This is a genomic window from Novosphingobium sp. (genome assembly GCF_965229225.1).
GTDB lineage: Bacteria > Pseudomonadota > Alphaproteobacteria > Sphingomonadales > Sphingomonadaceae > Novosphingobium.
Genome location: NZ_OZ245867.1, coordinates 4,016,807 through 4,073,349 on the forward strand (window position 1 = coordinate 4,016,807; position 56,543 = coordinate 4,073,349).

The 56,543-nt window shown below is 64.7% G+C and carries 50 protein-coding genes and 1 pseudogene (1 of these 51 cut by a window edge); 22 read left to right on the top strand and 29 right to left on the bottom strand.

Translation table 11 applies throughout. From position 1 onward, the window contains the following. The 6 genes in view from ACO06X_RS18875 to ACO06X_RS18900 are tightly spaced (at most 22 nt apart) and all read left to right on the top strand, a layout consistent with a single transcriptional unit that may run on beyond the window. Window positions 1-4, top strand: the final stretch of a protein-coding gene (locus tag ACO06X_RS18875) for a YgaP family membrane protein (protein WP_421837669.1). Its footprint begins 200 nt before the window's first position; the window shows 4 of its 204 coding nt (coding positions 201-204); the start codon falls outside the window, past its left edge; the stop codon is at window positions 2-4. Beyond that, on the top strand, window positions 4-1,275 hold the full coding sequence (locus ACO06X_RS18880) for a TolC family protein (protein ID WP_421837670.1): 1,272 nt from the start codon (window positions 4-6) through the stop codon (window positions 1,273-1,275). Before ACO06X_RS18875 ends, ACO06X_RS18880 begins: the two co-directional genes overlap by 1 nt. A 19-nt stretch (window positions 1,276-1,294) precedes the next feature. Beyond that, complete coding sequence (locus tag ACO06X_RS18885) at window positions 1,295-1,663, top strand: carboxymuconolactone decarboxylase family protein (protein WP_421837671.1); 369 nt, start codon at window positions 1,295-1,297, stop codon at window positions 1,661-1,663. A gap of 22 nt (window positions 1,664-1,685) precedes the next feature. Next, window positions 1,686-2,534 (top strand): class I SAM-dependent methyltransferase, encoded by an 849-nt coding sequence (locus tag ACO06X_RS18890; RefSeq protein ID WP_421837672.1) that lies wholly within the window; start codon window positions 1,686-1,688, stop codon window positions 2,532-2,534. Then, window positions 2,510-3,448 (top strand): MBL fold metallo-hydrolase, encoded by a 939-nt coding sequence (locus ACO06X_RS18895; protein ID WP_421837673.1) that lies wholly within the window; start codon window positions 2,510-2,512, stop codon window positions 3,446-3,448. The genes ACO06X_RS18890 and ACO06X_RS18895 overlap by 25 nt, the downstream gene beginning before the upstream one ends. 16 nt (window positions 3,449-3,464) lie before the next feature. Next, window positions 3,465-4,247: a sulfite exporter TauE/SafE family protein gene (locus ACO06X_RS18900; protein ID WP_421837674.1), complete on the top strand. Its 783-nt coding sequence runs from the start codon at window positions 3,465-3,467 to the stop codon at window positions 4,245-4,247. Between the two features lie 131 nt (window positions 4,248-4,378). Here the strand turns inward: ACO06X_RS18900 and ACO06X_RS18905 are convergent, their stop codons facing one another. The 5 genes from ACO06X_RS18905 to ACO06X_RS18925 form a co-directional block, all read right to left on the bottom strand. After that, complete coding sequence (locus ACO06X_RS18905; protein ID WP_421837675.1) at window positions 4,379-4,540, bottom strand: hypothetical protein; 162 nt, start codon at window positions 4,538-4,540, stop codon at window positions 4,379-4,381. Between the two features lie 28 nt (window positions 4,541-4,568). Further along, entirely contained in the window at window positions 4,569-5,192 is a 624-nt protein-coding gene (locus tag ACO06X_RS18910; protein WP_421837676.1) for an SCO family protein, read from the bottom strand. Next, window positions 5,179-5,688, bottom strand: coding sequence for a copper chaperone PCu(A)C (locus ACO06X_RS18915; RefSeq protein ID WP_421837677.1), 510 nt, complete (start codon window positions 5,686-5,688; stop codon window positions 5,179-5,181). The genes ACO06X_RS18910 and ACO06X_RS18915 overlap by 14 nt, the downstream gene beginning before the upstream one ends. A gap of 154 nt (window positions 5,689-5,842) precedes the next feature. Beyond that, the gene (locus ACO06X_RS18920) at window positions 5,843-6,373 is read right to left on the bottom strand and encodes a DUF2244 domain-containing protein (protein ID WP_421837678.1); all 531 of its coding nucleotides are present in this window, start codon (window positions 6,371-6,373) and stop codon (window positions 5,843-5,845) included. Between the two features lie 157 nt (window positions 6,374-6,530). Next, the gene (locus ACO06X_RS18925; protein ID WP_421837679.1) at window positions 6,531-6,938 is read right to left on the bottom strand and encodes a DUF2946 family protein; all 408 of its coding nucleotides are present in this window, start codon (window positions 6,936-6,938) and stop codon (window positions 6,531-6,533) included. Window positions 6,939-7,407: 469 nt separating this feature from the next. Here ACO06X_RS18925 and ACO06X_RS18930 point away from each other — a divergent pair. The 4 genes and pseudogenes from ACO06X_RS18930 (at window position 7,408) to ACO06X_RS18945 (ending at window position 11,344) form a co-directional block, all read left to right on the top strand. Further along, window positions 7,408-7,944, top strand: a pseudogene (locus ACO06X_RS18930) (VIT1/CCC1 transporter family protein). 24 nt (window positions 7,945-7,968) lie between these two features. Then, window positions 7,969-9,168, top strand: a complete 1,200-nt coding sequence (locus ACO06X_RS18935) for a cytochrome-c peroxidase (RefSeq protein ID WP_421837680.1) — start codon at window positions 7,969-7,971, stop codon at window positions 9,166-9,168. Between the two features lie 72 nt (window positions 9,169-9,240). Beyond that, window positions 9,241-10,146, top strand: coding sequence for a tyrosine-type recombinase/integrase (locus ACO06X_RS18940; protein ID WP_421837548.1), 906 nt, complete (start codon window positions 9,241-9,243; stop codon window positions 10,144-10,146). Between the two features lie 4 nt (window positions 10,147-10,150). Then, window positions 10,151-11,344, top strand: coding sequence for an IS91 family transposase (locus ACO06X_RS18945; RefSeq protein ID WP_421837549.1), 1,194 nt, complete (start codon window positions 10,151-10,153; stop codon window positions 11,342-11,344). Between the two features lie 771 nt (window positions 11,345-12,115). On the opposite strand, the gene ACO06X_RS18950 is transcribed toward ACO06X_RS18945, so the two are convergent. The 4 genes from ACO06X_RS18950 to ACO06X_RS18965 all read right to left on the bottom strand — a co-directional run bounded on the left by ACO06X_RS18950 (window position 12,116) and on the right by ACO06X_RS18965 (window position 17,168). Further along, window positions 12,116-13,558: a PepSY-associated TM helix domain-containing protein gene (locus tag ACO06X_RS18950; protein ID WP_421837681.1), complete on the bottom strand. Its 1,443-nt coding sequence runs from the start codon at window positions 13,556-13,558 to the stop codon at window positions 12,116-12,118. Window positions 13,559-13,560: 2 nt separating this feature from the next. Further along, entirely contained in the window at window positions 13,561-15,885 is a 2,325-nt protein-coding gene (locus tag ACO06X_RS18955; protein ID WP_421837682.1) for a TonB-dependent receptor, read from the bottom strand. Between the two features lie 87 nt (window positions 15,886-15,972). Beyond that, window positions 15,973-16,320 carry a DUF2946 family protein gene (locus ACO06X_RS18960; RefSeq protein WP_421837683.1) on the bottom strand — a complete coding sequence of 116 codons (348 nt, stop codon included), beginning with the start codon at window positions 16,318-16,320 and terminating at the stop codon, window positions 15,973-15,975. 101 nt (window positions 16,321-16,421) lie between these two features. Next, window positions 16,422-17,168 (bottom strand): DUF1499 domain-containing protein, encoded by a 747-nt coding sequence (locus ACO06X_RS18965; RefSeq protein WP_421837684.1) that lies wholly within the window; start codon window positions 17,166-17,168, stop codon window positions 16,422-16,424. 113 nt (window positions 17,169-17,281) lie between these two features. On the opposite strand from ACO06X_RS18965, the gene ACO06X_RS18970 reads away from it, so the two are divergent. The 5 genes from ACO06X_RS18970 (at window position 17,282) to ACO06X_RS18990 (ending at window position 25,690) form a co-directional block, all read left to right on the top strand. Continuing rightward, window positions 17,282-18,415, top strand: a complete 1,134-nt coding sequence (locus ACO06X_RS18970) for an FAD-dependent oxidoreductase (protein ID WP_421837685.1) — start codon at window positions 17,282-17,284, stop codon at window positions 18,413-18,415. Window positions 18,416-18,527: 112 nt separating this feature from the next. After that, window positions 18,528-20,642 (top strand): FAD-dependent oxidoreductase, encoded by a 2,115-nt coding sequence (locus ACO06X_RS18975; RefSeq protein ID WP_421837686.1) that lies wholly within the window; start codon window positions 18,528-18,530, stop codon window positions 20,640-20,642. A gap of 95 nt (window positions 20,643-20,737) precedes the next feature. Further along, window positions 20,738-23,785, top strand: coding sequence for a TonB-dependent receptor domain-containing protein (locus ACO06X_RS18980; RefSeq protein ID WP_421837687.1), 3,048 nt, complete (start codon window positions 20,738-20,740; stop codon window positions 23,783-23,785). 31 nt (window positions 23,786-23,816) lie between these two features. Then, the gene (locus ACO06X_RS18985; RefSeq protein WP_421837688.1) at window positions 23,817-25,085 is read left to right on the top strand and encodes a NupC/NupG family nucleoside CNT transporter; all 1,269 of its coding nucleotides are present in this window, start codon (window positions 23,817-23,819) and stop codon (window positions 25,083-25,085) included. A 2-nt stretch (window positions 25,086-25,087) separates the two neighbouring features. Continuing rightward, on the top strand, window positions 25,088-25,690 hold the full coding sequence (locus ACO06X_RS18990) for a CDP-alcohol phosphatidyltransferase family protein (RefSeq protein WP_421837689.1): 603 nt from the start codon (window positions 25,088-25,090) through the stop codon (window positions 25,688-25,690). Between the two features lie 238 nt (window positions 25,691-25,928). Here the strand turns inward: ACO06X_RS18990 and ACO06X_RS18995 are convergent, their stop codons facing one another. The 7 genes from ACO06X_RS18995 to ACO06X_RS19025 all read right to left on the bottom strand — a co-directional run bounded on the left by ACO06X_RS18995 (window position 25,929) and on the right by ACO06X_RS19025 (window position 34,365). After that, complete coding sequence (locus ACO06X_RS18995; protein ID WP_421837690.1) at window positions 25,929-26,207, bottom strand: hypothetical protein; 279 nt, start codon at window positions 26,205-26,207, stop codon at window positions 25,929-25,931. Between the two features lie 73 nt (window positions 26,208-26,280). Then, the gene (locus tag ACO06X_RS19000) at window positions 26,281-27,585 is read right to left on the bottom strand and encodes a chloride channel protein (protein ID WP_421837691.1); all 1,305 of its coding nucleotides are present in this window, start codon (window positions 27,583-27,585) and stop codon (window positions 26,281-26,283) included. A gap of 142 nt (window positions 27,586-27,727) precedes the next feature. Continuing rightward, a complete protein-coding gene (locus ACO06X_RS19005) occupies window positions 27,728-28,714 on the bottom strand; it encodes a hypothetical protein (RefSeq protein WP_421837692.1) in 987 nt (328 codons plus the stop codon). 221 nt (window positions 28,715-28,935) lie between these two features. Next, the gene (locus tag ACO06X_RS19010; protein WP_421837693.1) at window positions 28,936-30,558 is read right to left on the bottom strand and encodes a DUF389 domain-containing protein; all 1,623 of its coding nucleotides are present in this window, start codon (window positions 30,556-30,558) and stop codon (window positions 28,936-28,938) included. Then, window positions 30,555-31,838, bottom strand: coding sequence for a cation:proton antiporter (locus ACO06X_RS19015; protein ID WP_421837694.1), 1,284 nt, complete (start codon window positions 31,836-31,838; stop codon window positions 30,555-30,557). The genes ACO06X_RS19010 and ACO06X_RS19015 overlap by 4 nt, the downstream gene beginning before the upstream one ends. Before the next feature lie 5 nt (window positions 31,839-31,843). Continuing rightward, a complete protein-coding gene (locus tag ACO06X_RS19020; RefSeq protein ID WP_421837695.1) occupies window positions 31,844-33,601 on the bottom strand; it encodes an SLC13 family permease in 1,758 nt (585 codons plus the stop codon). An 80-nt stretch (window positions 33,602-33,681) separates the two neighbouring features. Beyond that, window positions 33,682-34,365, bottom strand: coding sequence for a superoxide dismutase (locus tag ACO06X_RS19025; protein WP_421837696.1), 684 nt, complete (start codon window positions 34,363-34,365; stop codon window positions 33,682-33,684). Between the two features lie 152 nt (window positions 34,366-34,517). On the opposite strand from ACO06X_RS19025, the gene ACO06X_RS19030 reads away from it, so the two are divergent. Both ACO06X_RS19030 and ACO06X_RS19035 read left to right on the top strand, forming a co-directional pair. Further along, window positions 34,518-35,363 carry a LysR family transcriptional regulator gene (locus ACO06X_RS19030; RefSeq protein WP_421837697.1) on the top strand — a complete coding sequence of 282 codons (846 nt, stop codon included), beginning with the start codon at window positions 34,518-34,520 and terminating at the stop codon, window positions 35,361-35,363. Between the two features lie 212 nt (window positions 35,364-35,575). Beyond that, window positions 35,576-35,845 (top strand): TolC family protein, encoded by a 270-nt coding sequence (locus tag ACO06X_RS19035; RefSeq protein ID WP_421837698.1) that lies wholly within the window; start codon window positions 35,576-35,578, stop codon window positions 35,843-35,845. A 14-nt stretch (window positions 35,846-35,859) separates the two neighbouring features. Here the strand turns inward: ACO06X_RS19035 and ACO06X_RS19040 are convergent, their stop codons facing one another. From ACO06X_RS19040 to ACO06X_RS19060, 5 genes are all read right to left on the bottom strand, one after another. Then, window positions 35,860-36,552 carry an anti-sigma factor gene (locus ACO06X_RS19040; RefSeq protein ID WP_421837699.1) on the bottom strand — a complete coding sequence of 231 codons (693 nt, stop codon included), beginning with the start codon at window positions 36,550-36,552 and terminating at the stop codon, window positions 35,860-35,862. After that, window positions 36,549-37,109 carry a sigma-70 family RNA polymerase sigma factor gene (locus ACO06X_RS19045; protein ID WP_421837700.1) on the bottom strand — a complete coding sequence of 187 codons (561 nt, stop codon included), beginning with the start codon at window positions 37,107-37,109 and terminating at the stop codon, window positions 36,549-36,551. Before ACO06X_RS19045 ends, ACO06X_RS19040 begins: the two co-directional genes overlap by 4 nt. 96 nt (window positions 37,110-37,205) lie before the next feature. Continuing rightward, the gene (locus ACO06X_RS19050) at window positions 37,206-37,604 is read right to left on the bottom strand and encodes a c-type cytochrome (protein ID WP_421837701.1); all 399 of its coding nucleotides are present in this window, start codon (window positions 37,602-37,604) and stop codon (window positions 37,206-37,208) included. Continuing rightward, entirely contained in the window at window positions 37,601-38,113 is a 513-nt protein-coding gene (locus ACO06X_RS19055) for a group I truncated hemoglobin (RefSeq protein ID WP_421837702.1), read from the bottom strand. The genes ACO06X_RS19050 and ACO06X_RS19055 overlap by 4 nt, the downstream gene beginning before the upstream one ends. A 24-nt stretch (window positions 38,114-38,137) precedes the next feature. Then, entirely contained in the window at window positions 38,138-39,157 is a 1,020-nt protein-coding gene (locus tag ACO06X_RS19060) for a DUF3034 family protein (protein ID WP_421837703.1), read from the bottom strand. A gap of 319 nt (window positions 39,158-39,476) precedes the next feature. Between ACO06X_RS19060 and ACO06X_RS19065 the strand changes: the two genes are divergently transcribed. Next, window positions 39,477-39,836: a YciI family protein gene (locus ACO06X_RS19065; protein WP_421837704.1), complete on the top strand. Its 360-nt coding sequence runs from the start codon at window positions 39,477-39,479 to the stop codon at window positions 39,834-39,836. A 5-nt stretch (window positions 39,837-39,841) separates the two neighbouring features. Beyond that, a complete protein-coding gene (locus ACO06X_RS19070) occupies window positions 39,842-41,101 on the top strand; it encodes an RNA polymerase sigma factor (protein WP_421837705.1) in 1,260 nt (419 codons plus the stop codon). 9 nt (window positions 41,102-41,110) lie between these two features. Here the strand turns inward: ACO06X_RS19070 and ACO06X_RS19075 are convergent, their stop codons facing one another. The 4 genes from ACO06X_RS19075 to ACO06X_RS19090 all read right to left on the bottom strand — a co-directional run bounded on the left by ACO06X_RS19075 (window position 41,111) and on the right by ACO06X_RS19090 (window position 46,847). Further along, the gene (locus ACO06X_RS19075; RefSeq protein WP_421837706.1) at window positions 41,111-42,667 is read right to left on the bottom strand and encodes a hypothetical protein; all 1,557 of its coding nucleotides are present in this window, start codon (window positions 42,665-42,667) and stop codon (window positions 41,111-41,113) included. A 40-nt stretch (window positions 42,668-42,707) separates the two neighbouring features. Further along, a complete protein-coding gene (locus tag ACO06X_RS19080; RefSeq protein WP_421837707.1) occupies window positions 42,708-43,262 on the bottom strand; it encodes an acyltransferase in 555 nt (184 codons plus the stop codon). Further along, window positions 43,259-44,296: a glycosyltransferase gene (locus ACO06X_RS19085; RefSeq protein ID WP_421839953.1), complete on the bottom strand. Its 1,038-nt coding sequence runs from the start codon at window positions 44,294-44,296 to the stop codon at window positions 43,259-43,261. Before ACO06X_RS19085 ends, ACO06X_RS19080 begins: the two co-directional genes overlap by 4 nt. 382 nt (window positions 44,297-44,678) lie before the next feature. Next, complete coding sequence (locus ACO06X_RS19090) at window positions 44,679-46,847, bottom strand: GumC family protein (RefSeq protein ID WP_421837708.1); 2,169 nt, start codon at window positions 46,845-46,847, stop codon at window positions 44,679-44,681. 504 nt (window positions 46,848-47,351) lie between these two features. Here ACO06X_RS19090 and ACO06X_RS19095 point away from each other — a divergent pair. Further along, on the top strand, window positions 47,352-47,966 hold the full coding sequence (locus ACO06X_RS19095) for a polysaccharide biosynthesis/export family protein (RefSeq protein WP_421837709.1): 615 nt from the start codon (window positions 47,352-47,354) through the stop codon (window positions 47,964-47,966). A 7-nt stretch (window positions 47,967-47,973) separates the two neighbouring features. On the opposite strand, the gene ACO06X_RS19100 is transcribed toward ACO06X_RS19095, so the two are convergent. Next, window positions 47,974-48,165 carry a hypothetical protein gene (locus tag ACO06X_RS19100; RefSeq protein WP_421837710.1) on the bottom strand — a complete coding sequence of 64 codons (192 nt, stop codon included), beginning with the start codon at window positions 48,163-48,165 and terminating at the stop codon, window positions 47,974-47,976. A 113-nt stretch (window positions 48,166-48,278) separates the two neighbouring features. On the opposite strand from ACO06X_RS19100, the gene ACO06X_RS19105 reads away from it, so the two are divergent. Together ACO06X_RS19105 and ACO06X_RS19110 are read left to right on the top strand one after the other, a co-directional pair. Next, entirely contained in the window at window positions 48,279-49,184 is a 906-nt protein-coding gene (locus ACO06X_RS19105; protein WP_421837711.1) for an MBL fold metallo-hydrolase, read from the top strand. Between the two features lie 83 nt (window positions 49,185-49,267). Further along, entirely contained in the window at window positions 49,268-49,924 is a 657-nt protein-coding gene (locus ACO06X_RS19110; RefSeq protein ID WP_421837712.1) for an HPP family protein, read from the top strand. A 78-nt stretch (window positions 49,925-50,002) separates the two neighbouring features. Here ACO06X_RS19110 and ACO06X_RS19115 read toward each other — a convergent pair whose 3' ends face one another. From ACO06X_RS19115 to ACO06X_RS19125, 3 genes are all read right to left on the bottom strand, one after another. Next, entirely contained in the window at window positions 50,003-53,263 is a 3,261-nt protein-coding gene (locus ACO06X_RS19115) for a cadherin domain-containing protein (RefSeq protein ID WP_421837713.1), read from the bottom strand. Between the two features lie 528 nt (window positions 53,264-53,791). Further along, window positions 53,792-55,027: a cell wall hydrolase gene (locus ACO06X_RS19120; RefSeq protein ID WP_421837714.1), complete on the bottom strand. Its 1,236-nt coding sequence runs from the start codon at window positions 55,025-55,027 to the stop codon at window positions 53,792-53,794. Window positions 55,028-55,032: 5 nt separating this feature from the next. Then, a complete protein-coding gene (locus ACO06X_RS19125; RefSeq protein WP_421837715.1) occupies window positions 55,033-56,349 on the bottom strand; it encodes an outer membrane beta-barrel protein in 1,317 nt (438 codons plus the stop codon). Between the last annotated feature and the right edge of the window lie 194 nt (window positions 56,350-56,543).

Below are 56,543 nucleotides of genomic sequence, written 5' to 3' on the forward strand. Positions count from 1 at the left end.
ATGATGAGCCAGCGCCGCACTGCCCGGCTTGCGCTGTGGCTTGCCGCGCCGCTGGCGCTGAGCGGCGCAGCGCACGGGGCGACGCTTGAAGAAGCGCTTGCCGCAGCGCTTGCACATGCGCCGGAAGTCGCGGCAGCCGATGCCGACGCCGGTGCCGCTTCGGCGCGATTGGATCAGGCCAGAGCAGAGCATATGCCTACCGCGACGCTTAGCGGCTCGATCGGCTATGGCCGCCTCGATCCGGGCGGCTTCTTCGGGCTTAGCAGAGCCGATGTGACCCCGCGAACTGCGCAGATGGCCATAGAACAGCCCCTCTTCACTGGCGGTCGGGTCGGTGCCGGGATCGACCGTGCGCGTGCCGGTGTGGCTGCGGCGGACGCCGGGAAAACGGGAATGCGCAGCCAGTTGGTTCTGGCCGTGACGCAAGCCTACGGCGATGTGCTGACCGCCGCACATCTCGTTGATCTCTATGGTCGGCTCGTATCGCAGACAACCGAGATCGGGCGCCAGGCGCAGCTCAAGTTCCGTGCGGGCGAAAGTCCGAGCACCGATGTTGCGCAGGCCGATGCGCGGCTCGCCGAAGCGCGCGCCGGGCTGGCCCGCGCGCAAGGCATGCAGGTTTCGGCGCAGGCGCGGTTCCGTAATCTGACCGGGCTCGAGCCCGCCGATCTCCAGCCGCTTCCTGCCAATCCCCCGCTCCCGGCTTCGCTCGACGAGGCGATGGACGCAGCGATTGAGGCCAATCCGATGCTTGCCCAGATCGAGGCCGGTCTGCGCGGCGCGCAGGCAGCAGCGCGCGGCGCGCGTGCGGAACTGCTGCCCACGGTCGGTGCCTTCGCCGAAGCGGCGACCGTGCGTGATCAATTCTTTCCGGGCTATCGCGGCGACAGTGCCACTGTCGGCATCCGCGCCCGCTGGCAGATTTTCAGCGGCGGCCGGGTCTCGGGCAAAGTCGCCGAAGCGGACAGTACGGTCCTGGCCGCCGATGCACGGCTACGCGCGGCGCGGCTGCAGATCGCGGAGCAGGTCATCTCTGCGTTCCAGGAGGTGCGGACTGCGCAGCTCGTCGAGCAGGCAGCGGGTGAACAGACCGCTGCTGCTGCGAAGGCGCTCGACAGCGTCAGGCAGGAAGTTCGCGTCGGCATGAAGCCGCAGCTCGATCTGCTCGATGCGGAGCGTGAGGCAACATCTGCCGAGGCTGGAGCCGCGAGGGCGAGCACCGACCGGATCGTGGCTGCCTACCGGCTGCTCAGCCTGCTTGGCCGCAAATTCTGACGCATAAAGGATGACCGCGATGCACAAGGACTGGCCGGAAATGGCCGAACAGCTCACCGGCGCGATCAAGGAGATGCGCCTCGGCAGCCCTGAAGTCACCAAGGCGTTTTCAGCCATGGCGCGCGCCGCGACAGCGCCCGGTGTGATCGACGTCAAGACCAAGGAACTGATCGCGCTCGCGATTTCCGTGGCGATCCGCTGCGATGGATGCGTTGCCTTTCACAGCGAGGCCGCGGTCCGGCAGGGCGCGACCCGCGAAGAGATCATGGAGGTCATGGGCATGGCGCTGTACATGGGAGCAGGGCCTAGCCTGATGTATGCCGCGCAGGCCATCGAGGCTTACGACCAGTTTGCGGCGAAGGCAGAGGCCGTTCCGGCTAAGGCCTGACCGAACAATTCTGGAGAACGACATGTCCAATTCCCAAGGCACGAGCGGTGAAGATTGGGCCGACGCGCGCGGCGCGCTCTGGCTGGCCGAGCTTGATTCCTACGAGCAGATGCTTGAGCCGCTCGGCATTGCACTGCTGGACCGCGCCGCGCTGCAAAACGGGCAGCACATTGCCGACATCGGGTGCGGCGGGGGCCTGACCTCGCGTCTGGCCGCGCATCTCGTCGCCCCCGGCGGCAGCGTACACGGGATCGACATCGCCCCGATGCTGATGGACGAAGCGACCCGCCGCGCTGAGGCAGCAGGGATTGGCAATGTGCGCTTCAGCACGGGCGATGCCGCATCGTTCATGCCCGAAGGCGCGCCGTTCGACCGGCTGATTTCGCGGCTCGGCGTGATGTTCTTCGCCGATCCCGAGGCTGCTTTCACACATTTGCGGACGCTGCTGGTGGATGGAGGACGCGCAGATTTCGTGGTGTGGGCCTCGCCGCAGGACAATGTCTGGATGAGCGGCGCGCGCGCCATCGTCGCCGAGCATATCGAGCTGCCGGCGGCTGATCCGCTGGCCCCGGGACCGTTCAGGCTGGCAGACCCGGATGCGACCGCGAGTCTGCTGCGCAAGGCCGGTTTTTCGCAAGTGGACATTGCCGCATGGCATGGCGCAATCCCGGTTGGCGGCGTGGGCAGCGACGCTGCCAAGGCTGCCGAATTCTCGCTTCGCGCCTTTTCGTTCGCCAATGTGCTGGAGGGAGCGGAGCCCGGCCTCGAGGAGACGATCCGGGCCAAGGTCACCGCATTCTTCCAGCAGTTCGAAACGCCGGAGGGTATGGCTGTTCCGGCCAAGGCATGGTTGGTGCGGGCAGCAGCATGATCGACCGGCCGCTTACGGCTGCTTGCGGCATTGCAGAAGCTGCCGCGCCCGGCTGTGTGCATGTGCATACCGTGTTCGACGAGGCAACGTTCACTGCCACCCACATTGCCAGAGATCCCGCAACCGGCAAGGCCGCGATCATCGACAGCGTGCTGGACTTCGATCCGGCATCAGGGCGCACCTCGACCGGCTGCGCGGATCAGGTGATCGCCTACGTCGAGGCAGCAGGGCTGGCGGTCGAATGGCTCCTTGAGACCCATGTGCATGCCGATCACCTTTCGGCGGCGCCCTATCTGCAAGAGCGCCTGGGCGGCACGCTGGCGATCGGACGGGATATCCTGACGGTCCAGTCGGTGTTCGGTTCGATCTTCAATGAGGGGCCGGACTTTGCCCGTGACGGCTCGCAGTTTGACCATTTGCTGGAGGATGGCGAACGCTTTCGGCTTGGCTCACTTGATGCCATCGCGCTGCATGTCCCCGGACATACGCCCGCGGACATGGCTTACATCATCGGTGACACGGCCTTCATCGGCGATACGCTGTTCATGCCGGACTACGGCACGGCACGCGTCGATTTTCCCGGTGGCGATGCGCGGACCCTTTATCGCTCGATCCACCGGCTGCTGGCGCTGCCTGACCAGACCCGGGTGTTCCTTTGCCATGACTACAAGGCTCCGGACCGCGACCGGTTTGTCTGGCAAACGACAATTGGTGAGGAACGCCGGGACAACGTTCACGTCCATCCGGGGATCACCGAGGATGCCTTCGCGGCGATGCGCGAAGCGCGTGACGCAACGCTGGGGATGCCGCGCCTGATCCTGCCTTCGATCCAGATCAACATGCGCGGCGGCCACCTGCCAGAGCCTGAAGACAACGGCACGCGCTATCTCAAACTCCCCTTGAACAGCCTGTAGCGCGGCCCGGAAAACCATGATGCTTGAGCCCTTCCAGTATATGCTCGGCGGCGCATCGGGCTCGCTTGTGGGCTTCACCCTGGGGCTGGTGGGTGGGGGCGGCTCGATCCTCGCTGTTCCGCTGATGGTCTACCTCGTGGGCGTCGCATCTCCGCATGTCGCGATTGGCACCAGCGCGCTGGCTGTGTCAGCGAATGCAGCGGCCAACCTTGTTCCCCACGCGCGGCAGGGCACGGTCAAATGGCGTTGTGCGGGCATGTATGCACTTGCCGGTGTGGCGGGGGCGTTTGCCGGCTCAAGCCTCGGCAAGGCGTTCGATGGCCAGCGTCTGCTGTTTCTGTTCGCCTTGCTGATGCTGGTGGTGGGCGCGCTGATGCTTCGCAATCGCGGACAGGCGGGGAACCCCAACGTCGAGTGCAGGCGGGAAAACGCGCCCAAGGTGATCGCCTATGGCAGCGCCACCGGCTTGTTTTCGGGCTTTTTCGGGATCGGTGGTGGATTCCTGATCGTGCCCGGCCTGATGGCCTCGACCGGCATGCCGATGATCAACGCGGTCGGATCCTCGCTCGTGGCGGTCGCCGCCTTCGGGCTGACAACGGCACTCAACTATGCCCTTTCAGGCCTGATCGATTGGGGCCTCGCAGCGGTATTCATCGGTGGCGGCGTTCTCGGCGGTCTTGTGGGCGCAGCCGCCTCCCGGCGTCTGTCCGCGCACAAGGGGTTGCTGAACACCGTTTTCGCCGTGCTGATCTTCTGTGTTGCGCTCTATATGCTCTGGAAAAGTTGGTCCTCACTCTGACTTGGCTTTTGGCAGGCAAGCCTTTTCCCCTACATACTTGCCTGCGCCGGGCTTGCTCACGCGCACGTTAGCTTGGCGGGGCGCAGGCCCTTCTGGCGTTGCTGGCCCCTACAGGCGTTGACCGATCCGCATCAGCCCGTGGCCAAAGCCCCGAACTGCGCCTTCAGCGGCGCAAACATGCTGCTCATCATTTCACCGACAGGCTGCGATGTGGTGGCGAGCGTACCGCCCTTGATCGCCGGGTTGGGCGCATATTCGCCTTGCAGGACGAGCGCGATGAGGGACGTCTTCATTGGGGGAATCTCCAGATAAATGGGGGCGTCAGCCGACCAACGCCTTGAGCTTGGCCAGCGCGCTGGGATCGGGTTCATCGTGGCTGATGATGTCGGCGAGGCGGCCTTCGCCATCCATAAGCAGCACGGCGGTGCTGTGATCGACGGTGTAGTCGCCGCCCGGCTGCGGTACTTTGGCGGCATAGACGCCGTAGGCCTTCTTCACCGGCGCAAGCTGTTCCTCGCTGCCCGTCAGGCCGATGATCGGTGTACCGAACAGCTTGACGTATTCGCCCACGGCTTCCGGCTTGTCGTGCCCGGGATCGACCGAGACGAACAGAATCGCGAACTTGCTCCCATCCGCGCCCAGCTTGCCGCGCAGCAGCGCGAGGCGCGACAGCGTGGTGGGGCACACATCGGGGCAGCGAGTGAAGCCGAAATAGACAGCGAAAGGCTTGCCGCCGAGATCCTTGAGCGTGAACGGCTTGCCATCGGGTGCGGTGAGTGTGAACGGGCCGCCGATCTCGGTTTCCGCCGCAAGGCTGGCCGCGTTGCCGCCCCCGCGCGGGGTGAGCGCGATGGCGAGGCCGATGGCGAATACCAGCCCTAGCCCCAGCGCCCATTTCCAGCGGGGGCCGAAGCCTTCAGTGTCCGGTGCCTCAGTGTCCGGCATGGCTATGCTCCATGGCGGGCGCGGCGGCGGGGCCGGTGTAGGTCACCGGCTCGACCGCAAAGGCGACTTTCACCTTGCCAGCACGCTTGAACGTGAGCGTTGCCGGAACCTTCGCACCCAGCGTGAACGGCGCCTTGAGGCCTATGAACATCACGTGGAAACCGCCGGGCTTGAGCTCCAGCGTGCCATGTGCGGGAACGGGCAGGCCGTTTGTCACCTGGCGCATGCGCATCACGCCCCCGTCCATCGACATGGTGTGCAGTTGCACCTCATTGGCTGCCGGACTGCTCACCGAAACCAGCCGGTCCTCTTTGCCGCCCGCATTTGTGATGACGAGGAACCCGCCGCCCACGGTCTGACCGGGCGCGGTCTGGCGGGACCAGGGATGCGCAATGGAGATCGCCCCGGCCTTGTAGCGATGCGCAAGCAAAGCGGCGGTAGGTAGGCTGGCAGCAAGAAGGGTTGCGGCAAGCGCGGGGGCAAGACGGTTCATCATGACGATGTCTCCAGGGAAGGGAAGCAGGAAGGGGCATTGGCTGCGGCGGGATCGGTCAGGTCGAACCCGGCCAGCGCGGCGCTCGCTCTGAGCGCGATGCAGGCGGCGATGGCCACCCAGGTACGGCGGCGTAAGCGGCGCAGGTGCTGCGGGTTCAAGGCCACGTTGGACCTCCGCTTCTGTTGGCCTGTGCCAGAGCATCGGCAACGAGCGCAGCAATCTCGGGCCGTTCGTGCTGACCAAGGCAGCGCGCCACCTCGATCCGCGCATCCTGCGTCTCGAGGAACAGGCGCAGATCGGTTTCAGCCCTGCCACGCGTGGCAAGGCGCGTGCGGTGCGCAGAGATTTCGATTGCGCGACCGCTGCTGTCGCGGTGGCGCACCATGTCGCCGACAAGTTCCAGCGTCTCGTTCGCAGGCTGTGAGCGTGCATGACGTTCCAGCGCGAGGGTCAGCAAAGCCAGCGCACTGAGCGCCGAGATGGGAACGAACAGCAGGCCCTCGAGCGCGGGCAAAATCGCCCCGGCCATGAGGGCAAAAGCCAAGGCCGCCACGGCACCGCGCGCCTCGTCTGAGAGATGTGATCGGTTCTCCTGCATGTGCAGGATCAGGGGCGAGGATGCAGTTCTGGCCTCACGGCCATACTGCGCAAGCCGTTCGGGCGAACGGCGCAGGATCTGGTACATCGGAAATGGGCTCCGGCCTCAAGCGCCCGGATCAACAGTCCGGGCGGACCGGCTCATCGCCATGCAAGGAATGCGCACGCTGATAGCCGGTCTATTCTGACGGACGGCCTGCTGTGTAGCAGACCTCAGGTCTGGCAAGGGCCAGACCTGGATTGCGTCAGGCGAGAGCGGGCGGGCCGCGCAGTGGCGGGCGAAGGTAAGTGGTACGGCGCGGTGCGGGTAGCGCTAGCGCGGCAAACCCTGTTGCTAGGATGAACAGCAGTGCGAGTGCGAGAAGGACCGGATCGGCCCCGCCAAGGCTGGCAAACGAGAGCGCGCCGTAGGGACACATGCCCTCAGCCTTGTTGTGCTTGTCCGCCGGTTCGCCCTTCATCGGGATCGCGATGTCGCGGGCATGGAGAGCGTCGGAAAGCTGGGTATCATCGCAGATCCGGATCGTCAGAACCTTCGATTCCGAACCGACCATATAGCCCGCTGGAACGATCGCCTTCACAGCCAACGCCAAGGCAATCACCAGGAGTGCCAACGCGCGATAGCGCAAAAGGAAGGCGCGCAGGCTTAACATTGCCGCTGCTAATTAAGCTTCGCACGTAATCATGTCACCACATATCTTGGGGATCGGCTTGGTCCGCCTTGCGCCGGAACGCAACAACAATGGAACATCTCTTCGCGTGGCGAGCAGCAATCCCAAGACTAAACGCATGCGAATTGCCCTGCCGCTCGGCTGACGGCCATTTCTGACGCGTTCCTGACAGCGCACGCATCGACCCTCATGCGAGATGGTGCTGAAGGTCATTTGATCGACGTCGGCCGAGGTCCAAACACAACTGACAGCGGTTAACTCGTCTGGGCCACTCTTGCGTGGGTCGAGCCGAGCAGAAAAGCGTGCTGGCAGTCATCCGCATCAGGTTTCTGTCTGGCATTTCCCCGATCGGTTTTCTGATCGCGATCGCCCTGCTCGGCCAAGAATCCGGCAGTGCCCCAACCGACGCGGCTTGATCCGGAACAAGCCACATCAACAAGGATTGGCGTACGTGACCAGACTACACCTGCACCCGGAACGGCATCTCGTCTCGTGCATTGGTTGGCTCCGCGCCGCTGTGCTGGGGCCAGCAACGCGATTGTCTCGACCGCCAGTCTCATCATTGCCGTTGCCGCGGCGGTTGCCAAGCTGGCCAGTAGCCTGATCGCTGGCGCTGCCGGGCTCGTCGCGGGCGCGATGTCGATGGCAGCGGATGACTATGCCTCGGTCAGTTCGCAGTCCGATACAGAATCCGCCGATCTCGCGCGCGAACGCGCCGAACTGGCAGGCAACGTCGATGCCGAGGTCGATGAGCTCGCCGGACTCTACATCAAGCACGGCTCTGCCATTGGCTATCGCAATTCTGACGCCAGCCAGCCTGCTGGTGCTGATCGAGGCTGCCGTGTCGCTGCTGTTTCTCGCGCTGCTCGGCGCAATCGGCGCACGCGGTGCGCCGGTCTGGACCGCCACTTTGCGCGTCACCTTCTGGGGCGCGTTGGCCTTGGCGCTGACAGCCGGGATCGGCAATCTGGTCGGGACGGCTGTGTGAGCTGCGTAGATTCCGACCCTCTGGGTGAGCCGCCAGTATGAAGTAACGTGTTTGATGTTGCAAAAGTCGATGCAGCACGCGTTTTTGCCGATGCCAAGCCATCCCATCGCAATCCGTCACGCTTTCGGGCGACATGTCATCGTCGAGGACTTGAGCATGCATGAACAGTCGCAAAATATTGCTGGCGCGAACCACGGCCACCGCTTCAAGCTGCGCAGCTGTCTGGCAGCAGTCAGCCTGCTTGTGCTGGCAACCGGGTGCAGCAAGTCGCCAGTCCCCACCACTGCTGCAACATCGGATGCCGCCGAACCGCCAACCACGGCCTCCAACGATCCGTTGCTGCTCAGGGCACGGGAAGTCTTCAAGCCGATTCCACTCAAGGCGCCGGACCTGCCCGGCAATCCGGCCACAGCGGAAAAGCTTGCGCTGGGCTCGATGCTGTATTTCGATCCCCGGCTTTCGGCCACGCATTCGATCAGTTGTGCATCGTGCCACAACCTCGGCTTAGGCGGAGCGGACAATTCGCCGACATCGGCCGGGTTCCATGGAACGCGGGGCGGACGCAATTCACCCACGGTCTTGAACGCGGCCTACAATTTCACACAATTCTGGGACGGCCGGGCCAAGGACCTTGAAGAGCAGGCAGGCGGGCCGATGGTCAACCCGGTCGAAATGGCATCGCCCAAGCAGCACGTCGCTGAGCAACTGGCGGCACTTCCGGCATACCGCGACGATTTCGCGCGCGCATTCCCCGGCGAGCCGAGCCCGGTTACGCTTGCCAATGCGCAAAAAGCAATTGCGGTGTTCGAGGCGACGCTGATCACGCCGAACGCGCCGTTCGATCGTTTCTTGAGGGGTGATGCGGCGGCGCTAGATGCCAACCAGAAGGCCGGGCTCACGCTGTTCATCGACAAGGGCTGTTCGTCCTGCCACGCCGGGGTCAACATGGGCGGAACGATGTATGCCAAGTTCGGGGCAGTTGCAGCGCCCGACGTCCGCTATCGACCGGCCGACGACAAGGGGCGCAGCGGTGTAACCGGCAAGGCGGACGACGACTATTTCTTCAAGGTGCCAAGCCTGCGCAACATCGCGCTCACCGCGCCTTACTTCCACACCGGATCAGAACAGGACCTTGCCAAAGTCGTCGATGTCATGGCCCGTGCGCAGTTGGGCCAGAGCACGAACCCGCTGCGCGGGAGGGTCGCTTGGGGTGATGTAGCGTAGTATTGTTCAGGCTTTGCGAGCGGCAGGGTCGCCTTGCGACCGTGGAGTTCCTTCAACGCAAAGGAACTCACGATGGATGCTGTCACGACCGCCGCCCCGAACGCATCGCTGCGCCAGCGGATGCTGCAGGATATGCAAATGCGTGGGCTTGGGGAGCACACGCAGAAGGATTACATCCGCCACGTCCGGCGCTTCGCTGCTTTTCTTGGTCAGCCCCCCGATACGGCCACCCTCGAAGATCTCCGGCGCTTCCAGCTCGATCAGCATGAACGTGCCGTTGGTCCCGCGACCATCAATGGGGCCGTGTCGGCGCTGCGGTTCCTCTTCGGTATCACCCTGAGGCGGCCGGAGATGGCGCTGGGGCTTGTCGTCATTCACGTCGCGCCCAAGTTGCGGGTGGTCCTGAGCGTCGAGGAGACCGCGCGGCTGCTCGAGGCGGCGCCAGGCATCAAGTACAAGGCAGCGCTCAGCGTGGCCTATGGCGCGGGTCTGCGGGTCTCGGAGGTTGCCCACCTCAAGGTCGATGACATCGACAGCACCCGGATGCTGATCCGTGTCGAGCAGGGCAAGGGGCGCAAGGACCGCAATGCCATGCTCTCACCGCATCTGCTCGACCTGCTCCGGCAGTGGTGGCGCGAAGGCAAGCGGCGCGGCGTGATGCTGCCCCATGGCTGGCTGTTCCCCGGCCGCAGCGGCACGGATCCGGTCTCGGCTCGCCAGTTGCACCGCGTGGTGCAGGAGGCGGCCGAGCGTGCCGAGATCCGCAAGCGGGTAAGCCCGCACACCTTGCGGCACTCGTTCGCCACTCACCTGCTCGAGCAGGGCGTCGATATTCGCGTCATCCAGGTCCTGCTGGGACACGTGAACATCAACACGACCGGCATCTACGCCCAGGTCTCGAGCAAGACCATGCGGGCGGTGACCAGCCCGCTCGACCAGATCGTAGCCGTGATGGAGGGCAGAGCGCCCCCGGGCTGAACCGGTGCGCTCCTCACTCGAGGTCGCCGATATCTTCCGCAGCGCCGGGCCCGCTTATCGCGCAGCCCATGCCGGGCATCTCAGCCTCGGCCAGCTCAAGGTCATGACGGCGATCGAGACCTGCCGCACCGCTGCCCTGGGCGGTCATGTCGAGGCCTGCGACGACTGCGGGCACTGGCGGATCGCCTATAACTCGTGCCGCAACCGGCATTGTCCCAAGTGTCAGGGCGCCGCCGCGCGCACCTGGCTGGCCGCGCGCGAGGCCGATCTGCTGCCGGTCGGCTACTTCCACGTCGTGTTCACCGTGCCTGCCGGGGTCGCGGATATCGCGTGGCAGAACAAGGCGGCGGTCTATGACCTGCTGTTCCGCGCGGCGGCCGACACGATGCTGACCATCGCCGCCGATCCCAGGCACCTCGGCGCGCGGATCGGCATCACTGCCGTCTTGCACACGTGGGGATCGGCACTGACCCACCACCCGCACGTGCACATGATCGTGCCCGGCGGCGGGATCGCTCCGGACGGCTCGCGGTGGATCTCCTCGCGGCCAGCCTTCCTGCTGCCGGCCCGCGTGCTGGGAGCGTTGTTCCGCCGCTTGTTCCTCACGCGCCTGCTGGCCTTGTTCGATGCCGGCAAGCTGGGCTTCTTCGGCGCTCAGGCCCACCTTGCCGCCCGCAAGGCCTTCCTGCGCCATCTCTCGCCCATCCGTAAGAAGCGCTGGGTGGTCTATGCCAAGCCGCCCTTCGCCGGGCCGGAGGCGGTGCTGGCCTATCTTGCGCGCTATACCCACCGCGTTGCCATCTCGAACCGGCGGCTCATCGCCTTCGACGAGGGCGGTGTGACGTTCCGCTACAAGGACTATCGCCGCGACGGGGCCGAACGGCAGCAGGTCATGACGCTGGCGACCGACGAGTTCATCCGCCGCTTCCTGCTCCACGTCCTGCCGCGCGGCTTCCACCGCATCCGGCATTACGGTCTGCTCGCCAGTTCAACCCACAAGGACACCATGGCGCTCGCCCGCAGGCTGCTGGGCGTGGCGGCGCCAGCCGAGGAACCCGAACCCGACGAACCTCCCGATCATCGCCCGCCCTGTCCATGCTGCGGCGGGCACATGACCATCATCGAGTCCTTCGCCCGGTGGTGCCAGCCCCGTGCGCCGCCGTCATCGGCACCGCCTCTCCGGGAGAATGCGCCATGATCCGGCATGGCTCAGCCTGCACGACGGTTGCGCCTATAGCGTCCTGGCCGATGGTCCAGCGCATGCCTGTCCCAGGACTACCTTGGGCTAAGGGCATATCGGCCGGCCAAACCAACGCCAGGAGCCATGTGACACCGCCCAAAATCACTTCGATCAGGTCGCCCGGAGCACTGCCGGACCGGCAGCGCTCACCCACAAGGACCATCCCAAAGTAGCTTTACCCATAGACCAGCGCCCGGGGCCCGCGGGTTCCTGCACTGGAGGCTTTCGTACGCAAGCGCCCGAAACCCTTCGCAGACGCTGACGTCGGCCGAGACCGCCAAAATTGTCGGCTTCCTGCAGACCCTGACAGGCGACCAACCGCGGGTCTTCACACCGCAGCTTCCGGCAAGCGACCCCCGTTCACCGCTGCCGGACAAATAGCGGCCGGGGGGCCATTCACGCTGGCCCGTGATCGACGCTTCCAGATGCTTTCGGATTTTTCCAAAAAAACGAAGAAGAGCAGAGGTTTGCAGGTGACTCGGGTCCGCATGCACCCTGTGTCTTCCACGTGCAGCCAGATTTGGTGTGGAGGTATTATCGCGGGGTAGCGGAAAGGAGCGATACCCCCAATGCCTCTCGACAGAGCTTCCGGCCAAGAAGCCCAAGCTCCGCGAACAGGCCTGCAAGCTGGCTGACGGCGATGTTCGACACCTGCTCATGCAACCAAACGGATCGAAGCTTTGGCGGATGAAGTACCGCATCGGGGGCAAGGGATCCGTGCAACCGGCGTCATGCTGAACCAGATCCTGCGTTGAGCGAAGCCCGCAAGCCCAGCCAGCGTGCGGTGGCGGGCAGTCTTCGCAGCAGCGCGAATTCGATCAACAGCATGGCTGTCATCGAGACCGCCAGCATCGGCAGCAGCAACGCCAGCGCCAAAACGATCACCACAACGCCGCCCATGCGCGCTGGCGTGACAGTGGGCGCAGGCGCGCCGAGCCGGTCGGCCGGTTTGCGGCGGCGCCACAGGATGAAGCCGGTGACCGACATCATCACCAGCATCAGCGCAGTGGCAACACCGATCAGCTGGTTTGCGAGGCCCAGCAGCTGTCCTTCGTGCCAGGCGACGCCGTAGGCGACCACCCGGTCGATGACGTGCTTGTCGGCAAAGTCCTCGTGGCTGGTTTCGCGGCCGGTCATCGGATCAAAGGTGTACGAGACGCGCAAGGGCCGGTTCTGCGTGTCGGACCGCACCGACCATTCGCTCTTCGCCTTGCCGCCAAAGCGGAGCGGGGTGCCGGGCGGCGAAACGATCACCGGGAAGGGGAGGTGGCGGCTCTTCGCCTCGGCGACGATTTCGCTGAGCGAGACGCTGGACATGGTCATCAGCGTCCCATCCGGCATGCGGTGCGTCCCCATCGGCATGGGCGAGACTCCCATGGCCATGGCGTCGTGCTGATGCTCGGCGTGCTCGTCGCCGCCCGCAGGTGCGCCGCCGATGGTCCAGTCCTGCTTGCCCTTCACCCAGCCGAGCTCGGTCCGCACGGCCTTGAAGGCGCTTCCCCAGACGTCGGCCCAGGGCAGGCCCGTCACCAGCAGCACCAGCGCCAGCCCTGAAACCCAGAAGCCCGTAACCGCATGAAGATCGCGCCACAGCACCTTGCGGCCGCCACCCAGCCGCGGCCAGACGACCCCGGCAAGGCTGCGGCTTGCTGGCCACCACAGGTAGAGCCCGGTGAGGATCATCACGATGGCCCAGCTGGCGGCAAGTTCAACCAGCCAGCTACCGCGCTTGCCGAGCATGAGCTGCCCGTGAATGTCGTGCGCCACTTGCATGATGCGCCATTCGGGATCGAGCGAGCCCAGCACCTTGCCGTCGGGCGAGACGTAGACATCGCGCATCGCCCTGCCTGGCCCATGATCTGGCCCATGATCTGGCCCATGATTCGGCAGGGCGAGGTGGACGAGGGCGGCATCGCGCTCGGCTTCTGGCAAGCGGTAGGAATGGAAACGGCTGCCGGGGAAGGCGGCAAGCGCGGCCTTGACCTGCTGATCGGCCGAGACCGTTACGGTCGCCGGCAGGTCCCGCCAGGCGCGCTCTTCCCAGGCATCGACCTGCGGCTTGAACAGGTAGACTGCGCCGGTGAGCGCCAGCACCAGCACCATCGGCATCACGAAGAGCCCGGCATAGAAATGCCAGCGCCAGATCGTGCGGTAAACAAGCGTCCGGTCCATCCTCACAGTCTCCATCCGGCTTCGAGCAGGAACGTGCGCTGGGGATAGGGGTGAAACACCCATGCGCGGTCGTTGGTGAGGTTGTCTACACCGGCTGAAACCCGCAGTTTTTCGGTCATTTGCCAGTTGAGCCGCAGATCGAGCGCGAAGAGTTCGGAGGTGAAGCCGAACGTGTCGCCGCGCTGGAGACCGAGCAGATCGGTGTTGGGACGGCTGGCATAGCGCATGCCGATCGAGCCCTGCAGCTTGTCGGACAGATCGTAGCGCAGATTGGCGTTGACGCGCCACCTGGGGATGCGCGGGAATTGCACGCCCTCGGCGGCCGGTGCGGCGGCATTCCGCAGGGTCTTGCTATCGATGTAGGCCGCGTTGAGATCGATGTTCATGCCATCGATCGGCCAGTTGTGCGTTTCAGCGATTCCCTCGATGCCGAACTGGCGGGTGAGGTCGATGTTCTTGAACGAGGAAGTCGTGATCCCGTTCTGATTGAAGCCAACAAACGAGAAGATCGTGTTGTTCACCCGCTGGAAGAACGCAGAACCTGTAAGCTTCATCCATCCGAAATCGTGTACGGCGACCAGGTTTGCATCCTTGCTCCGTTCAGGCTTCAGGCCCGGATCGAAGCTGTTGGGATTAAAGGTGCCGTCGCCGTTGAGGCTGCCCTGGAACAGTTCGCCCACCGTGGGATAGCGCGTTGCCATGGCAAGGCTCAACTGCACCGAGGTTCCATTGTCGAGCCTGTATTCGAACGAGAGGCTTCCGTTCACGCCGTCGCTGCTGCGCGCGGCGTAGCTGTTGGCGACCGGCTGCCCTGCCAGCGCCCCGCTGCCGAGCCGCGCCAGTCCGCCATCATAGGCGCGCCAGCTGTCATAGCGCGCACCCGCTGTCACGGTCAGCGCATCGAGGAACACTTGCGCCTCGCCCCAGGCGGAGAGCTGGCGGGTCTTGCCGAACGTGCGCGAGGCAAAGGTCTGGCCTGCGGCACTGGTCCAGTCAGGCAGATTGAAGCGCGTCTGGTCGGTGCGATAGGCATTGGCGGTGAGGCCCAGCGCGAAGGCGCGGCGAACTGTCTTGTTTTCGAGCGTGAGATCGCCGGTCCACCAGCCGGTCGGCCCTTGCGCGGCGAGGGTGCCGGCGCCGCTGGTTTTGCCCGCCTGATAGCCGTTCGACGTGAACGTATTGGTGCGCGGCACCTGATAGGTCGAAATGGCGAGCCGTGCGGTGGTGTTCTCCGCAAGGTCCGCCGCCAGCTTTATGCCCGCAAGGTACTCGTCGCGCACCGTCTTCGACCAGTTGGCACCCGAAGCGGTGTAGCTCTGTGTCCCGATCCGCACACGCCCTTCGCACACGATGTTGCCGGCTGCATCGCGCAAGTAGCAATCGGGGGCAGTCTGGCTGTCCTCGTTGTGCCAGAAGGCGAAGAGGAACTGGCCGGTCAACGAGCCATTGTCATAGCCGATCTTGACCTTGGCCTGCTCCTGCGTGATCCGCGCGGGAGATTGTGCGGCGAAATAGGGATTGGTTGCCGTGCCCGGCGCGCCGGGAATGCCGGTTCCCTCTGCGGCGGCGCGGACGTGTTCGGGATCGACGATGGCGCCTGTGACCGGCGTACCTCCACCCCCCGCAACCGGGTTCAGGCCAAGGAACGTCATCGGCTGCCCGGTGTTGCGGAAATAGCGGCCCGTGAGGCGCAGCGACCACGGGCCGTCCTTCTGCTTCAGGCCGATACCTGCCTCGGCGGAGAACCCATAGTAGTCGTCCCGCGTCGCGAACTGGCGATAGGGCTGGACGAAGCCCTGCACGGTGGCGAAGGCTTCGGTTCGGTCCGGATCGCGCGTGGTGATGTTGACGATGCCGCCCATCGAATTGCCGATGTAGCGCGAGGAGTAGGGCCCATAGACCACGTCGAACTGCTTCACTTCGCCCGGGCCAACCACGCCCCACTTGGGCGCGAAGGAAAAGCTGTTGCCGAGGAAGTTGGAGACGACGAAGCCATCGACCATGACGAGCGTTCGCGCACTCTGGGTCGAGTGGGTGCCGCGAAAGCCCGGCACGCCGTTGCTGTCGCCGGAGTAGCGCTTGCGCACGAAAAAGTCGGGCGCGTACTTCATCAGGTCTTCGGTGTTGAAGGCGTTGACCGCCGCCATCTGCTCCGCGCCGAGGCTGACGGCAAGGCCGCGCGGTGCGATCTCGATCGGGGCGTCCTTCTGGCCGACGACGAGGATGGAGTTTTCCGGCGCCTCGGCAGTGGGCGCTGCAACGTCTTGCGCCCACGCGGGCGCAGCGAAGCTCAGCGCGAGGCCGAGCGCGATAAGGGAAGTCTTCATGTGCGATGTCCGCTTGTCCGGCACGCGCCAGCGCGCATGCGGGGTATCTGTCAGAAAGCCTCACACGCGGTGAGGCAGGTCAGTCTGTCAGATCAGCGCGGGTGGTCCGCGCAAGGGTGGGCGGACGTGCGTGAAGCCTGCAAGCGCTGGAATGGCCACCGGCGCAAATCCGAGCAGCAGCAGGAAGGCAATCGCCAGCGCGACGAAGACGGGGAGACCCGCATCGAGCGAGGCGAAGGACAGCGAGGCGTAAGGGCATGCCTCGCCGGTTTTGGCCTGCCCTTCGGCCTTGCCGGGAATGGTGATCTGCTTGGTCAGGTGGTCGCCCGAAACGTCGCTGCAAACGAGGATCGTTAATGATTTGCCTTGGCTGCCGACCATATAACCGGCGGGAACCAATGCCTTGACCACGAGCGCAAGGGCGACCAGCAGCATGGCCAGCCGGAAATGACCGCGAGAATATGCGCGCAAACGCCCCATGCGCGCTCTTTACAGCCTACGCGCGATCATGCCAGCGAAAATCCGCTGGCAGCCTGTCACGCAGCGCGCAATGCTTCCAGAAAGGTGCGGATGCGGCGGGCGTTGACGCCGAGATCGCCGACGCCAACCCGGCTGACCGAACGCATATCGACGTTTGAGGATTTGCCATCGCCCGTGGGAACGATGCGGATCGCCACATCGTCATGGAAGCGGATGTAGGAAACGCTTGCCGTCGCCTCGATATGGCCGCGTGCCGGGTCGCTGCTGACGATTTCCCATCCCGTTTCCTTGGCCACCTTCAATGCAAGGTCGGTCACTTCACGAACCGGCTTGGCAATCGTGATTGTCCGCAGATCGCCATAAGCAGCGCCATGGATCTTGCGCCAGTTATCAAGGCTGTCGACGCCGACGAGATTGTCAGGCCTCAGGTGGATCGTCTCGAACTGCGGTGGATTGGCGAGATCGGTGGTGATGTCATGGATGGCCGGCGCTGAACCGGCGGCAAAGGGCCTGCTCACGATGAAAGCGACGTAGAGCAGCGAGACGAGAATGGCTGGCAGCAGCTTTGCGCCGCGTGCATCCGGGCGCCGGCGCGTGGTAATCAGGGCGGCCAGCCCGAGCAGAACGGCGATGAGCGCGGCAAGGGCTCCGCCAACAAGCGCGCCGAACCCGGCCAGCTTTGGAATGAGGTCATAGCGCGCTAGGGTCAGCCCGAAACCCGCAATGACGAGCGCGGCAAATGTGAAGAAGACCGTCCAGCGTGCAAGCCGGCTGGGGCGCTGCGAAGATTCAAGAGATTTCATGGGGTCAATTCATCAGCAAACGGGCTCGCCGTCAACTTGGCCGTGCATCGGCGGTGTGCCGTCTGTAAGGTTCCGCACCGCACCTGATCTTCGCTGACGGAAACTGCCCGCAAATGGATTCGGAATCGATGATGCGCGTGGTGCTGGCAGGCGGAGGACACGCGCATCTGGCCGTGCTGGCGGACTGGGCCCGCAAGCCGCTTCCGGCCACCCGCCGCTGGCTGGTGACGTCCTCGCGCTTCACGGCCTATTCCGGCATGGTTCCCGGTTGGCTTGCAGGCTTCTACCGGGCCGAAGACCTGACGATCGATCTCGAGCCGCTGGCCGAGCGCGCCGGTGCCGAGTTGGTGCTTGCGGATGTGATCGGCCTGGATGCCGAGCACCGCATGCTTGCGCTGTCGAACGGGGAGGCACTGGCGTTCGACCTGCTGTCACTCGCGACCGGAGGCGAGACCGACACGTCTGCGCTTGCAGCCGCTGGCCAGCGGCTGCTCCCGGTTCGGCCTATGTGCGGTTTCATTGCGCAATGGCAGGGCCGGTTTGCGCCGGACTTGCCGATCCAGCCGCAAGAGGTTGTCGTCGTTGGCGGCGGTGCTGCCGGGGTTGAACTGGCCTTTGCCATTTGCGCCGTTCAGAAAGGCGCTGCTGCAAGGTACCGGGTGTCGCTGGTTACGGCCCGGGAGCGGTTTCTCGCGGGCCACGATCAGCGGGTGAGAAAACTGGCGAAACGCGCGCTGCAGGAGCGCGGCATTGCGGTGCATTTCGCTCAAGCAGTCGGTGCCGAAGGTGGTCTCCTGCTTTCCAATGGCCGGTTTCTTGAGGCAGACTGCATTGTCGCGGCAACGGGCAGCCGCGCACCGCACTGGCTGGCGCAATCAGGCCTTGCCTGCAGCCCCGAGGGATTTGTCGCGGTCGGGCCGGACATGCGCAGCCTGTCGCACAGCGCCATCTTTGCCGCCGGCGACATTATCGAACGCGCCGACCGCCGGCTCGAACGATCAGGTGTCCATGCGGTCAAGGCTGGTCCCGTTCTTGCCGCCAATCTCCGCGCGGCCTTGGAGGAGGGTGCCATGCGGCACTACCTGCCACGCCGCCGCACGCTGTATCTCCTCGCTCTGGGCGACGGACGCGCGATCTGCTCCTGGGGGAGCTTCGTCGGCATGGGCCGATGGGCGTGGCGACTCAAGGATTGGATCGACCGATCTTTCGTGCGCCGCTACCGCGATCACAACATCGCGCCGGAATGAACCAAGACGCAATTGCAGGTCCATGCGATGTCGCGTACTTCATCCGGCCTGACGGTCAGAAAAAGGAAACAGGCCGCTGAAACGCGTTAGTATCTTTCTGCTGCTGGCGCTGGTGGTTGCAGCCTGGTTTGTGTTCGATCTGGGGCATTTTCTGACCCTTGATGCGCTCAAATCGCAGCAGGCGTGGCTGGCATCGGTCTACCGGGACAATCCGCTGCTTGTCGCCGGCGTGTTCTTTGCGGTCTATGTCGCATGCACCGGTGCCTCGATCCCCGGCGCAGCTGTCCTCACCCTGGCCGCAGGGGCGATCTTCGGCGTGGTGATCGGGACCGCCCTTGTCTCCTTCGCCTCGTCGATCGGCGCGACGCTGGCGTTCCTTGCATCGCGCTACCTGTTTCGCGATGCTGTGCAATCCCGGTTCGCCGAGCGCTTGCGTCCGATCAATGCCGGTATGGCGCGCGACGGCGCGTTCTATCTCTTCTCGCTCAGGCTCGTGCCGGTGTTTCCCTTTTTTGCGGTCAATCTGTTGATGGGCCTCACGCCGATCCGTGCTGTCACGTTCTTCTGGGTTAGCCAGCTGGGCATGTTTCTGGGCACGGTAGTCTACGTGAATGCCGGCACGCAGCTCGCCCGGATCGAAAGCCTGCGCGATATCGCGACCCCGGGCCTGCTGCTTTCTTTCGCGGCGCTGGGGCTGCTGCCGTGGGTGGGCAAGGGGATCATGGGCATGATCGTGCAGCGGCGGGTTTATGCGCGCTGGCAGAAGCCCGAGCGCTATGACCGCAATCTCGTCGTGATCGGGGCAGGCGCGGCAGGTCTGGTCTCGTCGTTGATCGCTGCCACGGTGAAGGCCAAGGTGACCCTTGTCGAAGCCGGGAAGATGGGCGGCGACTGCCTCAACTACGGCTGCGTTCCTTCCAAGGCCCTGATCAAGTCAGCGCGGATCGCCGAGGAAATGCGGCAGGCGGACCGCTTCGGCCTTGCGCCGGTCGAGCCCGCCTTCAGCTTCGCCGAAGTCATGCGCAGGGTTCATGCGGTTATTGCCGAAGTGGAGCCGCACGATAGCGAAGAGCGCTATACCGGGCTCGGGGTCGACGTGGTCAAGGGCTATGCCCGCATCGTCGATCCATGGACTGTCGAGATCACCTCCGAGGATGGCAGCACTCAGCGCCTCACCACCCGGTCAATCGTGATTGCGGCAGGTGCTGCCCCGCTGATTCCCGATCTGCCGGGGCTGGAAGGCTCAGGCTATGTGACCAGCGATACGCTGTGGGAAGAGTTTGCCAAGCTCGATGTGATGCCGCGCCGCATCTTGATGCTGGGCGGCGGCCCCATTGGTTGTGAGCTTTCGCAGGCTTTCGCGCGGCTGGGAGCCGAAGTGACGCAAGTCGATCGCGGCGAGCGGCTGTTGCCGCGCGAGGACGCCGACGTGGCGGATCTGGCGCTGGCTGCGCTTGAGGCGTCGGGCGTCAAGGTCCTCACCGGTCATGCAGCGCTAGGGATCGAAAACGATGCAGCGGGCAAGCGCCTGATCGCCTCGAATGGCGACGGCGAGATCGCGATCCCCTTCGATGCGCTGATCCTCGCTGTTGGGCGCAAGGCCAGACTGACGGGCTATGGCCTCGAGGATCTAGGGATTGAAGTGGAACGCACGGTCGTCACCGATGCCTATCTCGCAACGATTTATCCCAACATCTATGCTGCCGGCGATGTGGCAGGCCCCTACCAGTTCACCCATGTCGCCGCGCATCAGGCGTGGTACGCCTCGGTCAACGCGCTGTTCGGCCAGTTCCGGCGGTTCAAGGCCGATTACCGGGTCATTCCCTGGACTACGTTCCTCGATCCCGAGATCGCACGCGTCGGGCTCAACGAGCAGGATGCGCGCGCCGCCGGCGTGGCGCACGAAGTGACAGTGTTTCCGCTGCACGAGCTTGACCGTGCGATTGCCGAGAGCGCGAAGCAGGGCTTCGTCAAGGTGCTCACTCCGCCGGGCAAGGACCGCATTCTCGGGGTCACTATTGTTGGCGACCATGCTGGTGAACTGATCGCCGAATATGTGCTGGCGATGAAGCACGGTCTTGGTCTGAACAAGATCCTCGGCACGATCCACATTTACCCGACCATGTCGGAAGCGAACAAATATGCCGCGGGCGAGTGGAAGAAGAAGCATGCGCCGCAGCGCCTTCTCTCGCTGGTGGGCAAGTACCATGCGTGGCGGCGCGGCTGAGGCGGACGTCCTGTAAGGATTGCCGGACTTGCCAGACCAATAGGCACCATGCCACGCAGCCGCCAATGATCGCGATGCCTTAGCGGAGATTCTTGTTGCGTTCCTTCCCCCGCATTGTCGCCGCCTCCAGCATTGCCGCTCTCGCCGTGGGCCTTGCCGGTCCGGCGCTCGCGCAGCAGGCCGGCATCCGCATAGCGCTCGTGAATGGTGAGAGCGGGAGCCCGGTCGCAGAGGTCGCCGTGACGGTCGAGAATGCGGCCATTGGGTACAAGCGCGTGCTGCGCAGTGACGCGCAAGGCATGGTGCAGATCGATGGTCTCTCCACGGCCGGTGACTACAGCGTTTCCGTCCTTGCCTCCCCCACGTTCGCGGCAACCGAGCCGGTCAGCGTCGCGCTGCGCTCCAACTTCGCCAGCAGCGTAACATTGCGCCTTTCGCCCGCAGCCTCAGCATCGATTGTGGTGAAGGGGAAACGCGGCATCACCGGCGTGAACACGGTCAATGCCGAAGTTTCGGCATCGCTGAAGCCGGCCGAACTCGCTGCGCTGCCAATTGAAGGGCGCAATGTGATCGGGGCCTTGGTGCGCCTGCCCAATGTCGTTGCTTCGACCGGTTTCTTTCCCGAATCCCCGTCGATCTCGATCAACGGATCGAACGGGCTCGACACGAACTATCTGGTCGATGGCCTCGACAACAACGAGAACTTCCTCGGCGGTCCCAAGTTCCCGGTGCCGTTGGGCTTCACCCGCGATGTCACTGTGCTCGCCAACAGCTATTCGGTGGCTTACGGGCGCACGCCCAACGGGATCGTCAACTACACTTCGCCTTCGGGCGGCAACGATTTCCACGGCGAGGTCTATGCGCTGGTGCGCCCCGGGCGGCCGCTCGATTCCGCCTCGCCCTATCCGCGGCGAGACCTCACCGGCAATCCGGTTGGGGAAAGCTTCGAGCGCTATCAGGCTGGCGGCAGTATCGGCGGGCCGATCGTCAGGGACAAGACATTCTTCTACGCCAACTTCGAATATACCCGCGACCGCAACCTGCAGGTTGTCGACGCCCCTGCGCTTGGCGTAGTGGGCAACGTTAGTGGTCACAATCAGGCCTACCTCGGATCGATCCGTATCGACCACCGCCTGACGGACGACTGGACGCTGGGCCTGCGCGCGAATATCGGCCGCCTCACTGTGGACCGGCCCGGCGGCGGGCTCGGCGGCGGCAATGTCACGTTCCCTTCCGCAGGATCGGATCAGGACCGCTTCTCCACCCTGATCGCCGCCACGGCAAGCTACTCTGGCGATGAGTGGACCTATGATGGCGCGGTCCAGTATAGCAGTTTTCGCTGGAATTACGGCAAGCCGAAGGGGCCGGCCGGGCCGCAAGTCGCCATCCGCGATCCGAGCGGGCTGACCGTCGGCGTCGTGGGTCACCCGGGGTATGTCTTCAACGATTTCGAACGGACCTGGCAGACCACACACCGGCTTCAGCGCAAGCTTGGCAATCACAAGCTCAGCCTCGGCGGGGATCTCATCCATTCGCAGTTTGCCCTGCTTGGCGGCGGCAATCCCGATGGCAATTACACCGTCGATCTGACGGCTGCGCAGCTTGCTGGCCTTGCCGCCAGTGGAAAGGGGCTCAGCCTCACCGCGCAGGATGTCCTGGCGCTAAACCCCGCCGTCGCACCCGGCGGCTATTCGGTGGAACTCAGGCCGCAGTCCTTCGGCACCGGGCAGACGCTTGTTGCGGCCTATGTCGAGGACGAATGGCAGCTCAGCCCCAAGCTGACCGCGACGCTAGGGCTGCGCTGGGACTATGACAGCCTGACGGCCAAGGGCGGGAAGCGGGGCGATTACAACAATTTCGCTCCGCGCTTCTCGCTCAATTACCGCCCGGATTCCCGCTCGGCGCTGCGCTTTGGCGCGGGCATCTTCACTGGCAAGCTGACCTATTCGGTGATCTCCGATGCGCTCCAGCGCAACACGACCTCGCCGGGGTTCCTGGCGCAGCTGAACCAGCTCAAGGCAGCCGGGGTCATTCCCAAGGACAGCGATCTGGCCAAGGTGACCTTCGACGGCAACCTCACCGTCTCGCCGCCTTGCACAACGGTTGCCGCCTGTCCGGCCCCGGCGCAGGTCCAGGCACTACGCAGCACGGCGACCCTGGGCGAAGCGCGCATTCTCAATCCCGCCGGCTATCAAAGCCCGTGGAGCCTGCAGCTGAGCGGCGGCTACCAGTTTCAGGCCAGCGATACGCTGACCCTCAGCGTCGATGTGATCTACAGCCGCACGCACAACCTCGTGCGCTTGCGCGATCTCAATGCGCCCGCGCCGTTCACGCCCAATCTGGCGAGCCTCACCGATGCCAACATCGCCTTGCTGAAGAACCAGCCAGACAATGCCGCGCGGTTCGCGCTGGCGCAGTCGCTGGGGCTGGTGCGCAGCCAGGCCGATGCAGACGCGACCCGCCCCGTGGCGCTCATCGCTGGCGGAGCGCGGCAGATCACGGTTTCGGAAACGGCCGGAACGGCGGAGTACAAGGCGCTGATCCTGCAGGCAAACAAGGCGCGCGGCAGCGATTTCTATGCCCTCCGGCTGTCGTACACGCTCTCCAGCCTCAAGAACAACTCCGACGACATCAACTTCCGCGCCTCCAACGCCAATGATTTCAGCACCGAGTGGGGTCCATCCGCCAACGACCGGCGCCATGTCATTTCCGCGGTCGGCTATCTCTATCCGCTGGACGGGCTGACCATCACTGCGGCCGGGTTGTTCCAATCTGGCCAACCGGTCAATCTGGTGCCCGATGCGCGGATTTTCGGCACGCAAGACCTCAATGGTGACGGCGCGTCGTTCGGCGAGAACTACGTCGGCAATTCGGACCGCTATCCGGGCGCGCGCCGCAATTCGGCACGCCTGCCATGGTCAGCGACAGTCGATCTGGGCCTGCGCTATGCGTTGCCGGCCTTTGCCGGTCGGCTTGAGCTGAGCGCTGACGTGTTCAATCTGTTCAACGCCAACAACCAATCCGGCTTTGCCAATGCCGCCACGACTTCCAATCAGATTCAGTTCGGTGGCGACGCGGCCTTCGTGCAGCGCAATGCAGGGCCACCGCGCCAGTTCCAGTTCGGCGCGGCGTGGAAGTTCTGATAGCAGTCGGTCAAAAGCATCCGGGGGAACAGTGGCGATCTTGCAGCAAGGACAGGGGCTCATCGGGCTCGCGCTGATACTGGCGCTTGCCTGGGGGCTCTCCGAGGATCGCAAGGCCATGCCCGGGCCGCGCTGGATTGCCGGAGCGTTGGGCATGCAGATTATCATGGCCCTTGCCTTCGTGCGGGTGCCGGTGATCTGGCAGGCAGTGGGGGTCATCAACCACGGGGTTGAAGCGATCGAGAAGGCCACGCTGGCGGGGTCGAGCTATATGTTCGGCTATCTCGGGGGGGCGGAGCTGCCTTTCGTGCTGAAACCGGGTGCCACGCCGCCAACCGTGATCGCTTTCCAGATCCTGCCGCTGATCATTGTGTTTTCCGCACTTACGGCGCTGTTCTGGCACTGGGGCGTGCTGCGCTGGCTGGTCAATGGTCTGTCATGGATATTGCGGCGAACGCTGGGCGTTACCGGGGTGGTGGGGCTCAATGCCGGAGCCAATATCTTCCTCGGCGTGGTCGAGGCCCCGCTCATCGTCCGCAGCTATTGCGCCACGATGTCGCGCGCCGAACTGTTTGCGGTGATGGTCCTTTCGATGGCCAACATCTCGGGCGCGCTGCTGGTGCTCTATGCCACCACGTTGGCCCCGATCCTGCCGGATGCGGTGGGCCACATGATCGTGGCCTCGTTCCTCTCGCTCCCGGCGGCCATCCTGATCGCCCGCATGATGGTGCCGGCAACGGTCGCCGAAAGGGACAGCGCCGCGGCCGAACCCGAAGTGCGCTACGATGGCACGATGGACGCGATCCTGCGCGGCACGATGGAGGGCGTTCAGCTGGTTCTCTCGGTGATCGGGATCATCATCGTCATTTTCGCGCTGGTCAATCTGGCGGACCAGATCCTGGCCATCTTGCCCACTGTGGACGGCGCGCCGATCACGATGAAGCGAACCTTCGGCTGGCTGTTCGCCCCGCTGATGTGGACGATCGGCGTGCCGTGGAGCGAGGCTCCGGCTGCCGGTGCGCTGATGGGCACCAAGACGATCCTCAACGAATATGTCGCCTACCTCGAATTCGCGAAGGTGCCGCTGGGCACGTTCAGTCTGCGCAGCGAACTGATCGTCACGTACGCGCTGTGCAGCGTTGCCAATCTGGCGAGCGTCGGGCTGCTGGTGACCACCATCAGCACGCTGGCACCGGAGCGGCGGCGCGAAGCCGCGCAGCTGGGCATGAAAAGCTGGATCGCCGGAAATCTCGCGTCTGCCATGTGCGGCGCGATGATCGGCCTTGTTACCCCGGTCTGATCATGTTCGACGCAAAGCTGCGCCCCCTGATCGACCCTGCGCTCAACCGGATCGGGCGGGGCATTGCCGCGCTGGGCATCGGCGCGGATGGGGTGACGATTGCCGGCATGATGATCGGCATCTTGGCGGCGATAGCCATTGCCACAGGGTACATTGAACTCGGCCTTGCAGGCATCCTGCTCAACCGCCTGCTCGACGGCCTTGATGGTGCAGTGGCGCGGGCTACCCGTCTCACCGACTTCGGCGGCTATCTCGATATCGTCGCGGACTTCGTGTTCTACGTGGGCGTGCCGCTGGGTTTTGCCTTCGCGGCGCCTGCCAACCAGCTTCCCGCTGCCGTTCTGCTGGCAAGTTTCGCAATGACGGGCACGAGCTTCCTCGCCTTTGCCACGATGGCCGCCAAGCGGGGGATCGAGACCAGCGCGCACGGCCGCAAGAGCTTCTTCTACAACACCGGGCTTGCCGAAGGGACCGAGACGATCGCCACCTTTGTGCTGATGTGCCTGTGGCCGCAACATTTCGCGATGATCGCCTTCATCTACGCCAGCTTGTGCGCGCTCACCGTCATCCAGCGGACGCTTAACGCCTGGCACGAGTTCCGCTGACGAGTTGCCGGGCAGACCCGCCGAAATCCGATGCAGTGGCTGCGCGCGGGGCGGGCCGTGCCGCGTCCCCCTGACTGCCGCGCACCATAAGCGAGGTTCGGCAAAGCGGGGCGATCCGGCCCAGGATTTCGTTGAATGCATCGACTTGCCGTTGGGGCGGCCATGTTTCGGGGGCGAACATCTCCTGCAATACGATCTCGAGCAGAGCTGCAAGCAGTGCGCTGGCGACTCCCGACTGTTACGCCGCTGCAAGGTGCGCGCAGCGCCAATCAGCGGCGAGGATCGCTTCGATCTGGGCGACGAAATCGCGCATCCGCTTGTGCTGCTCGGCAGCGAATTCGGGGTCGGCGATCGCGAGGCCCCAGACGGCTGGCCGCACTCGCCAGTCGCGCTCGACCTTCGGGTCGGCCGGCAGCCGGGCGTGGAGGAGCGCAGCATTGTCGCTGCCGCCTTCGGGCTGCGAGGCATGGGTGCGCGCCTTCGCGCTGAGCGCGGCGTGATCGATCACCGCGGGCATGGGACCGCAGCCGCTCACCACCGCCAAAAATGGCGTCTCGATGCAGTTTGTGCCAGGATCAATGGCGAGCACATCACCGGTGGTGAGGGGGGGCCAGCAAAGCCGAATGAAAGCCTTGCGAGAGCGCATGGTATAGCTTGGCGTGGCATATATTGCTGCTCACCCAGTCCGCGATCAGTGCCGTAATGAACAAGGGGATGATCATCGACCGATCGGCGGTCATCTCCATCACAATGATGACGGCGGTTAGCGGTGCCCTGACCACGCCGGTAAAGTACGCTGCAACGCCAAGAAGGACGAGAGCCCCCGAAGGTTCCCCTTTTACCAGGAAGCCCACGATCTGGCCAAGTCCCGCCCCCACTGAAAGCGAAGGCGCGAAGATGCCGCCCGGTGCGCCGCTGAGCGCCGTTGCCAGCGATGCGACAAACTTTGCCGGCCCAAACGCCAGAGACGCGCTTTGTCCGCTCAGCAGCTGCCGGGTTGTCTCATAGCCGGTGCCCCAACTCGCCCCGCCACTCGCCAGTCCTGCTGCCGCAACAACGAGGCCGCAAGCAAAGGCAAACGGCAGAGGATGCGAACGGGCAAACGCGAAAGGGCGGCGTGTTGACGTTGCCGCCGCGATAAGAACGCGTGCGAACGTGCCGCCGGCCAAGCCTCCCAAAACCCCGATCACGGGTGCGAGGACAAGAACATCCCGAAGTGCCAGATGCCGGGTGACGACACCGAAGTAAACATAGTCGCCTGCAATCCCGAGGCTGACGAGGCCCGAAATCATCACCGCGGCCATAACCAGCACCGCAACCTTCTGTTCGAACGCGGCGGCCAGCTCCTCGATCGCAAAAGCGACGCCGGCAAGCGGTGTGTTGAAGGCAGCGGCGACGCCTGCCGCGCCACCCGCGATAATCACGCCTGAATTGATCGGAACCCGCAGCCAGCGATGCACCGCAACCATCAGTGCGGCACTGATCTGCACGGTAGGTCCTTCGCGTCCGACAGCCCCGCCACCCAACAGCATCGCCAGCGTGCCAATGAACTTGGCCGCTGCAGTGCGGAGCGAAATCAGTGCTCCTTGCGCACTCGCCGCCGGATTATGTCCCGCTGCCATGACTTGTGGAATTCCGGAACCACGTGCTTCCGGGAAATACCGCCGCGTCACCCCAACCACCGCGACGAACACGAACGGCGTTGCAGTGGCGGCCAGCCAAGGCGCCACTGCAAACGCCCGGTCAAATATCTGCTGCGCCACTTCGCCGCTCTTGGCGAAGGCGATCGCGACCAGGCCGAGCAATACCGCCCCGATGACCGCTGCAGTCCGCCGCAACAGCCCTGAGGGATCCAGCCGATAGCTTTGAGACCAGAACTTTGTGAACAACTTCATGCAGTTCGCCTAAAGTAGCAGAGGGAGTGGCGCAACTCTGGATGCTTGAGCGCTGCCGGGTTCACCGGCGAGGCATCAACCGGGCCGTAAACTCATGGGCCCAGCCATCGAGATCGGCAGGTCACCTTTGCGGCGGCCGCACTCAGCTTTCTGCCGGAGCACCAGCCAGCGTCGCGACAATGCAGATCGCACCAACGGCAACGAAGCCGATCTGGGCAACCAATCCGCCGGCCCCGGTGCGGCGCGATACCCAGAAGGCGAGCAGAGCCTGAACGGCGTAGAACGCAGCGAACGCCCGTGACGAGAGCGCAATCACCTGGAAGGGGTCCGTCAGCCAGACGACGGCCAGAGACAGCGCGCTGGCCGCAATGAAGGCCGAGCGCACGTTGAGACGCCGCTGCGAAACCTCGATCATCAGCCCGCCGGAACCGATGGAATCTGCGATTGCCGCGCTGAGCTGGCTGGTCACCGCAGCACCGAGGACGAAGAGGCTGAGGAGGGGCGCAACGAACGTCATGATATCGAGAATGCCGGTGACCCCCTCGCTTTCGGCAGCGCGGCCGAGGACCGGTGTGAGGAGCGCCAGAAACGCCAAATAGATCGCTGACGAGATCCATTGCGCCAGACGCATCGTCCGCACCCGCAGTTGCTGATCGTATGCCCCGCCCAGATAGCGCGAGGTCTCAAAACCTTGCACGGTGATCAAGAGGCCCAGCAGCAGCGGAACGCCGGACCAGGTGATGCGCGCTGGCGGCGGCGTCGACACGGGCGCGGCGCCGGACGCCCACCAGACGGCCAGGCCAGCGAGGATTCCGGCGATCAGCCCAAGCTTGATCGAGACGCTTGAGTGAGCAGCGTGTTCGATCTTCTTGATGTCGCCCGAAAAAGTCAGCAAAGTCATGACGGCGATGATGGCCGTCACGATCAAGTTGGCGACGAATGTGTGGGATACCGCATCGATGGAAAAGGGCTTGATTGCAAATTCGGCCAGCAGCTTGAGATAGTAGGCGACTGATACCGCATAAGCGATCGCAAGCATGACCTGCCCGATGCGCATGGCCCAGGCAAATGGATCATGCAGACGCAGGTTCCGCGCATGGTTTTCGACATGCACGATGTTGAAGCGCACGACTGCGCCGACAGCATAGGCCAGTGCCAGCAGCGCTCCCATCGCGAGAATTGCCGCCGAACCAAATTCCTTCGCCAGCAATGGGCCGCAGACAAGAAAGCCCGAACCAATGATCGAGGCCAGCGGAGTGACTGTTGCGCGCCAGGTGTCCGATCTCGCGAACGACCCGAAGGTCAGCGCCGCCCAGACGGTTACCGCGGTGACGACTGCGATGAGCGGGATCACGGCTTGCGCTCCGGCGGTCTGACGATGTCGAATACCACCCCCGCAGGACCCGGAACACCACGCGGCAAGCGATCGGCTGGCAGCACGGTTGCGCTGCCACGGATACCGGCTTTGGCGAGCTGTGACACCGCATACTGCGCAGCGGCGAGAGCCGATGTATCTGCCGCTTCGGTTCCCGGCTTTTGGACATATCCGGCAACGGGGATGCCCTGAACACCCCAACGCTGGATCGCCCAGATGGCATCAGCGAACGCCGCGCTTCCTTGAGGAGCACCGTCCGTGAATGCGATGGCAACGGCCAGCTTCGGCTGGACCGGAGGCACGATCCGCACGTTCCAGCCGGCCGCCACCTTGGCCGCTTCCTGTTCAGCGTTGCGATAGTCGCCCAGTTGCCAGCCATCGGCGGCAAAAGGAACCAGCTGGACCGTCCGCTCTGTGCGATTGACCCAGAGTGCCTGCGTCGGCAGGCCGACTGCCTCGCGGATGGCGACCAGTGGCGGCGTGTCTCGGGCAATGCCGGCAGCAGAGGTTTCGACCGCCGCATCGACCAACGCCTGAGTCTGGGACTGCAGGTCTGCCGCAACCACCTGCTGCAGGTTGATCCCGGGTTTGATGCCCCACTCCTTCTCGAGCCTGACCGTCAGTCGGCGATCTGCATCGTTCGTGTATTGCGGAACGATCACCACGGCGTCGATGGAAGGTGTTCCCCGCAGCGGCCACCTGACCTGCAACTGGGCGACGTTCATCGGCTTGAGCATCAGTTCATCCGTGAGCATACGCCGGACCGTTGCCTGCGCCCTCGCTTCGGCAGTGACGCGGTAGAGCGTAACGCCAAGCGGCGCCGCGAGGACGGAAAACGCAACGAGGCCCGCCAGTATGAAACGCGGCGCGTTCTCGACCTTTGCCAGCGGCCGTGCAGCCCCGCTCAATCGGGCGATCAGGGCAAACGAAAACGCAATCGCCGCGAGATTGGTGAGAAACAGCAGGAAGGCGCCGAGAGCAAAGCCCGGATTTGCCACGCCAAGCCCATAGCCCACCGTCGCCAACGGCGGCATGAGCGCTGTGGCAATGGCCACACCGATCGCGGTCGCCCCCTTTTGCTGGACCGTCGCGTACGCCCCGGCAATGCCGGAAAAGACAGCGACGACGAGGTCAAGCAAGGTCGGTTCGGTCCGGGCCACGATCTCGGACGTGGCGTTGCGGATCGGGCTGACCCAGGTCAGCAGGATACCGGTCAGGATGCCGATGGCAGCTCCGATCGCAATAACCTTGGCCGCCTCGCGGATTTGGCGTCCATCCAGCGAGGCAAAGCCGAAGCCCATCGATGCGATCGGCCCCATCAGCGGCGAAATCAGCATCGCGCCGATGACCACCGCAGTGGACGACTGCAACAGACCGAGCGTGGCGATACCGGCGGAAAGGCCGCACATCAGCATGTACGATTTGGTGATCTGGCCGTCCTCGCGCACCGATCGGCGCAAGGCCTTGCCCGCTTCCCCAGTGAGGTCGGGAAACAGGCCGGTCCGCGCCATCTGGGCGCTGTACATCGCGACGGAGCGCGCAACCCCACTGCGCAATTGCGCCGACAACGATGCCAGAGATGGCGGGACGTAGCTCATGCCGTGTCTTTCCCGGGCGATACGGACCGCTGGCTGAGCCGATTGATCAGGCCGCCAATGCTGCCGCCCTGGATGATGACAGAGAACAGCACGACCATGAACGTGGCTGCGATCAGCGGAGTGCGTGAAGGGCTATCTGGCAGGGAAAGCGCAAGCGCGATGGAAATGCCGCCGCGCAGCCCGCCCCAGACCAGCGTCGGCGTTGCCAGATGTCCAAGATCGATCCCGCTGCGCAGGACCCGCAGCGGGATGCTGACAGAGAGCCAGCGCGCAAGCAGGCCGAGCGGAATGACTGCGAGCCCGAACAGCATGAGATGGAACTGCCCGGAAATGAGGATCACTTCGAGGCCGATCAGCAGGAACAGGACGGCATTCAGGATCTCGTCGATCAGTTCCCAGAATTTGACGAGATAGTCGGCGGTCGTGTCGCTCATGGCGCGGGCCATCCCGGCATTGCCGATGAACAGGCCGGCCACTGCCATGGCGACCGGACCGCTGACATGAATGGCATGGGCAAAGCTGTATCCCGCCATGACCAGCGCCAGACTGATCATCACCTCGACGCTGTAGTCGTCGATCGTCTCCATCGCGCGGCAGGCGATCCAGCCGGTCACGAGGCCGAACGCAACGCCGCCGCCCGCCTCCCTCGCAAAACCACTGGCGGCATGGACCAGACTGAACTGTTCGGCACCGGTCGCGATCGCAATCAGGATGCCGAAGATGACAACGCCGACGCCATCGTTGAACAGGCTTTCGCCCGCTACGGTCGCCTGCAGCGAAGGCGGCACTGCTGCCCGTTTGAGGATCGCGATCACGGCCACCGGGTCTGTCGGGCTGATCAAGGCGCCGAATACGAGCGCCCAGGTCAGAGGGACCGGCACGCCCGCCATGCCGGCAAGCCACCAGGTCCCCGCACCGATAAGCGCGGTCGAAAGCAGGACGCCGAACGTCGCCAGCGAGAGGACCAGCAGGCGATTTGCTTGCATCTGCGTCCAGTCGACATGAAGCGCCCCAGCAAACAGCAGGAATGACAGCATGCCCTCCATCAAGGTGGCATGAAAATCGATTCCATTGAGGAACTGCTCGACCGTGGGTCTCAGGCCCCAGGCCGGGAAGGCCGCTCCGATCCCGATGATCGCGAGCGAAGAAACCGCGCCCATGAGGGTCAGGCCGACGGCCGAGGGCAGCTTCAGGAAGCGGTGATTGGCATAGCCGAGCCCGGCTGCCAGCAGGATCAGAATGGCGGCCACGTCAAACGGGGCCAATGCGGAAGCGTCCATGGATTCTATCCCCAGATTGCCGTGATCAGCGCTGTACCCAGGAAGAGCACGAGCAATGTCAGCGGCGCGCCCACGCGGGCGTAATCAGAAAAACGGTAACCGCCGGGGCCCCATACAAGCGTGTTGGACTGATGGCCGATCGGCGTGAGAAAATCACACGAGGCGCCAATCGCAACTGCCATCAACATGGCATCGACCGGGACATGCGTTTCCATGCCGGTCCGCGCGGCGATCGGCCCCATGATGAGCACCGCGGCGGCGTTGTTGAGAAACGGCGTGACAGCCATCGTCAATCCGAGCGCGAGCCCGACAGGCACCCAGGCCGGCTGGCCCTTGCCAACCACACTGATAACACCCGCCACGGTCTCGTCAGCTCCGCTTGCCGCAAAGGCCTGTGCCACCGGAATGATCGCCGCGAGCAGGACGATGATCGACCAGTCAATGTCCTGATAGACGTGCCCCCGCAGTCTCCCGGTGAGCCCGAGCGCGGCGACGGCGAGCACGAGCGCGGCGGCGAGACCGGAAACGCCGGTCGATGCGGCGATGATCGCGCCGACCAGCGCAGCGACAGGCAACCAGTCCTTTGCGGAAACGCGCAGCCTTAGTGGGCGTTCGGCGAGCGGGAGGAGGCTGAAGACATGCGCCAGCTCCGCGGTTCGGGCCGGCTCGACCTGCAGCAGGATCACGTCGCCGGCATGCAGCCGCATCGCCGAAAGGCCCGCTGCAATACTCTTGCCCCGGCGGCTGAGCGCGACAAGCGCAGCGCCCTGTGCGGCCAGCAGGGCAAGCGGGGCGTCCTGCAACACCAGCGTGCTCTGTTCCGTGACGACGAATTCGAAGAAAGCATCGCCAAGAAGATCATCTTCCACATCGGATGCCAGTTCGAGCCCGAGCCGTTCCAATGCTTCCTCAACGATCGGCGCGCGACCTTCCACCTGGATTATGTCGCCCGGCATCAGCGACCTGCTCAAACGTGGGGCCGTGACCAGAATGCCGCCGCGATCGATCGCATGGACAGCAAGCCGGTCATTACCTGATCCGATCGATGCCAGAACCTCCACCGTGAGGGCCTTCGCGGCATTCGTCGGAACACGCAGCTCGAACAGATAGTCGGCGACCCGGAACTTGAGCGGCTCCCCTTCGCTGGAGGCGTGCATGGGCAGAAAGCGCACCAGCCAGATGGTAAGGACAAGCCCAGCGAGCGCGAGGGGAAGTCCGACGAGGGCAAAATCAAACATGCCGAACGCAGGCCTGCCATAGTCACTGCGCATTTCCGCCAGAATGACATTCGGCGGTGTCCCGATCAGCGTGACAAGCCCGCCGAGCAGCGAAGCAAACGCCATCGGCATGAGGATGCGGCTGGGCGAGACCTTGGCAGTACGGCAGGTGGCGAGCGCTGCCGGCAGCAGCAGCGCCAGCGCGCCGACGTTGTTCATGAAAGCAGATGCCACGCCGCACAGCAGCGCGTAAACCACAGCAATGCCCGTTTCTGCCTTCATCCAACGCTGAAACGGGCGCAGCGCATATGCCAGCACACCGGACCGCGCGATCGCGGCGCTGATGATCATGATGGCGCCAACCGTGATGACGACTGGATCGGAAAAGCCGGCGAATGCACGATCGGCGCTGACCAGCCCAAGCGCCACGCAACTCGAAAGCATAAGAAGCGCGACAAGATCGTGGCGTACCCTGTCTGTCGCAAAACCGACCAGACCGGCTGCAAAAATGGCTGATATCGCCATCACAGTGCCTGTGCCTGCCATCGCCGCAAGAAGTCTAAACCTTTGGTGCGCTTAGGCAAGACCAATCGGAACACTGCGATTGCTGCGGCGCTGGCCCGGCTTCAGCCGGGATAGGTCCAGATGGCTTGGCCATTGAGCAGTGCTGCAAGCTGCCTGCCTGCATGGTTCCAGTTCGCGCAGCTTTCGATGAACGCGCCAAGCCAGGCTCCCCGGTCATTCTTCCAGTCGAGATAGTAGGCGTGTTCCCATAGGTCGCACACCAGCAGCGGGACTCTGTCGGTCCCTAGCCACACGGGTATGGCCTTGTCGGTCGTGACCAGCATCAGCCCGCGGTGTTTGTCGCAGACCAGCCAGAGCCAGCCGGATCCGACGTGTGCAAGCCCCTTTTCGATGAATTTCTGCCGGAAGCTCTCCAGACTGCCGAAAGCCCTCTCCATCGCCGACGTGAGGATGGCATCAGGCTCGGCGTCCCCGTCAGGGCTTAGCGATGCCCAGAAGAAGGCGTGGTTCCAGGTTTGAGCCGCATTGACCAGCAAGGATCGGCGCCGCTTCCACGCAGCCTGCCGGATGATGTCCTCGAGCGCCGCCTCGGCCAGATCCGTGCCCTTGATCAGCGCGTTGGTCTTGCTGACATAGCCGAGATAGTGCTTGTCATAGTGGTAATGCATGGTTTCCGCAGAGACATGCGGCTCCAGTGCATCGCGCGCGAACGCGAGTTCTGCGGTAAGAATAGTGCCTTGGGCTTCTCTGCCCGGCTTTGCGTTTTGCGTACTTTGAGCGGACATGACGATCCTCTCCGTGATGGGTTTCCTGGCCGGCGCTGCACCGCCGCTCTGGTTCCGCCGCTAGGTGCAGAACAATCCAAGTTGCTCTCCCACGGCGGCACAATTTCAGGAAGCCTGATTGTCAGAACTTTAAATTTGGATATTCCGAATGAATGGATATCGTGACCATTCGCACGTTCCTCGCTGCGGCCTCCGCAGGGAGCTTTTCCGAAGCCTCGCAACGCATCCACGCCAGCCCGTCCGCAGTCACCGAGCGCATCAAACAACTTGAACATGTCTTGCGCGTTCGCCTGTTTGAACGGGACAAGCGGGGGTGCCGGCTCACGGCCGCTGGCAGGCGCTTCCTCGATCCAGCGCTCAAGATGCAGCGGGCCTGGCAGCATGGTTGCGAGCAGACGGCATTGCCACCACGCTTCACCCAGTTGGTGCGGGTCGGCGGGCAGCATGCCCTGTGGCCGAGGCTGCTGATGCCTTGGCTGGATGCCATGATAGAAGCCCATAGCGACATCGCATTTCATGCGGTTGCAGCGGCCCCCGCCCAACTCAACCGCGCCCTCGATGATGCCGAACTCGACATCGCGTTTCTCTACGAGCCCCAGTTGGCGAGGGGGCAGCGCATGGAGCAACTGGCGGATGATCGGCTCATCCTGGTGACGGCCAATCCTGCGGTCGACTGGACGAAGAATTTCGTGAGGACCGAATGGGGCGAATCAATCAACGACGAACTGCGGGCGCGGCTCGGGGATCTGCCTTCACCGGGTTTGACGCTCGATTTGGGCGTCCTTTCGCTGGACTGGCTTGCGCGGACAGGTTCCAGCGGTTTCGTGCCCGAACGACTGGCAGAATCCCATATCAGCTCAGGCCAGCTCGAGCCCATCGAGGACATGCCCGCCATGGCATTCTCCCCTTACGTCTGCTGGAGCGCGGCGATGGAGGATAACCTCGTGGAAGAGATGATCGCGACAGCACGGGGGATGATGGAGGGGCCGACCCTGTAACAAGGCCGGTCAGTGCCAACAGCATCCTTCGCCGATAATGGCAAAGCGCATTGCGATCAGATCGGTGGCCTCTGCTAGCCATCGCCGGTAGCTGCGAACGGGCATCGCGGCATTTGCAACTGCAATGTGGAAGGCTTCGGCCAAGTGAGGCGCCCGCCAGCGCGTTCCATCACCGCGGCAGCAATGGCAAGCCCAAGGCCGGATCCGGGCGAGTGCTCCCCTTTGGCGAAGCGGCTGAGCATGCGGACGCGCTCGCCCGCCGTCCCGATATCCGCGAGGCAGAGCGGAGGCTTGCGGCGGCTGGCGCGCGGGTGAAAGTTGCGAAGGCTGATATGTACCCCCGCGTGACGCTCGGCGCATCGGGCGGCCTCATCCGCGGCTCGCTGGATGCCTTCATCACGCCGCTGATCAGCTGGTCGTTCATCAATCCTGCTGTTTCGCAGCCTCGGCGGAGGTTGGGAGGCGCAGTAGCTTCTCGTTGAAATACTTAGCAGCTTCAGCTCCCGCTGATTTTTCCGGTGCCGAGGATGGGCCCTGTGGGTAGGCCGGTCGGCGAGCCGCCGCGAGGTTCAAGCGAGATCGCGAATGTTGCTCCCCGCGCGATCAGACGGCGGACGTCGGTGCGTGCCGGGCGGGTGGCTGCGCGTGCCGGATCGATCGTGCCGAGCGAGCGCGGCCTGCCATCTGCCGGAATGATCCACAGTTCGGCGTCGCGCTGACCGGCATCGAGCGTGCCAGGGGCAATCGTGAGATCGCCGGCCGTCTGGTTGTAGGCGATTGTCGCAAGAATACCGCCGCTTCCTGCAATGCTTGCGAGCAGGACCGGTGCCGGGGCCGGAGCAGCCGCAGGCGGCGTTGCTGGCGGCACAGGCGCGGGGCGCAGCACAAGGGCCACACCAAGCAGCCCAGCGACGACCGTGGCCGCCAGCGCCGCTGCCCGCCAGCGCCGCGCTTCGATGACTGCGGCGTTGTCGTTGCCCGGCAGCATGGCCTCGATGCGCTGCCACAGGCCTTCGCTTGGCTCCACGCTGTCGCCCGCCGAAAGCGGCTCGAAGCGTTCGCGCCACCAGTCGACCTGCTTGGCCAGTGCGGTGTCGCTGCCCAAGCGGCGAACCGCAGCCTCGCGTTCCGGTCCGTCAAGAAGACCCAGCGCAATCTCGCCGGCCAGCAGATCGTCTTCTTCGCTCATGACAGGCACGCCTTCAACTTGATCAGCGCGCGTCTGATCCGGCTCTTGACCGTGCCGAGCGGCATATCGGAGCGGGTCGCCAGTTCGGCATAGGTGGCGTGCTGGAAGAATGCTGTGCGCACCAGCACGGCATCGGCTTTTGCCAGCTCTTCGATGCACACCGTGATGTCGTGCTCGCTCTCGGCTTCGAGCAATTGCTCAAGCGCGCCCGCGCTCTCGTCGGCGGGTTCGTCTATGCTTTCGATCGGAGTGGTGATCCGCCGTCCGTTCGCCCGCAGACGATCGATCGCGCGATTGCGCGCCAGCGCCGCAAGCCATGTGATCGGACTTGCGCGCGCAGGATCGAACATCGCTGCCTTCTGCCAGACGGTGACATAGACCTCCTGCAGAACGTCCTCCGCTTCCTGTCGATCCGCAGAGATGCGCATGCACACACCAAGGAGCCGCGCGCAGGTACGCCGATAGACCTCGCGAAACGCAAGCTTGTCGCCGCTGGCAACGCGCTGGAGCGCGGCGATCAGGAGAGACTGCTCGGAGTCTCCAGCTTTGGAAATCATTGACTTATGTCTAGCACCGCTTGGTCTTTGCAACAACGCTGGGCGGGCCGGCGGGTAACACTTCGCAGTTTACCACACCGGCCAGCGCCCGCTCGTTCATTTGCCCGATGTGGCCTTGAGATAGGCGATGATCGCCGCGCGATCGCTTGCGCCAGGCACGACGAAATACATCTTCGAGCCTTTGACCATCTTCTGCGGCCCCTGCAGCCAATGGTCGAGGCTGGCCGCAGTCCAGACGATGCCGGACGCCTTGAGCGCAGGTGAATAACGGTAGGCCGGTGCCGATCCCGCCGCGCGGCCAAACACGCCGCGATGCGCTGGGCCGATCCGATTGGCATCGAGGCTATGGCAGGTGCCGCACTTGGCCTGATAGAGCTTGGCTCCGGGCAGGGTTTCGGCGGGCAGGGTGTCGGCAGGCTGGGCCAACGCGGGATGCGCAGGCACCAGCACGCCAAGACCTGCCAGCGCGAGAGGAAGGGCGCGCAGAGCGATCATTTGTCGATGATATCCCGGTGCATCGGCGCGAGAGCGGCGATCAGGCGGTTCTGCGCGCGGAAGGGAATGTGGCGCTTGTTCATGGCCACCTGCAGTTCCTCGACAAGGCCGTAGAAGTTGCCTTCCTTCACGTTCATGCCGCGGTGCGCCTCGGCCATCGTGCGCCCGGAATAGGTGCAGGGGCCGTGCATGATCACGCAGAACTGCTCGACCAGCAGCGCCTTGATCCTGGCCTGATCGGCATTCTCGAAAAAGGGCCGTGTCTTCGGGTTCTGCAGCCAGCGCGCCATGGCATCGTCCATCAGCGCGGTAAGGCCCTCGCGCCCGCCGAAGGTTTCATACAGGTGTTCGTCATCGGTGATGATTGGGGTGGTCGGCGCTGTGGGTTTGATCGACGGATCGCTCACCGCCGGCTCCTGCACGTTGTACTGGGGAGCAAGGTTTTCCTGTGCGAACGCGGCCGTGGAAGCGCCGAACAGCAGCGCCAGCGAAAGGGTGGTCTTGAACATGATCGTGTCCTTGATGAAGCTGGTTCAGAAGCCGAGCTGGAGCGAGACGTAGGCACCGTTCTGGCGGGCCAGCGCGATCTGCCCGAGCCGCGCGTAGGCTGCGGTGATCGAGATGTTGCGCGTGGGCGCGTAAGCCACGAACAGGTCGTAGGCATTCTCCTCGCGGAACGAGGTGCCGCCCAGCGCACCTTCAAGACGGTTCGACTTGGTGCGGTATTCCCCGCCAACCGCCAGCTTGCGCGTAAGCAGAACGGCGGCTGAGCCTTCGAACTGCGCCCTGTAGGCCTGGTCCTTGCCGCCAAGCCCGCCGAAGCCGAGAATGCCGAACTGGTTGGCCTTGGTGAGGCGCACCGTGCCGCTCAGCAGGAGGCTTTGCGAGAGGATGATCTTGGTCGCGGAAGCATAGATGTCCACGCCCTTGCGCTTCAGCCCCAACGCGCCGCCGACGACGGTCTTGTCGTCATTGATCTTGTACTGCACGCCGACCGCGACCTGCGGCAGGATCGTGTCCTGATCGAGCACGGCATCGCCGAACAGGCGCAGCTTGGCACCGATGATCGTCTGGCTGATGGTGTAGCGATTGCCGAGGCCGATCGCGGCACCCACTTCGCGCAAGTTGAAGTTCTGCCGCGCCACCGAAAGTTCGAGCCGGTTGTAGAGGCTCACCGCGCCGCCATAGGAAGCCAGCGTGAAATCCTTGGTATCGACGCCTGTAACAAAGGCGCTCGCGCCGATCTGGTTGCGGGTGGCATAGCTGCCGATCAGCGCCCAGGGGACGAGGCCGCCACCACCTGCACCCTCGATCGTGGATACGCCGCCGGTCAGCAGCAGGCGTCCGCCTTGCGGCAGCAACGATCCGCGTGTTTCGGGCATGGCCAGTTCGGCAGCCGGGCCATCGGCTACGGCGCCATTGGCGGCAGCCACGGCCGAGGATCCCGCCTCAACCGCAGATGGTTCCGCGGCATGTGCGGCGGAAAGCGGAATGGCGCAAAGCACGATCCCGGCGGAGATCGCGGCGGCGATCTTCGTCTGAACAAACAACATGGTGAGGTATGCTCCCTTGCCCTGCCGGGTCGATAGTTCCCGGCTTTCGCCAAGGCATACGAAGGGGCCCCTGCTGCGGATGCATTCTGGCGAAGATTTTTTCCTCGGGTAGATCTTTTGGGCCGCCTTGGCACAGGAGTAGCCGCGTCTCATTCTCGCTACGTGCCGCGCAGTGGGTGCGGATTGGGAATGGTGGGAACGCAGGTGCCGTACTAATTTCGCCGCCTTGTCGAAATCGCGGTGCCTTGCCGCACATTGTTGCAGGCAGCCCCTGCTGCTTGCCGGACAACCCGGCCCATACCGATGAAGGAACCGATCGATGCAGTACGTCCTCCTCTTTCAGGAAAACGCCGAAGAGCGCGGCAAGCGCACTGATCCCGTCGCCGCCGGGCCCTATTGGGGCAGTTGGTCGGCCTATATGGGCGCAATCGCGCAGGCCGGTGTGATGGTGGGCGGCAATGGCCTGCAGCCGCCCGAAACCGGCACCACCCTGCGGATCGAGAACGGCACGCGTCACGTTGTGGATGGACCGTTCGCCGATACCAAGGAAGCGCTCGGCGGCTATGTCGTGATCGAGGTCGCCGATCTCGATGCCGCGCTCGCTTGGGCGGCGCGGGCACCCTGTGCTGTGGCCGGGTCGGTCGAGATCCGCCCGGTGATGGCGCCGCCGGCGGGCTGACCACGATGGACGCCGCGCGCCGCCGTTCCTCCGCCGCTGCTGAGCAGGCGGCGCGCGCGTCCTATGGCCGTCTCCTTGCGCTCGTCTCGGCGCGCACCCGCGATATTGCTGCCGCCGAGGATGCGTTGGCCGAGGCTTTCGCCGCCGCGCTCGCCCAATGGGGAGAGCAGGGCGTGCCGGCCAATCCCGAAGCCTGGCTGCTCACCGTTGCCCGCCGCGTGGCCGGCCACCAGCAGGCGCGCGCGGCCACGGCTTCCCGTGCCGGAGATGTCCTCGCGCTTCTGGCCGAAGAGCGGGAGGATACCGCCGCCAGCCCTTTCAGCGATCAGCGACTGGCGCTCCTGTTCGTCTGCGCGCACCCGGCGATCGATCCTGATGCGCAGGCCCCGCTCATGCTGCAGACCGTGCTCGGCCTTGATGCCTCCCGCATTGCCGCCGCGTTCCTCGTCGGCAGCGGCGCGATGGGCCAGCGCCTTGTGCGGGCCAAGCGCAAGATCCGCGATGCGGGCATCGCCTTTGCCGTGCCCGATCCCGCCGATGCGCCCCAACGGCTGGGCGGGGTGCTTTCGGCGATCTACGCGGCGTATGGCACCGCGTGGGATGATACGCTCGGCGCGGATTCGCGGCTCGCCGGTCTGCGCGGCGAAGCACTGTTCCTTGCTCGCCTCATCGCCGAACTGATGCCGGATCAGCCCGAGGCGCTTGGGCTCCTCGCGCTGATTCTGCACTGCGAGGCGCGCCAGCCTGCGCGCCGCGCGCCAGACGGCACCTTTGTGCCCCTGCATGCACAGGATCCGCTGCTGTGGTCGCGCGAAATGGTGGTGGAAGCCGAAACGGCGCTGCGCCGCGCCGCAACGTTCGGCGCGCCCGGCCGCTTCCAGACCGAGGCGGCGATCCAGTCTCTCCACGCGCACCAGCGCATGACCGGGGAGCGCTTCACCGGCCCGCTCGCACGGCTCTACGATGTGTTGGCCGGCATCGCGCCGACTACCGGCGTGATGGTCGCCCGCGCCGTCGCCCATGCCGAAAACGGCGCGAGCAGCGCCGCGCTCGAACAGTTGAGGGCGATGACCGGCACGCAAACCTACCAGCCATGGTGGGCTGCGCTCGCCCGCGTCTCATGGCTCGCGGGGGATGCGCAGGGCGCCGCCGCTGCCGCTGCCACGGCCGCCGGCCTCAGCGCAGACCCCGCAATCCGCGCCTTCCTGCTTGGTGGGGGCTACCGCTTTGCCGCAGGCGGTGCGAATGCCGGGAAACGCGGCTGACCCTGCCAGTCAGGCAATTTCCAGCGCGCTGTCGAGCACCAACGGCTCCGCCATCGTGAACCCGCGCGGCGTTGCGGCATCGCTCAGCAGGAACGGCGCGTCAGGCATTGCCGGGATGGTGAACGCCGGTGTGGGCGCTGTCAGCGGACTTTCCGCCGCCGCCCTCGGCGCCGCCACCGACCGCCGCCGCAGCGAGAGCGCCGCGCCGCTCAGCATCGCGATGTCGGTGCCCGGATCGCAGGTGGGGGATGAGATCGAGGCCATCATCAGGCCCATCATCATCGCCCAGCCGCACGCCGCTGCGGTCGACAATGTCTTGTCCGCCACCGGCGTCCACGTCGATTGCCGCAGCGGGCTGAACGCGGTTAGAAAATGGAGCGCCAGCGTCACCGCCCCGATGATCCCGGTGCAGCCCAGCACTGCCGTAGCGAGGCTGGATGACCGGAAGCTGCCTGGCCCGATCCCGATGCCGCCGCTCTCGATAAAGGCGTTGATCCCCTGCCACGCCCAGAATCGGCGCTGCAGCGCGGAGAGCGTTTCGCTCTTTTCCACGGTCATGTGGCGGATCATGTCGGCAAAGCCATCGGCGAAGCGGGGCTGCCAGATCATCACCGCGCAGCCGGCGGCCGTCAGTGCCAGCAACGCGGCACCGACCCACAAGGCGCGGTCGACCGGCAGCGCGCCGGGGAAGAGGACCGCACGCGCACCGACGAGTACGGCATAGGTCGGCAAGCCGGCATAGGCCGTGCTCGATGTGCTGAGCGCCAGCGCGGCCGCCAGCAGGGCTGCTGCTGGCCCCGTCCAGCGCGGATCGATCCGGCGCAGCCAGCACTCGAACGAGAAGACGAACAGCAGCAGGCCATAGTTGGCAAAGGTCGATGCTTCGGGAAACAGCCCGGTCATCCGCACGAAGCCGAGGTAGGACTGGTCGAGCTGTGCATAAGTCGCGTTGCGGAACACCGAGAGCACCACTTCCGCCGGCGTGCCCCGGACAACCACCGACATGAAGCCAGTCAGCGCGTGGGCCATGCCCAAAGCCGCCAGCGTGCGTACCAGCACCGCGCGCCCGCTCTCCCGCTGGCAGGCGACATAGCTTGCAATGCCCGCCAGCAGCGTGCCGATCAGATAGACGGCGGTCGTCAGGTTCTGCGGGGTGAACACCAGCGGCCGCACCGCATAGATATAGGCCAGCGTCGAGACATAGCGGGCCTCCACGCGGCCACGCAGCGGGGTCACCTCGATCTGCCCGGCGAACAGGCGCGGCGCGATGAAGGCAAGAGCCGCGCCGTAGATCACAAAGCACACCAGCCAGCCGTTGGCGCGCAGCGCGCGGCCCACCGTCGCCATCTGCCCGGCGCCCGGCACCAGCAGGCGCATGGCGACGAACAGCAAGGCGAACTGCACCGGCGGGATCGACGAGTTGCCGAGCACCGGCAGCAGGATCGCCGCCGATCCGCCGAACAGCGCCGAAACCAGCGCGAATGCGAACATCGCCTCGACCGATCCGGCCACGAACAGCGCGAGGCCGACAAGCACCTGCACGGCGCCGATGAAGGTCAATTCCATGGCCGCGCCCTTCCTGTCACTTGTGGCTCGCACAGCGCGCTCATGGCCGCACGTACCCGTCCTCGGCACGCACCGGCTTCACGAATGCGGCGGGATTGCCCCGCCACACCTCACGTGGCGGCACATCGTTGAACACCACCGAGCCTGCCGCGATCACCGCGTGATCGCCGATGGTCACGCCGGGCAGCACGGTCACCCCGCGCCCCAGCCAGACGTTGCGGCCCAGTCGCACCGGCGCCACCCGCACGCCCTGGCCTTCATGCACCGGATGGTGGTTGGTATCGGCCAGCACGCAGCGCGGGCCGATGCGGCAATTCTCGCCGATCCGCACCCACTGGTGGCAGACGATCTCGACCCCGGCGTTGAGGAAGGCGCGCGCCCCGATTTCGAGCAGCGCACCGGGCCCGACTTCAACCGCTACCGGCGCGCCGTGGCAGTTCCAATTCACCCTCTCGCCGATTGCCAGCCGCCCGTGCCCTTCTATGCGCGGCAGGCCGCTGTGAACGAAGAAGCGCTTGCCCGGCCGTTCGCCGCGCAGGCGAAGGCGCAGCACGGTCAGCAGGGTGCGCAGACGGTTGAGCGGCTGCAGCTTCATGCCAGCGCCTCCAGCACGCCCGCATCGAACCGTTCTGGCGCGAAATCGCGCGCGCGCGCTGTCGCTTCGGCGGGATCGAAGTGCGGTAACCACTGCTCCAGACGCTGCACGGCCGCGATGAGCGCTTCCGTCGTCTGCTCGGCAAAGAACAGCCCGGTGCGCCCCTCGACCACGCTATCGAGCACGCCGCCCCGGCCATAGGCGACCACCGGCCGGCCCGAGGCCATGACCTCGACCGGTACGATGCCGAAATCTTCTTCGGCCGTGAACACCAGCGCGCGGCACCGGGCATAGGCGCGGCGCAGCTCGCCAAAATCGAGCCGTGGGATCATCCGGATCGTCGGCCCTGCGCGCTTCTTCAGCATGGCCGCCTGCGGCCCATCACCCACCACGGTCAGCGGCAGGCCCAGCGCGTTGAACGCGTCGATCGCAAGGTCCGCGCGCTTGTACGGCACCAGCTGGCCGACCCAGAGATAACCCGGCTCCACCTCGTCCGAAGGCGAAAACAGCGCGGGATCGACCGGCGGATGCACCACCTCGGCCTCGCGCCGCCAGGCCTTGGCCACGCGCTCGCGAATGAAGTTCGAATTGGCCAGCACCCGGTCGACCCGCGCCGCCGAACTCGTGTCCCACTGGCGCAGGCCGTGGCAGAGCACCGGCATCACCGCGCGCCGCAGCCAGCCTGCTTCGGCGCGGTAATCGTGGTAGTGATCCCACAAGTACCGCATCGGCGAGTGGACATAGCACATATGAAGCGCATCGGGCGCGGGGATCACCCCCTTGGCCGGCCCGCTCTCGCTTGAAATCACGAGGTCGTAGCCGCGCAGATCCAGCTGCTCGAGCGCCATCGGCATCAGCGGCAGATAGGCCTGGTAGTGCTTGCGCGCGCCCGGCAGCTTCTGGATGAAGCTGGTGCGCACGGTGTGCGCCCGGATCGTGGCCGACATTGCCGCCGGATCGTAGACGTGCGTGAAGATATCGGCTTCGGGAAACAGTTGCAGCAGCCGCTCTAGAACACGCTCCCCACCGCGCATCGTGACCAGCCAGTAATGGATGATCGCCACCCGGCGGAAGCGCCTGCGCGGATCGGCTGGTACGACGGCGCCGGGACGGATAACAGCCGGGCGGCGCGGCCCTTCAAGGACCGGCGCCGGGCCCGCCAGCCCGAGGCTTGCCAGATCGAGCCCGGCAAGGCGTTCGGCGCGCGCTGCGGGAAGGGCGGTCTCCCGCGCCATCGCGGCCTGCGGTGCGACGCCGGCGCTCTCGCCCTGCGCTCCGGCGGCATCGCTCGCCGCATGCGCTTCGCCGCTGCCCTGGCAGCCCTGGAGCAGGAAGGGCAAGCCCCCGGCCTGCTCGCTTCCCGCAGCGATCAAGGTTTGGCCGGTGGGCCGTGCCACGGGGAAGGGGGAGCCCGCCTCAGGCATAATAGCGCTTGTACGAGTGGTAGAATGCATCGTCGCCATAGCCGAAGCGCGCCTGTTTGCGCATGTCGACGCGGGTCAACGCGACGCCGGCCAATTGCACCCGGTCATCGGGCAGCAGCCGCAGCGCAGACCGCAGTGCCGCCTCCGGCGTCTTGCGCCAGCGCACCACAAAGACCGAGGCATCGGCCTTGCGCAGCATCAGCCGAGCGTCCGCGATGGGCAGCACCGGCGCGGTATCGATGATGATTGCATCGAACATCTCGCGCGCGGCATCCAGCATACGGTCCATCTCGTCACCGGTCAGCAGTTCGGGCGCCTTGTCGCTCCCTTCGGCCAGCGGCAGGATGTTGAGCCCTGTCGCCGGGTCCACCACCAGCGCGGCTTCGAGCGATGCGCTGCCGCCCAGCACGTCCATCAGCCCCGGCCGCCCGGCATCGCCGCGCAGGAACCGGCTCACGCCCTGGCGGCGCAAATCGCCGTCGATCAGCAAAACGCGGTCCCCTGAAAGCGCCATAGAGCGCGCGAGGCAGATCGAGGTCGTCGTCTTGCCTTCATCGGGCAGTGCCGATGTCAGCGCGATGATCCGCGCCTTTGTGGTGCTCATCGCGATTGATGCGCGCAGCGAGCGAAAGCTTTCGGCAAAGGCCGAACGCGGATCCTCCAGCAGCGCCGCCATCGGCACTTTTTCCTCACCCCGCCAGACCGAGCCCAGCGTCGGGATCGAGCCGAGATAGCGCACGCCGAGCCGCTGCTCGATATCGTCGCCGGTGGTGAGCCCGCTGAAGGTCATTTCCGCCGCGAACGCTGCCGCCACACCAAGCCCGAGCCCGAGCGCCACCGAAAGCACGAGATTCAGCGCCACGTTGGGGCTGGTCGGCTTGAGCGGCACCGCAGCCGGGTGGAGCAGATCGGCATCCGCCTGCTCTGTCCCCTCACGCGCGGTCAGTTCCTTGAACCGGTTGAGATAGCTCTCGTAGAGCGCGTTCGAGGTTTCGGCACGCTTTTCAAGGTCCTGCAGCCCGACCATCGCCGCATTGTTCTGCGCCAGCGTGCCGCGCGATTGCTGCAGCGATCCGGTGAGCGAGGCCAGCCGCTGCTGGGAAACCCGCGCCCGCGCCTCAAGGCTGGAGATCACCCGCTGCGTCTCGTCGGCAATCCGCGCGTCGATCGCGCCCAGTGCTGCCTTCGCGCGCAGCACATCGGGATGGCGCGGGCCATAGCGTGCGGTCAGCGAGGCGAGTTCGGTCGCCGCGCTGGCCTGCTGCGCGCGGAGCGAGCCGACCGCAGGCGAGGAGGCCACTTCGCCCACGCCGCCCGCACTGACGCCCAGCGCCAACTGCCGCCGCGCTGCATCGAGCCGCGCGCCGTCTTCGCTTGCCGATGCGCGCGCGGTGGTCACCGCCTGGTTGTAGCTGGAGATTTCCTGCTCGGTCAGTGAGCCCATCGTGGTCGAGAGAAGGTTGTTGGCGATGCGATAGCGCTGCACCGCTGCGGTATCGCCAAGGGCCTGCTGGCGAAGTTGCTCGAGCCGCTCGGCGATGGCGGTCGTCGTCGCCCGCGCAGTCTTCCGCTTCGCCTCGAGCGCGCCGGCGGTGTATTGCTGCGCGAAAGTGTTGGCCACGCGGGCGGCAAGTGCGGGATCGGTGTCCTCGAAGGCAATCGCGATGCCATAGGTCGAGCCGATGCGCGTGGCCACCACGCCCTTGCGCAGCCAGGCCCGCGCGGCTGCCCGCGCCTCTGCCCCGCGCTTTGCAAAGCGGTCCTCCTTCGCAAGGCTGAGGGTTTCTGCCACCGCGCCGAGATTGGCTTCCGAAGTCACCACGGCGACTTGCGTATCGACGTAGCCTTCGCTCGGGATCGCGGCCTGCTGCGGTCCGTCGCTCGTGCTCGTCGGCGCGACAACCTGCGGCCGGCTGTTGAGCGTGACTTCGGCGCGCGCTGTATACGTGCGCGGCTGCAGCGCTGTCAGCAGCAGGCCGGTGGCCAGCACCGCGAGCAGGACCGCAAGAAACACGCCGAGGCGGCGCCGGAACACCGCGAAGAGCAGCCTCAAGTCCACCCGATCCGCCGCCGGGGGTGGCACTCTGGGTTCAAAGGCGAGGGAGGGTGCCACACCCGGCACACCCCCAGCGTTGCGATAGAGGCCGACTGCCGTGTTCACCCCTGTTCTCCTCGGTCGAATGGTTCGCCGACAACTGCCCGTGCAGCTGGCAAACCTATGTGGTAAATTTCAGCCGATCCGGGAGCACGGCCCCCTTCTCGGCATGGCGCAAGACTAGGCAAGGGGCCGCGACGGGGAAGGCGAAGCGTATCCGCTGCGGAGGCAAACCGGAGGCAGCGGAGGCTCCGATCGGCATCACAGGATCGCTGCGCGCCTTCGTGGGCGCAGTCCGAAGCTTCGTGCTGGCCTGAATCCCGCATCGCCGGATCTTGGGCAAATCCGGGTGAATGCTTAAGGATTTATGCACCATATGCCGCGGCGTGGGTCTGCGCCGATAGTGGGCGGGGCAGGTGTACCGGCTGCGGCCCGGGGCCTTTGCGGGGTCGCACCGGAACAGCTCCAAGTCGGAGGATTCGGTAAGGGGCGGGGTGATTGCGATTTGCCGCCCGCCGCATAGACTTGTGGGCATCGAACAAAAGCACACAGAAGCATTGGAGATTTCGCATGGATAGCAGGCACGATGGCGGTCGGCGCGCAGGGCACCGCCTGGCGCTTGTCATGGCTGGCATGATGGTCGTGGCCGGGGCGTTCGGGTTGGGTGGCTGCGCCGCCGCGGGCGCACCCCCGATCTCGACGGCGGACGTCGCCGCAGGCCTCGAAAGCTACCACCTCGGCGCGGGAGACCGCGTGCGCGTCACCGTTTTCAACGAGCCGACGCTCACCGGCGAATACAACATCACCCCCGGCGGGGCGCTGGCATTCCCGCTGATCGGCGTGGTGGCGGCGGGCGGGCGCACGATCGATGCGGTGCAGCAGGAGCTGACCGCCAAGCTGGCCGAGGGCTATGTCAACGATCCGCGTGTGAGCGTCGAGGTGCTCAATTACCGGCCGTTCTACATTCTCGGCGAAGTTAACCGACCTGGTGAGTATTCCTATGCCTCGGGGATGACGGTGGAGCAGGCCATCGCCCGCGCCGGCGGCTTCACCTACCGCGCGAACGAGAAGACGGTGTTCCTGCGGCGGCAGACCGGCAAGGCCGAAAGCGCCGTCTCGCTGCGCAGTGCGCAAGTGGCGATTTTACCCGGCGATACGATCCGCATTGGTGAGCGGTACTTCTAGGCCGTCACTATCCCGCCCGCGCGGGCCAGCGCATGGGTGGCGAACAGCAGCAGGGCCACACCAGCGGCGCCGCACCGGCATGGGTGGGCTTCGTCGCAGCAGTGAACAGTGGGATCGTCGCATTCACTTCGGTCGCCCCAGCTGGCTGATGATAGCAGCGCAGCGCCAGCATCAGCGTCACGCCGACCGCGCTGGCCACGCCATGCCCAGTCCGCACTCCGCTGCGCCGATCCGCCGCCGGTTGTGCATCGCCCTCAGCTCGGGCACTCTTGTCCGCACCGGGGGCACACCCGGAGCAGGAGAGCGCTAACCATGGATCGTTTCCGGATCGGCCACGTCACCGTCCACCGCATCGAGGAATGGCAGGGCACTTTCGCGCCGCCCTCCTACCTGTTTCAGGGCTACACCCCCGAAGGCTGGGACCCGCATGCCGAGGAGTTTGCCCCCGAATACTTCGATCCGCAAACCGGCCACCTCTATGCCTTCCTGCAGAGCTGGGTGCTCGATACCGGCGAGCAGCGCATCCTGTTCGATACCGGCGCGGGGAATGACAAGGACCGCCCGAACATCCCCATCTTCAGCAACCTGCAGACCGATTTCCTCGGCAACCTCGCCCGCGCCGGTTTCCAGCCGGAGGACATCGACGTTGTCGTCTGCTCCCACATTCACATCGATCACGTCGGCTGGAACACCCGCCTGGTTGAAGGACGCTGGGAGCCGACGTTCCGCAATGCCCGCTATGTCCTGCCGCTCGCCGACCGCGCCTATTGGGACCCGGAAGATGGCGCCACCGGCCCGGACGGCGTAGGCGCTGCCGTCAATGCGGGGATGTACGAGGACAGCGTTGCGCCGATCATTGCCGCAGGCCGCGCCGAATGGGCTGAGCCCGGCTTCGAGGTTGCCAATGGCCTCACGCTTCACGTATGCCCCGGCCACACCCCCGGCAGCATGATGCTCGAAGTGGCGGGAAAGGATGATAGCGCGCTGTTCGTGGGCGATGTCGTCCACCATCCGGCGCAGATCTATCGCCCCGAATGGAACAGCGTGTTCTGCGAGGCACCCGATCAGGCGCGCGAGACTCGCCGCCAGGTGCTTGAACTTGCCGCCATCCGGCAGGCGCTGCTCGTGCCCGCGCATTTCGGCGGCAGCCATGTGGCCCGCGTGCTGCGCGAGGGCACCGGTTTTCGCCCGGTTCTCGGCGCGGCGGGGCTTTCCTAACTAAAGTTCTGGAGAGGCTTCCTCTCCTGCAGGGGGCACCGTATGGGGCGGCATCCCATGAAGCTGAGCGGATCAACAACCTCTTGCGCCTGTTCCATCCTCTCCTGTCCGGCGCCCACGCCCCAGACCGGCTATTCGCCTGTCTGGGTGCGGTACTGGGCATTGCTTTCGCGGCCTTCGTGTCGGCGCGGCTGCCGTTGCAGCCGGGTGATCTCCCGCTGCTCGTCGCGCCGCTCGGGGCTTCGGCCGTGCTCGTCTTCGCGGTTCCGGCGAGCCCGCTTGCCCAGCCCTGGCCCGTCGTGGGCGGCAACACCATTTCCGCGCTGGTGGGTGTCGCGGTCTATCGCCTGATCCCCGATACCGGCCTCGCCGCGAGCGTGGCGGTTGGCGCGGCGATCCTCGTCATGTCGGCGCTGCGCTGCCTCCACCCGCCCGGCGGTGCCTCGGCGCTTACGGCAGTGATCGGCTCGGGCGCGGTCCACAACGCCGGATATGGCTTTGCCTTCCTGCCGGTGGCGCTCAATTCCGTGTCGCTCGTGGCGATCGGCTTGCTGTTCCACCGCCTCTCGCGCCACTCCTATCCTCACCGGCCCGCGCCTGCCCCCGATGCGGGGCTGCACCTGGCGGATATCGATGCCGCGCTGGAAGACATGCACGAAAGCTTCGACATTTCCCGGGCAGACCTCGATGCGCTCCTCTCGCGCGCCGAACTGCACGCCGCGCGGCGCAAGGGGCGCTGAAGCGCCGCGGCGCACACTTGGCGCTTGTCAGGCCCGCTAGTGGGCGGGGATTTGGCAATCTGTCACCGTGCCCCTCCTTCAAACAATGATCATAATATCGCTGTAGATCAGCGTGGGATGGTTGACTGCTCCCATCAGAGCGAACTGCACCGCAGCAATGCCGCCCTGGCCATCGGCATCGTAGTAGAGAATGCCGGTAGCCGTGTTGTAGATCACCCGATCCGTCGCATCGTGTGCGGAAGTCGCGCCTGCTGCTGCATAGAATTCGTCTGCGGTCAGCGCTCCGGTGTGGGTGAAGCCGCTGTAAACCGACTTGCCGAGCTGGATCTTGTCGTTCTCGCTGCCGTTGAAATCGGTGATGGTATCCACGTTGGCAGTCGCAGCGGCGGTATTGAAAACGAAGAAGTCCCGGCCCGTGCCGCCGGTCAGAACGTCCCTCCCAAGCCCGCCGAGGAGAGTGTCACTCCCGGCACCGCCATTCAGGGTGTCGCTGCCCCCAAGCCCTGTCAGGAGGTTGTCTCCATCATTGCCGATCAGCGTATTGACGAGATCGTTGCCGGTGCCGGACAGATATGCGGAGCCTGTGAGGGTCAGATTCTCGATAGCGGCGCCAAGCGTATAGCTGATGCTCGCTTTGACGGTGTCACTACCATTTCCTGCGGTTTCAATGACTTGATCGCCAGCATCATCAACAATGTACGTGTCGTGGCCAGCGCCGCCATCCATGATGTCCGCCCCGGTTCCTCCGTTGAGACCGTCGTTGCCCCCGTTCCCGGTTAGCCTGTCGTTGCCAGCGCCGCCCCAGAGCGTATCGTCACCGCCTGCGCCGGTCAGCGTGTCTGCACTTGATGTGCCGATCAGCACTTCGTTGACGACGTTGGTGACGGTGATCGCCAGCGCCTGGGTATCGGTGAGCTGGCCATCCGAAACCTTGACCGTGACATCATAGACGTTGTTCAGGCCCACATCCTTCGGCACCTCGAAGTCGGGCGCTGCCGCAAAGGTGAGCGCGCCCGTCTGTGCGTTGATCCGGAAAAGCCCCGCATCGCTGCCGCCTGCGATCGAGTAGAGCAGCGCGGTGCCGGCATCGACATCGGTCGTCGAGACCGTGGTAACAGCCGTGCCGTTCTCGGCCACCGAGATGGCTGCCGACGTGCCGCCGCCGTTGGACGTGATCACCGGCGCTTCATTGACGTTGGTGACGGTGACGGAAATCTCCTGCCAGTCGGCCAGCGATCCGTCCGAGGCCCGGACCTTCACCTCATAGACGTTGTTGCCATCCGCATCGCCGGGCGTGTCGAAGTTTACTGCGCTCTTGAATGCAAGATCACCAGTTGTGGGATCAATCTTGAACAGAGCTCCATCAGCTCCGCCGGCGATGGAGTAGGTCAGCTGGGTGTTTTGATCGATATCGGTCGCGGTCACCTTGGTTACGGCAGTGGTGTTCTCCTTGATCGATACGTACCCGAGATAGCCGCCACCGTTTGAGTTTATCACCGGCGCTTCATTGATGTTGGTGACGGTGATGGAAATTATCTGGTAGTCAGTCAGAGATCCGTCGGATGCTCGTACCTTTACCTCGTAGACGTTGTTGTGATCCGCATCGCCGGGGGCTTCAAAATTGGCTGCAGCTTTGAATGATAGATCGCCGGTTGCAGCATCAATCTTGAACAAGGCCGCATCAGCCCCCCCGTGTATAGCGTAAGTAAGTACGGTGCCTTTGTCATCGTCGGTCGCGGTCACCTTGGTTACCACAGATGTATTTTCGTTGATTGATTGGAATGCCAGATAGGTACCGCCATTGGAGGTGATCACTGGTACATCGTTGATGTCGGTCACGGTGACCACGAGGGCCTGCGTATCAGTCAGGAAGCCGTCGCTCACCTGCACCACAACATCATAAATGTTGTTGCGACCCGAATCGACTGGTGACTCGAAATTCGGATTGGATTTGAATGACAGCGCTCCGGTTATGGCATCGATCTTGAACAGGCTCGCGTCCAAACCGCCAGAAATCGAGTAGCTGAGCGTTGAATTGGCATCGGCATCGGTAGCGGTGACAGTGGTTACTGCCGTACTGTTTTCTGCTATCGAGAGCGCACCTGTGGCGCCGCCGCCACTCGAGTTGATTACGGGAAATTGGCCAAGGCCAAAGACTTGAGCTTTTATCTGCAAGCTTGTCTGGTCTTGCCAAGTCAATGCAAAACCGCCGCTCTTCAAACCAGTGATAAAGGGGTATGGAAGTGATGTATTAAGTATTGTGTGGTAATCGGTTATTGTGCCATCAATAGATACTACTGCCAGATCGATTTCCGATCCGGCAGACCAAGCTGCAACGAATCCGCCATCTGGTGTACTTGTAATGGTGGGAAGTGCTCCAGTGCCCAAATTGAATTCACTGCCAACTTTCGCGCCATGGGAGTCAAATATTTGTGATTTAATATACCTGGTGCCTGCCGAATTAGGTTGCCAGCTTCTCCACGATACTGCGAACCCGCCACCATCCAGAGCTGTGACTGTGGGCTGAATTTGTTCAAGAAGTATGGAGGTGTTTACAAGAAATTCATCGCCGATCTTTCCGCCGCTAGCAGAAAAAAGTTGCGCCTTTATGCTCCAACTGCTGTCATCTCCCAAAGTTTGGCTGAGATCTTGCCAGGTAACTACAAAATCCCCATTCTTTAGACCGGTGACCGATGCAAGGCGCTGCCGGCTATCAGTCTGCGTATTGACAAGAAATTCACTTCCAACTTTGGCGCCATCGGCTGAAAATACCTGCGCCTTTACACTGCCCCCACTGGTATCTCCCAGTGTGGCACTGCCCGCTGTCAGGACATCGCCATCCTGCCAAGTCACTACAAAGCCACCATCTGCGAGCGCTGCAATCTGGGGAGTGCCTTGGTGACCGGCTGTTTGGCTATTGACGAGAAACTCGCCGCCGATCTTGGTCCCCAAAGCGGAAAACACCTGCGCCTTGATACTGCTGACGCTATTGTCACCGAGCGTGCCGCTGCCCGTCCCCTCGAGGTCGAGAACGTCCGACTCTGGAATCGACGGGCCATCTTGCCACGTCACAACGAACCCACCGTCAGCCAATCCAGTCACGGCAGGGCGCTCTTGATGGTTGGCTGTTTCGGTGTTGACCAGAAACTCGCTGCCCACTGGGTGACCGTCGGCGTTGAAGATCTGCGCCTTGACGCTGCTGTCGCTCGTATCGCCCAATGTACCGTGATAATCGAACCATGTGATGACAAAGCCGCCGTCTGCAAGGTCAGTGATCTTGGGGCCCGCTGACTGGTCGCTGACGAGAAACTCCGATTCGACCGTGACTACACCCAGCATAGATATCTCCGGAGAGCTTTGATTCGTCTCGGAGAACTTGAATATACCTCCAAAATGGAGGAGTCTACGCTATGCAGAAATTCTGGAGTTTACCGCAGTATTGGCGATCTGGAATGATCGTAAGATTGCTAGGAGCTCTCAAGCTCCACCAATTTTCCACCTTTGGTCAGGCCCATCCGCGTCGTGGTTTACGGCATCTCGCATTGCGTCATCCACTGTGGCAGTGGGCGGCGAGTGTAGCCGCGATCGATAGGTGGCCGCCCGCCAAGCCCGCGCCGCCGCGTTCGCCGTGCCTGATCCCTGCGCGAACCAGCGATGCGCCGCAAAGCGTTTACCTACACACCCCATCTGCTGGCAGGATGCCCACCGCTCATTGAACTGTGGTCCGGCAAAGCCGCAACCGTCTCTTCATCCCGCTTGCAAGAGCAAGACCGGGGGCGGGCGAGGAACGTCAGACAATCCCATTCCAAGGCATGGAACGCCGCAGCGATGGCGCGCGGCGGCGGGCGATGCTTGCGCCCGCTTGCCTCAGCCCCAGTCCGCGAGCAGCCGCGTCAGCGCTGCGCCCTTGGGCAGGCAGCGCGCGGGATTGGCGCGGGGGAGGGCGGTGCAATCCCACCAGGCGCCTTCCGCGCCGGTCCGCCGATCGCGCAGATAGACGAAGCCGGGCCCCTGACTGGGGGCGGCGCCGAGCAGTTCGCCGACCACCGCGCAGCGCTCGCGCTCTGCGCAGGCGGCAAGCGCGCGCATGGCATATGTGCCGGGGAATGCCGCCGGATCGAGCATGAGGGCGATGCGCCCGCCAGCGGATGGCTCTCCCGCCGGTGCAGCCGCCAGTTGAGCGCTGCTGCTGCCGGAGCGGAAAGGCCCGTCCGCTTCCTCAAGCGGGAGGTACGCCAGCGCCGCGCCGGCATTCGCGGCAGCATCGGCTTGCCCTGCCTGTGCCGCGTCCGCGCCGCCATGCGCGGGCGAAAGCGTGGCCATCGCGGCGATCCTCGGCTCCTCGCCGCTCGCGCTGCCGCGCAGCACGGCGGGCGAACCCCAGTCCCCCGGCCAGCGGTAGAACAAGTGCAGCCCCACTTGCGCGAGCTTGACGAGGCCGCTGCGCCACACCGGCACCACATAGTCGGCATGATAATGCGTCGCGAGCCCCACACGCGGATCGACCGCCCCGGCCAGCGCCGCAGCTGCAACCGCCTGCGCGCGAGCCCACGCAGCGGGGGCGGGATGGCGCGAGCGCATCGAGCCATCGCAAGTAAAGCTGAACTGGCAGCCGGTGGTGCGCTCCGATCCCTGAAACACCACGCCGCACACACTGGCGGGAAAGGCGGGATGTCGCGCCCGGTTGAGCACGACCTGCACAGCCGCGCGTTCGCCCGAGGGATCATCGCCCGCTTCGTACCAGGCAGCAGCGGCGAGGCAATCGAGCGCGCGCATCGGCGCAAGCGCGTCCGCCGCGCCAAGCCGGAAGGCCGGCGCGGGCGCTGCGGGAGGATTGATAACCATGGCTGCATTGGCCGCCCGCGCCGTCTCCGGCAAGTAGGGGAGCAGCGCAGCCGGGTCTGGCAGCGGCGGCGGGAAGGCAAAGCGCACCTGAGGCCCGGCGGAAGGCGGCGCAAGCAACGTAAGTGCAGCGCCGAGCCCGGCGAGGAACAGCGTCGCAAACACCAGCCGCACCGCCATATGGCGCGGCCGCACGCCCCATTCGGGAAGCGGCGGTGGCCGATCTGCATTAACCTGGGTTTCGCGCGGCAGGCTGGCCATCTTAGCTACAGACGCCAGCGCAGCGACACGGCCACGCGGTTCCTGTCGTAGGCCCGGCCCGGATCGACTGCGCCGGAATTGCGGCCGAGGCTGTGGGTATAGTCGCTGGCGACCTCGAAATGCTGGGTGAGCTGCCAGCTCACGCCGAATGTGCCGGTGAAAAAGTGCTCCTGCCGCTTGGCCGCGCCGTTCGGCACCTGGAAATCGGCCACGACATAACGCAGCGCGGGCCGCAGGATCAGCGTTCGCAGCAGTTCGTGTTCGGCCGAGAGCATCACTTCGTGCTGCTGGATCCCGGCAATGCCGATGATCGGCGAACGCTGGAGCGTGCGCGCGCCCGAAAGGCGCACCGTGGTCAGCCGCGTTGGGCTCCACTTCAGCTGCACGTTATAGGCAAGGCCGCTGATGCGCGGGAAAATCGGCGCGCTGAAATCCTGCTGCACCCAGCCAACCCCGATCTCACCCTGCAAGAGGCGGTTGAGCCCGAAGGCCAGGCCCGTCAGGGCCGTAAATCCGTGCGAATTGCGGCTCGGCCCGACCGGCGGGGATGGGTAGCGATTGCGATTGTAGGCAAGGCTGGCGAAGGCAGCGACGCCTGGCCCGATGCCGATCGCCGCGCGCAGCGAGCCCGACAGCGCCTCGTAATCGCGCGGGGAAAGATCGATCACCGTGCCGCCCAGCTCGCGGTCATGATAGCTATAGCGTTCGTAGCGCCCGCCCAGCGTGATCCGCGCGCGTGCGAAGGTCTGTTCGAGTTCGCCCCCGCCGGTGACCACGGTGTAGGCAATCGGCGCGGCGCCGAACAGCGTATCGCCGGTGGTGCCGCGCGCCTCGATCCGCCGCGCCGCGCCGACATCGCCCGAAAGGTGGGTGTCACCCGAGATGTCGAGCCGCCCATCGAGCTTGGCGGCATATGTCTCGATATTCTCGGTCGTGCGCTTGGCATAGCGCTTGATCGACCCTTCTGCCGCGATCCCCAGCGCATGGTGCGACCACTGCGAACGCACCGCGAGCGCGGGAAGGATCGCCACCGCGACATCACCGCGCTTCACATCGCCGCGTGCATAGATGTTGTCCGTCGCGTCCGCCTCGATCCCGAAGCTGGACGAGATCAGCAGCGCACCCACCCGCGCGCCGGACGTTTCCACCTCAGCCCGCGAGCGGGCGCCCACGGTATCGCGCTCCATCCGCGGATCAACCGTGGTCTGCGCGCGCGCATCGGCAAGCGGGGCGATCAGGCACAGCAGGCAGACCGAGAGCGTGCGCGGGTGCACCGTCATCGCGGAACGTCCGCGCGAATTGCGCTGCTGCATGCTGATCATCACCCGATCCCTGATCCTGCGCCGTTTCCATTCCACGCCGCAGCGGGTACCATCCTTTCCCGCCGCCCAGTCGCGCAATTAGCCCCGTATCTGAGCAATCTCCCTTATAGCCCGGCCGGATGCGGAGCCGTTCGTTGGGCCGCCGTTAACCAATGGGGGAAAGCGTTCCTTGAAAAGCACGCATGCATACCCTG

What these genes read in the sequence shown, in the direction of transcription:
- ACO06X_RS19080 (WP_421837707.1), bottom strand. Translation starts at nt 43,262, where the DNA reads ATGAAGCTGCAGCCGCTCAACCGTCTGCGCACCCTGCTGACCGTGCTG.
- ACO06X_RS19125 (WP_421837715.1), bottom strand. Translation starts at nt 56,349, where the DNA reads ATGATCAGCATGCAGCAGCGCAATTCGCGCGGACGTTCCGCGATGACG.
- ACO06X_RS19075 (WP_421837706.1), bottom strand. Translation starts at nt 42,667, where the DNA reads ATGGAATTGACCTTCATCGGCGCCGTGCAGGTGCTTGTCGGCCTCGCG.
- ACO06X_RS19000 (WP_421837691.1), bottom strand. Translation starts at nt 27,585, where the DNA reads ATGAAGTTGTTCACAAAGTTCTGGTCTCAAAGCTATCGGCTGGATCCC.
- ACO06X_RS19040 (WP_421837699.1), bottom strand. Translation starts at nt 36,552, where the DNA reads ATGAGCGAAGAAGACGATCTGCTGGCCGGCGAGATTGCGCTGGGTCTT.
- ACO06X_RS19120 (WP_421837714.1), bottom strand. Translation starts at nt 55,027, where the DNA reads ATGGCCAGCCTGCCGCGCGAAACCCAGGTTAATGCAGATCGGCCACCG.
- ACO06X_RS18900 (WP_421837674.1), top strand. Translation starts at nt 3,465, where the DNA reads ATGATGCTTGAGCCCTTCCAGTATATGCTCGGCGGCGCATCGGGCTCG.
- ACO06X_RS18885 (WP_421837671.1), top strand. Translation starts at nt 1,295, where the DNA reads ATGCACAAGGACTGGCCGGAAATGGCCGAACAGCTCACCGGCGCGATC.
- ACO06X_RS19050 (WP_421837701.1), bottom strand. Translation starts at nt 37,604, where the DNA reads ATGATCGCTCTGCGCGCCCTTCCTCTCGCGCTGGCAGGTCTTGGCGTG.
- ACO06X_RS19030 (WP_421837697.1), top strand. Translation starts at nt 34,518, where the DNA reads ATGGATATCGTGACCATTCGCACGTTCCTCGCTGCGGCCTCCGCAGGG.
- ACO06X_RS19025 (WP_421837696.1), bottom strand. Translation starts at nt 34,365, where the DNA reads ATGTCCGCTCAAAGTACGCAAAACGCAAAGCCGGGCAGAGAAGCCCAA.
- ACO06X_RS19010 (WP_421837693.1), bottom strand. Translation starts at nt 30,558, where the DNA reads ATGAGCTACGTCCCGCCATCTCTGGCATCGTTGTCGGCGCAATTGCGC.
- ACO06X_RS19070 (WP_421837705.1), top strand. Translation starts at nt 39,842, where the DNA reads ATGGACGCCGCGCGCCGCCGTTCCTCCGCCGCTGCTGAGCAGGCGGCG.
- ACO06X_RS18970 (WP_421837685.1), top strand. Translation starts at nt 17,282, where the DNA reads ATGGATTCGGAATCGATGATGCGCGTGGTGCTGGCAGGCGGAGGACAC.
- ACO06X_RS18895 (WP_421837673.1), top strand. Translation starts at nt 2,510, where the DNA reads ATGGTTGGTGCGGGCAGCAGCATGATCGACCGGCCGCTTACGGCTGCT.
- ACO06X_RS18940 (WP_421837548.1), top strand. Translation starts at nt 9,241, where the DNA reads ATGGATGCTGTCACGACCGCCGCCCCGAACGCATCGCTGCGCCAGCGG.
- ACO06X_RS19085 (WP_421839953.1), bottom strand. Translation starts at nt 44,296, where the DNA reads ATGCGCGGTGGGGAGCGTGTTCTAGAGCGGCTGCTGCAACTGTTTCCC.
- ACO06X_RS19020 (WP_421837695.1), bottom strand. Translation starts at nt 33,601, where the DNA reads ATGGCAGGCACAGGCACTGTGATGGCGATATCAGCCATTTTTGCAGCC.
- ACO06X_RS18920 (WP_421837678.1), bottom strand. Translation starts at nt 6,373, where the DNA reads ATGTACCAGATCCTGCGCCGTTCGCCCGAACGGCTTGCGCAGTATGGC.
- ACO06X_RS18915 (WP_421837677.1), bottom strand. Translation starts at nt 5,688, where the DNA reads ATGATGAACCGTCTTGCCCCCGCGCTTGCCGCAACCCTTCTTGCTGCC.
- ACO06X_RS18955 (WP_421837682.1), bottom strand. Translation starts at nt 15,885, where the DNA reads ATGAAGACTTCCCTTATCGCGCTCGGCCTCGCGCTGAGCTTCGCTGCG.
- ACO06X_RS19105 (WP_421837711.1), top strand. Translation starts at nt 48,279, where the DNA reads ATGGATCGTTTCCGGATCGGCCACGTCACCGTCCACCGCATCGAGGAA.
- ACO06X_RS18950 (WP_421837681.1), bottom strand. Translation starts at nt 13,558, where the DNA reads ATGGACCGGACGCTTGTTTACCGCACGATCTGGCGCTGGCATTTCTAT.
- ACO06X_RS18960 (WP_421837683.1), bottom strand. Translation starts at nt 16,320, where the DNA reads ATGCTGCTGGTCGCCCTTGCGCTCGTGGTCAAGGCATTGGTTCCCGCC.
- ACO06X_RS18925 (WP_421837679.1), bottom strand. Translation starts at nt 6,938, where the DNA reads ATGTTAAGCCTGCGCGCCTTCCTTTTGCGCTATCGCGCGTTGGCACTC.
- ACO06X_RS19045 (WP_421837700.1), bottom strand. Translation starts at nt 37,109, where the DNA reads ATGATTTCCAAAGCTGGAGACTCCGAGCAGTCTCTCCTGATCGCCGCG.
- ACO06X_RS19055 (WP_421837702.1), bottom strand. Translation starts at nt 38,113, where the DNA reads ATGTTCAAGACCACCCTTTCGCTGGCGCTGCTGTTCGGCGCTTCCACG.
- ACO06X_RS19115 (WP_421837713.1), bottom strand. Translation starts at nt 53,263, where the DNA reads ATGCTGGGTGTAGTCACGGTCGAATCGGAGTTTCTCGTCAGCGACCAG.
- ACO06X_RS18965 (WP_421837684.1), bottom strand. Translation starts at nt 17,168, where the DNA reads ATGAAATCTCTTGAATCTTCGCAGCGCCCCAGCCGGCTTGCACGCTGG.
- ACO06X_RS18890 (WP_421837672.1), top strand. Translation starts at nt 1,686, where the DNA reads ATGTCCAATTCCCAAGGCACGAGCGGTGAAGATTGGGCCGACGCGCGC.
- ACO06X_RS18910 (WP_421837676.1), bottom strand. Translation starts at nt 5,192, where the DNA reads ATGCCGGACACTGAGGCACCGGACACTGAAGGCTTCGGCCCCCGCTGG.
- ACO06X_RS19060 (WP_421837703.1), bottom strand. Translation starts at nt 39,157, where the DNA reads ATGTTGTTTGTTCAGACGAAGATCGCCGCCGCGATCTCCGCCGGGATC.
- ACO06X_RS18995 (WP_421837690.1), bottom strand. Translation starts at nt 26,207, where the DNA reads ATGCCCGCGGTGATCGATCACGCCGCGCTCAGCGCGAAGGCGCGCACC.
- ACO06X_RS19015 (WP_421837694.1), bottom strand. Translation starts at nt 31,838, where the DNA reads ATGGACGCTTCCGCATTGGCCCCGTTTGACGTGGCCGCCATTCTGATC.
- ACO06X_RS19095 (WP_421837709.1), top strand. Translation starts at nt 47,352, where the DNA reads ATGGATAGCAGGCACGATGGCGGTCGGCGCGCAGGGCACCGCCTGGCG.
- ACO06X_RS18880 (WP_421837670.1), top strand. Translation starts at nt 4, where the DNA reads ATGAGCCAGCGCCGCACTGCCCGGCTTGCGCTGTGGCTTGCCGCGCCG.
- ACO06X_RS18905 (WP_421837675.1), bottom strand. Translation starts at nt 4,540, where the DNA reads ATGAAGACGTCCCTCATCGCGCTCGTCCTGCAAGGCGAATATGCGCCC.
- ACO06X_RS19065 (WP_421837704.1), top strand. Translation starts at nt 39,477, where the DNA reads ATGCAGTACGTCCTCCTCTTTCAGGAAAACGCCGAAGAGCGCGGCAAG.
- ACO06X_RS18990 (WP_421837689.1), top strand. Translation starts at nt 25,088, where the DNA reads ATGTTCGACGCAAAGCTGCGCCCCCTGATCGACCCTGCGCTCAACCGG.